The sequence below is a fragment of the Pontibacter arcticus genome, assembly GCF_003284895.1.
Classification (GTDB): domain Bacteria; phylum Bacteroidota; class Bacteroidia; order Cytophagales; family Hymenobacteraceae; genus Pontibacter; species Pontibacter arcticus.
Window position 1 is genome coordinate 60,172 of sequence record NZ_QMDV01000003.1, and the last position, 57,671, is coordinate 117,842.

Consider the following 57,671-nt stretch of genomic DNA (forward strand, 5'->3'; position numbering starts at 1 on the left):
TGCGCAACATCACAGACGTAGGTCACCTGGTAAATGATGCCGACGAAGGAGAAGACAAAATTCAGAAACTGGCTAAGCTGGAAAATCTGGAGCCGATGGAAGTGGCCCAGAACTATACCAATATTTATCACCGCGATATTTCCAGGTTAAACAATTTGCCTCCCGATATCGAGCCACGCGCCTCCGGGCATATCATCGAGCAGATCGAGATGATACAGGAGATTCTGGAAAACGGCTTTGCTTACGAGGTAAACGGCTCGGTATACTTTGATGTAGAAAAGTATAACAAAGCGTACAAGTATGGCAAGCTTTCAGGCAGGGTAATAGAAGACCTGATCGGCAACACCCGCACGTTGGACGGGCAGGACGAGAAACGAGCTTCAGTTGATTTTGCGCTCTGGAAAAAAGCGTCGCCTACCCATATCATGCGCTGGGCTTCGCCTTGGAGCGATGGTTTTCCTGGATGGCATTTAGAGTGCTCGGCCATGAGCCGCAAATATTTAGGTAAGACTTTTGATATACACGGCGGCGGTCTGGATCTGATGTTCCCGCACCACGAATGCGAAATAGCGCAAAGCCAGGCAAGCCACAACCACACCGATGCAGCCAGGTACTGGATCCATAACAACATGATCACGGTGGGCGGCCAGAAAATGGGGAAATCGTTGGGTAACTTTATTAACCTGAGCGAGCTTTTTAACGGCAACCACGACATGCTGGAGCAGGCGTACACGCCCATGACGATTCGCTTTTTTATACTTCAGGCGCATTACCGCAGTACCTTAGATTTTAGCAACGATGCCTTGCAGGCAGCCCGCAAAGGTTACAGCAAACTGATGAACGGCCTGCGCATACTTGCTAAAATGGACGGGCAGGCCGGCACCGGCGAGCCAGATCAAAAGCTGAACGAAGAACTGAAGAAGCTGGTTGAGGATTGCTTTAAAGGCCTGAACGACGACCTGAACACAGCTAAAACGATAGCTTCTTTGTTCAACCTGCTCAAAAAAATAAACAGTTTATACCTGGGCCAACTGACTATCGCATCGATTACAACGGAGGTTTATACTTTGTTAACCGAGACTTACCGCACGCTTGTGCTGGATGTGCTGGGCCTGCAACAGGAATCGACTGCCGATGTGGAAGAGATGCTGCATTTGGTGCTTGGTTTTTACAAGGAAGCCAAAGACACCAAAGCGTACGACAAAGTAGACGAAATAAGAGCGGAGCTTAAAAAACAAGGCATCGTTATCAAAGACTTAAAAACCGGAATCGACTGGGCTTATGAAGAATAAATTATCGATAGGAGCGATGCTGCTGGCTGGCTCGCTTGCTTTTTTTAGCTGCGATACCACCGATAAAGCCAGCAGCGAACAAACCCAGGCAGCAGAAACCGATACGCCTGTCGTAACCGCACCAGCTTTCACTGCTGATTCGGCTTATGCGTTTGTAGAAAAGCAGGTTGCCTTCGGGCCGCGCATCCCCAACACACCAGAGCACCAGAAAGCTGGCGATTGGATCATCAGTAAGTTAAAAGCTTACGGAGCCGATGTAAAAGTGCAGAATTTCGAGATGCGCGCCTATGATGGTACCTTACTGAAGCTGCGCAACATTATCGCTTCATTTAACCCGGAGGCAAGCAGACGTATACTTTTAGCTGCCCACTGGGATACAAGGCCCTGGTCCGACAGAGATGAGAACGAACCATTAAAGCAATTTGATGGCGCAAACGATGGCGGAAGTGGCGTGGGAGTGTTACTGGAAATTGCCCGTACCATGCAGGCTGCCGAGCAGAAACCCGGCGTAGGTGTGGATATGATCTTTTTCGATGGCGAAGATTATGGCCAGCCGGACAACAGCGGTTTCCAGAAGCAGGATACGTGGTGCTTAGGTTCTCAGTATTGGAGCAAAAACCCGCACATTCCTAATTATAAAGCGCAGTATGGCATTTTGCTGGATATGGTCGGGGCTGAAAATGCCAAGTTTGCTAGGGAAGGAACCTCGATGCAATTTGCCCAGAACATTGTAGAGAAAGTATGGAAAGCCGGTAACTCGATCGGGTATTCGGATTACTTTAAGTACGTAAATGCACCTGCGATTATAGATGATCACACGTACGTGAACAACTGGGCCAATATCCCGATGATCGATATCATAGAGTATAATATGGGCGCAACGAATGGAGATTATTTCGGGCCATACCACCACCGCCAAACCGATAACATGAGCATCATCAGCCGAAACACCTTAAAAGCTGTTGGCCAGACGGTACTGCATGTGTTGTACAACGAATAAAATTTAAGTGAGACGATAAAGTATACAGGGGATGCCTACTAGGTGTCCCCTTTTTTGTGGTTATACTTCACTGAATCAGATTTCCTACCGTGCCTTTTATACAGTTGTGGTAAGTATAAACAACTATATAAACTGGATGTGGCTGTTATAACTAAACTAAACTTAACAATTAGTAAACTAAACTTAACTACAAAGAGACAGTAGCAGCCGGAAAGCTTTTTAAATACAGGTTAAAATGTTTAAGTTAAGGGTGATAAAACTAATGTGATCCATACTTTACACGAACATCTAATGAAAAATAATAAACGATTGCTTGCAACGCTGGGCCTGGCTGGCTTTCTGGTTGCAGGCAATGCCTTTGCGCAGGAGCAGCCGCATGTGTTTAAAGGGGCCCGCATTATTCCGATCGCAGGCAAGCCCATAGAAAATGGGGTGCTGGTGGTGCAGCATGGTAAAATAACAGCCATCGGAACTGCAGGGCAGGTAAAAGTGCCGAAAGGGGCTACTGAATTTGACCTGACTGGTAAAGTGTTGCTGCCTGGTCTGGTAGATACGCACTCTCATTTGGGCGAAGGGGCCGGTGCCGATGCATCTGCACCGCTACAACCTGATGTACGCATTATTGATGGCATAAATCCGATAAGTGATTCTTTTAAACGGGCACTTGCCGGAGGCATCACCACCGTGAACGTAATGCCTGGGTCTGGGCACCTGATGAGCGGGCAAACAGTATACCTGAAAATGCGCGAAGGCAATACAATTGGCGAGCTTACTTTCTGCGAAGACCCTACAAGCGGCATTTGTGGCGGTATGAAAATGGCCAACGGAACCAACCCCATGAGACCTGCTCCATTCCCGGGAACCCGGGCAAAGTCGGCTGCTATGGCGCGGCAGTTATTTCTGGATGCACAACAGTACCAGGGGAAAATAAAAGCAGCGAAAGGCAAAGCAGATAAAATGCCGGAATACAAAGCTAACCTGGCTCCGATGGTAGAAATACTGGAAGGCAAACGAATTGTACATTTCCATACACATCGTTACGATGATGTCCTGACAGCGCTGCGCCTGCAAAAAGAGTTCGGTTTTAAAATGGTGCTCCACCACGTGAGCGAAGCCTGGAAAGCGGCTGATGAAATTGCAAAAGCAGGTATTCCGGCCTCAATTATCACACTTGATTCACCGGGTGGTAAAACAGAAGCTGTAGAAATCCGCAATGCTAATGGCGCTGTGCTGGAGAAAGCCGGCGTGCTGACAGCGTTCCATACGGATGACGGTATAACTGATTCGCGTTTGTTTATACGTAGTGCCGCTTTGGGTGTACGTGCCGGCATGAGCCGCGATAAAGCATTGGAAGCGTTAACGATAGCCGGTGCAAAAATGCTGGAGTTAGATAAACGCGTGGGTTCGCTGGAAAAAGGAAAAGATGCCGACTTTATAGTGCTGAATGGTGAGCCATTCAGTGTGTACACCAAAGTAGAACAAACCTGGGTAGAAGGCAAAAAACGCTTTGATATCAGCAACCCCGAAGATAAGAAGTTTGCTACCGGCGGGTATAACACCTACCAGACGGATGTACATTATCACACCCACTAAATTTAGACAAAGGAATTTTTGACAAAAGACATAAGGCAATTTAAGAACTATACTTTCTCTCCTTTGTCAAACAATCTTTCGTCGAGTGATCAATCAAGGAAACTCAACATGAAAAAATACATACAACTAAGTGCTGCCATACTTGCCGGCGTTGGGATACTTTGCGCGCAGCAGGCAGAGGCACAGGTAGCCGTAAAAGGCGAAACGGTCTATACCATGGCCGGAACTCCGATCAAAAATGGCGTAGTGCTTATAAAGGATGGCAAAATTGAAGCGGTAGGAGCCAACCTGCAGGTGCCGCAAAACTATAAACTATACACTGCTAAAGTAGTAACGCCCGGTTTTGTAGATGCCCATACTTCTGTTGGCCTGGCTGGCATTTATAACGTGCCTGCCGATCAGCAGCAATTAGAGAAAACAACTCCCATACAACCTGAGCTGCGGGCCATTGATGCCTATAACCCAAACGAAGAACTAATTGGCTGGGTACGTAAACATGGCATTACAACTATAAATACAGGGCATGCGCCCGGAGCAATTGCAAGCGGACAGTTAATGGCTCTGAAAACATCTGCTGGCGGCTTTAGTACATTGCTCGATACGACAACGATGGTAGCGTTTACACTAGGCTCGTCGGTAGGAGAGAACTACAACTCACCAAAAACACCCGCCAAAGGTGTAGCCATGTTACGGGCAGAGTTACAGGCAGCACAGGTTTACGCCAAAAAAATGGGCAATGGCGATGCAACCAAACGCCCGGACCGCAACCTGAAACTGGAAGCCCTAGCCGGAGTAGTAAGCGGAAAGTATAAAGCACTGATCACAGCCAATAAAGCACAGGATATTATGGGTGCGCTGCGTTTAGCAAAAGAGTTTAACCTGAATATGGTGTTGGATGGTGCAGCTGAAGCTTATTTACTGGTAAATGAAATAAAAGCGGCCGGCATACCAGTTGTCGTTCACCCAACGATGTCGCGGGCATACGGCGAAACCAAAAATATCTCTTTCGAGACGGCAGCTACACTTTCTAAAGCAGGCATACCCGTGGCGATACAAAGCGGGTTTGAAGCTTATGTGCCGCGAGCGCGTGTTATACTGTTCGAAGCGGGCGTAGCTGTAGCAAATGGCATGCAGCCAGAGCAGGCGCTGGCTGCTATCACAACAACCCCGGCCAAAATAATAGGGCAGGATAAGCGCGTAGGGTCACTGGAAAAAGGCAAAGATGCCGATATCGTGCTATTTGATGGAGATCCTTTTGAATATACCTCTCATGTATGCACTGTAATTGTGGATGGTAAAGTAGTGAGCGAAGAGTGTATGTAACCCATTATAATAACTGATGCTGCTCATAAAAATGCCTGTTCGATTTTACGTGCAGGCATTTTTATGGGTGATTTCTTAAGCTGAACAGAAACAACAAAGTATAGATTTATACTTTAAGTAGCAGTTATACTTTAGCTAAGTATAAACTCCCAGTAAGTATAGTTAGGCTACAAAGCATAGATCCAGCTGAGCAGATATTTTTAAAAAAATCAAGTATAAACGTAACATTTCCGGTGTGTATGAAGTATGCGGTTGCGATAGCAAACCCGATGAAGCTTTAATGCTGTTGCCGGAGCTACCGCTTTATTAAAGAATGGCGAAAGATTAGGGAGAATACATTTTCATTCTATCTTTGCACCACTAAATCAAAAGTATACCTCACATATATCAAAACAAATGACGTACGATAACATCGTTTCTTTACTTGGTTCTGAAGCGGACAGCCTGCTGCAGCATGAAAGCAAAACTATCGCAAAAGAACTGATCCACGCGCCAGGCCCGGATTTCGTAGACAGAATCTTTGCTCAGTCTAACAGAAGCCCACAGGTACTGCGCAGCTTGCAGCAACTTTTCAACACAGGTCGTTTAGGCAACACTGGTTTCCTTTCCATCCTGCCGGTTGATCAGGGCATTGAGCACACAGCGGGTGCGTCATTTGCGCCAAACCCTATTTATTTCGACCCAGAGAACATCATTAAACTGGCTATCGAAGGTGGTTGCAACGCTGTTGCGACAACATTTGGTAACCTGGCGATGATGTCCAGAAAATACGCACACAAAATTCCGTTCATCGTTAAGATCAACCACAACGAGTTGATGACATACCCGAACAAGTTCGACCAGATCATGTTCGGTTCTGTAGACGAGGCCTGGAACTTAGGTGCAACTGCCGTTGGTGCCACTATTTATTTCGGTTCAGAAGAATCTTCCCGCCAGATTGTTGAGGTAGCAGAAGCATTCGAGAGAGCACACCAGTTAGGTATGGCTACCATCCTTTGGTGCTATGCGCGTAACAATGCCTTCAAAAAAGACGGTGTTGATTACCATGTGGCCGCCGACCTTACTGCACAGGCAAACCACCTGGGCGTAACAATTCAGGCAGACATCATCAAGCAGAAATTACCGGAGAACAACGGTGGTTTCACGGCTGTAAACTTTGCAAAGTCTCATAAGGCGATGTACGAGATGCTTTCTTCTGATAACCCAATCGACTTAACGCGTTACCAGGTGGCTAACTGCTACATGGGCCGTGCCGGTCTTATCAACTCTGGTGGCGAGTCTAAAGGCGAGTCTGATTTAGCGGATGCAGTTCGTACAGCTGTTATCAACAAGCGTGCAGGCGGTATGGGCTTAATATCTGGCCGTAAGGCTTTCCAGAAAGACATGAAAGTTGGTGTTGAGCTATTAAACGCCATTCAGGACGTTTATCTGTCAAACGAAATTACATTGGCATAAGCATCAGTAGCAGAACTGCTGATAATTAACTATTTTTGTGGCCTGCCTTTTTTCGGCGCCTCTCCGGAGGTGGGAAAAGGCAGGCCATTGCCGTTAATTTGCTGTTGCACAACGTATAGCTATAACCCATAAGTGCGGAACGCACCCTGTTAAAGTATGATGCCTTGGTTTAAAAGAGTAGAAAAAGGAATTAGCACACCCACCGAAGAAAAGAAGGAAACACCTGACGGGCTGTGGTATAAGTGCCCAACTTGCAAAGCCGTAACAAGTATGGCCGAGCACCGGAAAAACATGAACACGTGCGTAAAATGTAATTATCATGACCGGATCGGGTCGAAAGAATATTTCGCGATCCTGTTCGATGACAACGCATTTACAGAGCTCGATGCGAACATGACATCCGGCGACCCGCTGAACTTTGTGGATACCAAACCATACCCTAACCGTGTGGTGGCTACCGAAAAAGCGACCGGCCTGAAAGATGCCGTACGCACCGGCTATGGTAACCTGAACGGCCTCCCGATTACGATTGCCTGCATGGACTTTGCTTACATTGGCGGCTCAATGGGCTCGGTAGTAGGCGAGAAAATTGCCCGTGCCATAGACCATGCCCGCAAAACACGCACGCCGTTCCTGATGATCTCAAAATCTGGTGGGGCGCGTATGATGGAAGCAGGTTTCTCATTGATGCAGATGGCGAAAACTTCGGCTAAACTGGCGCTGCTTTCAGAAGAAAAACTGCCTTATATATCGCTTTTAACCGATCCTACCACAGGTGGCGTGACAGCTTCATTTGCCATGCTCGGCGATTTTAACATTGCAGAGCCAGGCGCACTGATCGGTTTTGCGGGCCCGCGCGTTATCAAAGAAACCATCGGTAAAGATCTGCCAAAAGGGTTCCAGAGTGCAGAGTTTGTACTGGAGCACGGTTTCCTTGATTTTATAGTGGATAGAAAAGAACTCAAAAACAGGTTATCTGATCTGTTAAGTATGCTCGAGTCAAAAGATGCAGTTGCTGACTCTAAAACAGCAAGAGCGGCAAAACTGTCTTAAGTTAAAAGTATACGATCCTATAGCAAAAGCCCGTTGTACCATGCAACGGGCTTTTGCTATTATAGGTGTCAGGTTTATACTTGGTTGATGTTCTGTTATGATGAATTTATAGCCTGAATATCTGAATCGGGTAATATACGGCGCAACCACAGTAATTTTGGCACTAGTATTGTAAAGCTGCAGGTAGGCGCCCTGGAAGGCGGCTACTAAAAAAAATCATTATTGCTTATTCGTACAAACATGAAAATTTTAAACTTATCACTTACCTCGCTTTTGGCTGCTACTATGCTGTTCTCTTCTTGCCAGGCCACCCGCCCGGCTGCAGGAACTACAGCTGGCACCTCAACAGAAACAACAGAAAACGGCACCGATAAGCCAGGCATGAAAAAGACAACCAAAGGCGGCCTGATAGGTGCTGGAGGTGGCGCCGTAATTGGCGGTATAATCGGGAACAGGTTAGGCAACACAGCGGCTGGTGCTATTGTGGGTGCTGCCGTTGGTGGCGCAACCGGAGCCGTAATTGGCCGTCGCATGGACAAGCAAGCCGAAGAACTGGAGAAAAGTATGGAAAACGCGAAAGTAGAGCGTGTAGGCGAAGCCATCCGTGTTAATTTCGATTCAGGAATTTTGTTTGCTGTGAACTCTGCGGAGTTAAGTGCTGCCGCCAAAAAAGATATCCAGAAGCTGGCCGAAACCTTAAAAAGCTATGATGGCACGAACGTAATCATTGAAGGCCACACCGATAACACCGGTGGCTATGAGCTGAACCAACGTTTATCTGAGCGCCGTGCCGATGCGGTTGCAGCATATGCGCGCACCCTGGGTGTGGAAGGCAGCCGCCTTCAATCAAAAGGCTATAGCTACGACCAGCCAATCGCAGATAATACAACTGCATCTGGTCGCCAGCAAAACCGCCGTGTAGAGATCATCATCGTAGCAAACGAAGAGTTGAAGAATGCTGCAGAAAGCGGCCAGGTAAAATAAAAACATACTTTATAAATGCCTGTAGCTGTATAGTGGCAGGCATTTATAAAGTATAAACTAAGTGCTGTTAATAACTTTATAAGTTGTTCTGATTACCAGGCTAAAGTTTTTTTAGAGGCAAGTATAAAATATAGTAGATATAAGTTGTTAAGGCTCAGGATACAGCTAAAATTATGTACTTCTGCTGGGTGCAACTGTATAGAGAACCGAAAATTAATCGAAACATTTTAGCGTTAGAAGAGTAATATGCTCTGAATCTGACATGAATTAGTTGGAGATTTAAAATTAGAAATTATGAAAAACCTAAGAAATTATTTATCAGTTTTTGCCTTGATCGGCATTCTTTCTACATCTTGTACTACAGGCCAGCAAACTGGCACATCAGATACACAAAACAGAGGCATGAGTAAAACAGCAAAAGGCGGCATTATTGGTGCTGGCTCCGGAGCTGTAGTGGGTGGCGTAGTTGGCCGCATTGCAGGTAACACTGCTGCAGGCGCTATTATTGGTGCTGCCGTTGGTGGTACAACAGGTGCTGTAATTGGCCGCCGTATGGATAAGCAAGCCGAAGAGCTGCGTCGCGACCTTGAAAATGCAAAAGTTGAACGTGTAGGGGAAGGTATCAAGATCACATTCGATTCCGGTATCCTGTTCCAGACAAACTCAGCAGCGTTGCAATCCGGTGCTAAAACCGAAATTTCTAAGTTGGCTGAAACACTTCAGAAATACCCTGATACCAACGTACTGATCGAAGGCCACACAGACAACACTGGCGGCAGAGATCTGAACCAGCGTTTATCTGAAAGCCGTGCGCAATCTGTTGCTGATTATGCCGCTTCTGTTGGCGTAGATCGTAGCCGTATGACGACAAAAGGATATGCGTTCGATCAGCCAATTGCTGACAACTCTACTGTTGAAGGCCGTACGCAAAACCGTCGTGTAGAGATCGCGATCTTTGCAAACGAGAAAATGAAGAAAGCTGCCGAAAAAGGCCAGTTATAAGAAGATTCTGATTTTTTGATTTTTTTTCCAGCCGTTCCTGCAAAGGGCGGCTGGTTTTTTTATGCCTATACTTTACTGTCCTGATTTGAATAGCTGCAAAGTACAAACGAAGTATAAATACGATTTCAGGAAAGTATAAAGCTTACCTGACTTTGTTACGGCGAAGCAGAAAGGTTATAAGCAGGGCAGTTATACTTCCGGCTACGGCCAGCGCTACATCTTTCTGGGCATCCCAGATATCGCCCTGCATCCCTAGGAAATCCATGCCGGCCTGCCCGCCTTTGTACACCCAATCGGCCACCATCCATTCGGCCAGTTCATACACCGCACTTAAAGATAAAGTAAGCTCTACGGGCAAAATATAAGTCCATAGGTTGGGCAGCTTAAAACCGGCGGCCAGCACTTCGTGTATGGGGTACGTTAACAGCAGGCCAAAGCCCAAATGCACCAGCCGGTCGTAGGGGTTGCGGTTTAAGTTATAGGTTTGTTGCAGCCATTCGCCGAGCGGGTTACTGGCATATTGGTGCTGGCTGCCATACATGTGCAACATCAGGAAAAGCAGAATCAACGTATAGCTGGCATCCGAAAACCGGAAAATATTATAAAAAGCAATCAGGAAAATGAATAGCGAAACAGTAAGTACATTTTCGGTTGCCCAGTTACCGGGGTCAGGTGTGGTGAGGCCGGTAAAAACCAGGAAGGCCGTAAAAAACAAGCAATAAGCAATGTGCAGCGGTTGTTGTAGAAAAGGCACTTTGGCAGCTTGTTTCAGGGAGATCATATAGGTTATTCGGGTTAGTATGGGATAGTAACCAGCAGCATGTATACTTGTTCAACTTTTACTATCCCGGCTTTTGCACTTACGCAAATGCTGCATCCAAGGTATCTGGAGTGTAAAGTAGCTTCTGAGCCTTACGCCATAAAATCCTGTTGGTAAAATACCAGCCTGATCGGGTTGTCGTCGGGGCTTTTGGTAGGGTCGCAGTGGTAACCAAACATATCCACGCCGTTCATGTAGGGCAGCAGTTTTTTGTAATACGTATGGCCCGTATTGTCTGCTTCAAAAGTGATGTCGTGGAAAACGCAGGTTCTTTTGGGCGGCATCCGTTCCAGTTTGTTGAAAAGGATTTCAGGCTTCGCCAGATCGCCGGAGTACACCAGGCGGCTCTCTTCGGAATCAAAAATGTAAGAAAAAGTCTGGTAGCCTTCCGAATGGTAGGCATACGTATCCACGGCTGTAATCCCTTCAAACTGATCGAGCGGCACAAACTCTGCATACTTATCCGGGTCTTTTAGTTGTATCTCCAAGAAAGTATAAAGCTGCTGCTTAAACTGTTCGTTCGGGTATAAAATAAGCGGCCGTTTGGCGCCATCCAGTATACTTTTGTGGAGTAGTAAGTTGGCCAGGCTGCCGCTATGGTCGTTGTGCAGGTGCGTGAGCAGGATATGATCTACTTTGTGAAGCAGGTTTTTCTGGACAAGGGCAGGGTAAACCGTAAAGCCACAATCAAGAAGCAGGTTCAGACTCCTGAACTCCAATATGGCTGCAGAATTAAGGTAATCTGTATCGAAGGCGCCACCCGTACCTAAAAATTTTATTTGCATTATCTTCTGTGTTAGTCCTTTACCTGTCCAAAAAAAGTAACAAGAACATATAGCGCTATAAAATGCAAAAAGTTGTACTTTAAAGTATAAACTAGTGCATTTTTATTTAAATTCAGCAGGAAACAAGAGCTTTGCAGCATGGGCCGAGGGGATAAACTCATTTAAAACGCGTGCGTAAAGTATAAATCCAATTTATGATTTACCCATGGATGCACACGAACTATCCGGCCGCGAAAAAGCATTGCTGACGCACGAAACCCTGAACCAGACCTATAAGCGGCTTACACTAGATAACAGCCGGCGCACGCCCATGCACGAGCTGATCAGTACCATGCTGTCGCACCGCACCACGCATGCCGACGAAGTAATGGCCTATAATACCATGCTGGAACGGTTCGGAGATTGGGAAGGCGTGATGCAGGCCGATACCGCTGAAATGGCAGATGCGATCAAAACAACCCGCTACCCCGACCAGAAAGTGCCGCAGATACAGGAAACGCTCCGCATCATAAAAGAAGAAAGAGGCGAGATCGAAATCGAGTTTCTCAGAGATATTCCAGTTGCGGATGCTATGGCCTGGCTGACAAAACTACCGGGCGTTGGCCCAAAAACCGCTACACTATTACTGCTCTTTAACTTTAAAAAACCGGTGCTGCCCGTAGATACGCATGTGTTCCGGGTGAGTCAGCGGGTTGGTATAATCGGGGCAAAAGTAACAGCCAACAAAGCCCACGACCTGTTGCTGCAAATGCTCCCACCAGACCCCGAAGAATTATTTAATTTCCATAAGCATTTGTTCTGGCATGGGCAGCGCATCTGCACATGGTATACGCCTAAATGCGAGGAGTGTGTACTCAACAGTTTCTGTAATTATTACCAGGATGTACGCGCAAAGGGGATTGATAAAAAGGCGGCGTAGGGTGCGGGTAGTAGTATAACGGTCTCGTATAAACAACGTGCTAGGCCGTTGGCCGTGGCATGTTTATACAATGTTAGCTGTTGTTTTTTCTTCCTCCTCTAGTTGTTTTAATCTAGTATTAATTAATTCCCGCATATCCACCATTGATTTATGGACTTTTTTATATTGTGTTAGACTTTCTTTTCGATGCTTATTAGTTAACTTATCAAGGTCAATAAGTAGTTTTTCTTTCAACTGTCGCTGTGTATCAGGAGAATCTTTTGCAAATTCATTTTCTGATTCAAATATTGAGTATACCCAGTAAACTTCTGTTAAAGCTCTATCCGTAATACCTTCAAGGTCTAATATTCCAACATTTAGATTCATTTTAGTGTTGAGAAATTCTTGGTCGTGTATAAAAAGCTCTAAATGAGCTTCAGCCAAATCACATTCATATTGTCTTTTACCGAACTCTATTGAAACATTATTTAAATCTTTATAATTATCTAATTTGTAAGTGGTAAAAGTAAATCTGACAATTGAAAATAACCAAGCTGAAATCTTTCTATTAAAATCTAAAATAGCTTCTCTTTCAGCATTTTTAAGATTTATTTTATGTTGATTATAAAATGATAACTGAGCTTTTAAAAATTCATTTTGTTGCAATAAATCAGATTTTATATTTTCTACAATTTCAGTAATTTCTCCGATATCTTCTTTCGTAGCTTGATTTGCGCCTTTAGTTTCAAAATATTTAGGCCAATAACTCCTTAGTGAGTAAAATATAAATAAGGACACTAAAATTGTTATTAGATTAATAAATATTTCTTGGAATGTCATTTTTTATATTTTAAATAACAGCTGACTATAGTATAAACGTAATCTATTTCGTTTATACCTCCAAGTGCGGCGGCTATACGTAATCGTACTAACGAGTATACTATATAGTTCCTGTATAATATAAAGATTACGAATTATATACATACTTCAATCTCGCCCCTGACTCACTTACCTCCAACGCTACTTCTCTTCCGCACACCAAAGCCAGATTAAGCGGCTCGTGGCCCACCGGAAAACCAAACGATACAGGGAAGTTATACTTGCCCACATGCTCCTGTATGATCTCGTAAGCCGTTTTACCGAACGGAATCGCGTTATCTTTCATGTCACTCATATCGCCTACAAGCATACCCGCCAGGTTTTTCAGTTTGCCACTTCGGTCTAAATGCACCAGCATACGGTCGATGTGGTAGAGGTATTCGTCCAGGTCTTCTAGGAAAAGTATTTTGCCACTTGTATCGATATCGGATCTGGTGCCGGTAAGTGTGTGCAGCATGGAAAGATTACCACCTACCAACTGGCCCTGCGCAGTGCCGAAGCGGTTAAATTCATGCGGATCAGAAGTATAAACCAGGCTTTCTCCAAACAATACCTGGCGCAGCGTTTCCACGGAATCTATAGTTCCTTCGCGGCCAAATAATACCGGCATAATGGCGTGTATGGTTTCCAGGCCGAGGTTGTGAATATGGCTGTGGATGGTGGTTACATCGCTGAACCCGACCACCCATTTCGGCTGCTTCGTAAACTGCGTAAAATCTACCTGATCAATGATACGGGTAGTGCCGTAACCGCCGCGTGCGCAAACAATCGCTTTTATACTTGCATCATCCAACATCCCCTGGAAATCGCGTAAACGGAGCACATCGTCGCCGGCAAACTGGTTATAAGCGGCATCAATGGTCTGGCCCAGCACTACCTCTAAGCCCCAGCTTTGGAAGGTGCTGATAGCAGGAGCGAGCTCTGCCGCAGTAATTTTTCGGGCAGTAGAAATTATGGCAATGCGGTCGCCGGGGTTCAGGTAAGGAATCATAAAAAGTATAAAGTATAAGCAACTGCCAAGTTAGGGAATTCCGGTAAAATTTGCAGGTATGGCCTTTTTTAAGGATATTCAGCCACCAAACTAAATCCAACCTTGCCCGGGCAGCTTGCTCCGGTAAACCATTAACCACCTTTATGACCGAGCTTCAGAAGAAAAGATCCGGCATCGACAGGTTTCTGTCTGTGATAGAACGTATCGGAAATGCCCTGCCTCACCCTGCCACTTTGTTTGCTGGCTTTGCTTTGCTTATCATTATTTTATCGTGGGTTGCCAGCCTTTTTGATATGGCGGTAGTGCACCCCGGCACCGGCGAAACCGTAACGCCTTTTAACTTACTTTCCACGGAAGGCTTGCACATGATCCTGACCCGCATGGTAACCAACTTTACTGGTTTTGCGCCACTGGGTACGGTATTAGTGTCATTACTTGGTATTGGTATTGCTGAAGGCACAGGCCTGATTGGGGCCGTTTTACGCATGGTAGTACTGGCTTCGCCAAAGCGTTTGCTGACGTTTGTGATCGTATTTGCAGGTGTGATCTCGAATACGGCTTCTGAAGTTGGCTATGTGCTGTTGGTGCCCTTGGCGGCAATTATATTTCTGGCCGCTGGCCGCCATCCGCTGGCTGGCTTGGCTGCTGCATTTGCCGGTGTATCGGGTGGGTATAGCGCCAACCTTTTACTCGGAACTGTAGACCCTTTGCTGGCTGGTCTTTCTACGGAAGCTGCCAAAATTATCGACCCGAATTATGTAGTAAACCCTGCTGCTAACTATTACTTTATGTTTGCCTCTACGTTTCTGGTGGCTGGCTTAGGTACCTGGGTAACCGAAAGAATTGTGATACCCAGGCTGGGCGAATACACCGGAGATGAAAAACCTCAAAGTATAGACCGCCTGAATGCAGACGAGAAACGCGGTATACTTTACGCTTCTATTGCCATACTGCTCCTGATGGCGTTTATACTGGGCGGGCTGCTACCGGAAAACGGTTATTTAAGAGATCCGGAAACGGGTGGTGTGCTTAATTCGCCATTCATGTCAGGTATTGTGGCCTTTATCTTCGTTTTAGCAGGTGTGGCGGGTATTGCCTACGGCATCGGTGCTAAAACCATCAGAAGCGACAGCGATGTGATGCGCGGCATGGCCAAATCCATGGAAACGCTGGGCTCTTACATTGTACTGGTGTTTTTTGCCGCACAATTTGTAGCTTACTTTAACTGGACCAACCTAGGGCTTATATTGGCCATTAACGGTGCCGATGTGCTTAAAACAATGGGCCTGAGCGATATTCCGCTAATGATCATGTTCATTTTAGTGGCCGCCACTATTAACCTGGTAATGGGTTCGGCTTCGGCCAAGTGGGCCATTATGGCGCCTGTTTTTATTCCGATGTTTATGCTGCTGGGCTATACGCCGGAATTTACGCAAACAGCTTACCGCATCGGCGATAGCGTTACCAACATTATATCGCCTATGATGTCTTACTTTGCCTTGATTGTAGCCTTTATTCAGCGCTATGATAAAAATGCAGGTATCGGAACGGTTATCTCCACGATGCTGCCCTACACGGTGGTTTTCTTTATCGGCTGGACGATCATGTTCATCATCTGGATATTACTGAAACTGCCGGTTGGCCCGGGCGCAGAAATGTACATGCCTTAACAGATCAACTAAAGTATAAAAATAAAAAAGCTCTTTAACATATGTGTTAAAGAGCTTTTTTTGTGGCCGATAAAGTTTACTTCACCAGTTTAAAGCCTAAGCTAAGTATAAATTGTTCGGTTTTATACTTGCCGCTGCTTTGCTGCACGGTGTTGGTAAAGTCGCGGCCAATGTTTTCGTAGCGCAGGTCTAAGGTTAATGCTGCCAGATCAACGCCTACGCCAGCCTGCCAGCCCCAGTCAGTCCGGTTCATGTACTCGTCAATTTCTACGTCCTGCTGCTTGGCATCAAATACCACAGATGCAACCGGCCCGGCCTGCACGCGCAGCACTTTCAGGAAATTATAACCCAGCATGATCGGCACATCCAAACGGTTAAAATCAAACTCGGAAGTTTGTACGCCACCCGTTGCCGCATCGGTAAATTCGATTTTCCCACCCGATGAAACGACCATTGCTTCGGGCTGCAGGAAAACGCCGGCTACCTGAAACCTGGTAAAAATACCGGCATGGTAGCCTGCAATGTTTTCGGGGTTATCGTATTCTTCAGGCGAATTTTGCAGGTCTTTTACCGTTACTTTGCTGGCGCTGATGCCCGCTTTTAAACCAGCCTGAAACGTTTGCGCCATCGACGTGCTGTATGCAGCAAGCACAACGGCTATTAACAGGAATATTTTTTTCATAGGGGAAATTTTTTAAAGTATGGAAGTTTATCTTAATGTATAACAGGTAATTATATTCTCTGATTCTAAAACAAGTAAAGCAGCCTGGGCTCTGCCTGCGTTACGGAAGTATAAACTGAATACGTATTTTTGGGGAATGGTGTCTACGGCTCCGGCACAAGTATGAAGTTAGATGAAAAAGTATAATCATCTGCTATTTAATAATTAGCCTGTTCTTTGTCTTATCCATCACGCTGATTTCTTATTTCCAGAACAAAACTCGTAATTCGTACTTCTTAATTCGTAATTAAAACTGATGCGCCTAACATCCAAACCTGTACTTTGCAACTATTACGTTACCTACCGCTGTAACGCAAAGTGCTCGTTCTGTGATATCTGGGAAAAACCATCGCCTTATATTACCCTGGAAGATGTTGCGCAAAACCTGCGCGACCTGAAAAAGCTGGGCGTACAGGTGATCGATTTTACCGGTGGCGAACCATTATTGCACCGCCAGATAGACCAGATGCTTGCCATGGCGCACGAAATGGGCTTTATTACCACGCTCACCACTAATGCCATGCTTTATCCCAAATTAGCCCAGAAGCTGAAAGGGAAAATAGACATGCTGCACTTTTCGCTGGATTCTGCGGATAAAGAAACACACGACAAAGGCCGCGGTGTGGCCTGCTATGATTTTGTAATGGAATCGGTAAGGGTGGCGAAAGAACTGGGCGAGCGGCCAGATATTCTGTTTACTGTTTTCAAGCACAACCTGCACCAACTGGAAGAGGTCTACCAGAAAATCATACTTCCAAACAAACTCGTCCTCATCCTTAATCCGGCTTTTGAGTATAATGCCGTAGAAACTGGCGAGCGTTTATCCGAAGAAGAACTCGATTACCTGACAGCCTTTGGCAAACGCAAACAAGTATACCTGAACGAAGGCTTTATAGAATTGCGGCGCGATGGCGGCAATCATACTTCCAAACCTGTCTGTAAAGCAGCCAGCACCACACTCGTAATTTCTCCGGACAATGAGCTGGTTCTGCCATGTTATCATCTCGGTACCCAAGCCTTTCCGATAAATGGCGACCTTTATACTTTATACTTATCGGAAGAAGTAGAAGCGCTTAAAAAGCTGGAAGGGAAATTACCGGCCTGCGAAGGCTGCACCATTAACTGTTACATGCAGCCAAGCTTTGCCGTAGAAGTAAATAAATATTTCTGGAAGGCATTGCCCAGCACGCTCCGTTATAATTACTACAAAGGCACCTGGAAACGCATGTTCGCCTGATACAGGTTTTCAAAGTGTAAATCCGGAAGAAATTTACCCTAATTCGTAATTCGTAATTTTTAATTTGTAATTCAAAATATATATGCCAGTTATACTTCCTGTAAAAGGCGTGAAACCCCAGATGGGCGAAGAATGCTTTATAGCCCCGAATGCAACGATTGTAGGCGATGTGATTATGGGCGATGAATGTACCGTTTGGTTTAACGCTGTTATCCGTGGCGATGTAAACAGCATCCGGATCGGGAATAAATCAAATATACAGGATGGTGCCGTGATCCATTGTACTTACGAGAAAGCCGCGACTACCATTGGCAATAACGTATCGGTAGGGCATAACGCGATTGTGCACGGCTGTACTGTAGAGGATAATGTGCTGATTGGGATGGGATCTATTGTGATGGATAACGTGGTGGTGCAGAAAAACTGTATCGTGGCTGCAGGCGCTATCGTACTTGAAAACACTATCTGCGAATCGGGCTGGATCTATGCAGGCATTCCGGCCAAGAAAGTAAAACAGCTAAGCGCAGCGCAGATCGAAGGCCTGGATAAGGTAGCCAACAACTATGTAATGTATGGTGGTTGGTTTACAGGAAAAGAATAGAGGCTAGTTGGTTTTATACTTTGCTGGCTTAATAGAAAAGTTCTTGTGTTATTGTTGGCTTATCGCCTCGCTTTTGCTTGACAAGTTTAACCACCCCGCCTGCGGCACCCCTCCTTGAAAAAAGGAGGGGAGTTGGTTTAGCCAAAGACTCTTGCTCTTAATTGAAGTATACTTTATACTTTGATCGAAGAAAAAAACCTCTCCAGTTTTCGCGTGAAGCGCCTTGTGAATTTCCGGTGCGCAGCAGCCGTAAGGCAGGGAATGAACACAGCGCTGAAGGGGAAAACGCGGCCAGCGCGGCCGCCGAGCGCGAAAGCATGCTATACAACAAGAACTATCCAAGATAAGAAAGCCAAACTACGCCAGCAAAGTATAAACTATCAACCCTCAAAGTATAAACTTCCGGAAGCTGACTTTCTATTTAAGCTGCTTTATACTTTTAAAGTAGGTTATCGCGCACTTCCTCGCGTACGGTAAGCTGTACCCATTCCACGCGGCGCTCCGACCGCTCGAGTACCTTCACTTCATACTCTTTGTAAGTAGCCATTTCGCTGCTGTCTTCTGGTATCTGGCCATAGAGTACGTTCACAAAACCGCCTACGGTTTCGTAATCTTCGCCTTCGGGCAGGGAGTAGGGCAGGTGGTCGTTGGCATCTGAGATGGCAGCCGAGCCGTTCACTTTATACTCAAAATCGCTGAGGCGTTCCACGATCGGTGCTTCCTCATCATATTCATCCTGTATCTCGCCAACCAGTTCTTCAATAATATCCTCGATGGTAACAATACCGGAAACACCGCCAAACTCGTCGGTAGCGATGGCCATGTGCATGTGGCGGCGCTGGAACTGCTTAAGCAGGCGGTTAATTTTTTTGGTTTCAGGAATGAAGTAGGCAGGGCGCATCAGTTTTTCGATAACGATCGGTTCGCCGAGGCGCATGATGTTCAGGATATCTTTTACGTAAAGTATACCCACAATATTATCGATGTTGCCATCATATACAGGCAGGCGCGAATAACCTTCGTTAAAGATCACATCCATCAGGTCCGTTTCTGCAATGTGCACATCAATAGCGATCATCTTGGTACGGGGCACCTGTATCTGTTTTACCATGCGCTCATTAAACTGGAACACATTCTCCATCAGCTCGTGCTGCGAATCCTGGATGGCGCCACTTTCCACGCTTTGCTCAAACAACAACCGGAGTTCTTCTGCGGAGTGTACTTCGGAGCCATGCACCGGCCGTATGCCCATCGAGCGGAGCACAGCATTGGCAAAACCATTCAGTAACCAGATAAACGGCCGGAACAGGATATAAAAGAAGCGAAGCGGAATAGAAACAGCCAGCGCCGTAGATTCGGAACGTTGAATGGCCAGCGATTTTGGAGCCAGCTCCCCAAACACAATGTGCAGTACCGTAATAATGGCAAACGAGATCGGAAGGGCAATGCTATGGGCCAGTGCCTCGCTGCCCTGATAGCCAAAGGCGTTCATAATATCAATTACAATGCGCGAAACCACACTTTCCCCGATCCAACCCAAACCAAGCGAAGCAAGCGTTATACCTAATTGTGTGGCCGATAGATAAGAATCGAGGTGGGAGAGCATGTGCTGCGCCATTTTAGCGAGCGAGTTACCGGTTTGTGCCCGAAGCTCAATCTGCGAAGCCCTTACTTTTACAATGGCAAACTCGGCTGCCACAAAAAAGCCGTTAAGCAGAACAAGAAATATTGTCAGGAAAATATCAAAAACCATAGTTTATAAAGCTGTGTTGTAGCCGGCAAAGGTGTAAAATTAACTAAAATAAAGGTTTTTGCCAGAAGAGTATACGCAACCAGGCTATTAAACCGCCATAACAGGGCAATGCAGGCCTACGAAGCTGTTTTAAATATACATCTTTTAATACATGCTTTACAAAAACGGGTTATTAAAATCAGAAAAGGCACCAAGCGGTGCCTTTTTGAGTAAAATAGCAATGCAGAATTCAGGATACGACGCTCAGTCTTGATACCTCGGCGGTGCTAAACAACTCGCTGGCATTTTCCTGCGACAGGCGGTGCAAAAATATGTGCTTTGCCATGTCTTCACTTATCAGTTGATAGGTGTTTTCCGCATCAGCATCTAGGAAGGGATTACAAAAAGAATAAATAAACTCATCTGTAAAGGTCTTGTATACCACATGAAAGTTGTGCTGCTCATCGCGCATCATTTTGATAGCTTTAAACAAACTTCCGAAAGATTTCCCGCAGGTTGTCTTTAAAGTAACAGTTGGGCTGGTGGTAAAATTTGCAGGCATACAAGCAAGGTTATTATTATAAATTATCTCATAGTTGTTATACATTTCATGCTTTAGATTGATTCCTGAACCTGTCAAAAAACTGGGTTTTGTTCGTGAATGCCAGTCTTTTAAGGGTGAATTATACTTTTAGCCTGTGGTCAATATTCAATTTATACTTCTAATGATACAAAGTTAAGGGGTATTTGCTGGAGAATATGTTATCAAATAGGTTCTGGTGTTACCATTTGGTTACCAGAGCTGGCGGTGTTCTCTGAAACTAAAAAAGAGCTGTAAAGCGAGTTGCGGGAGTTGTCTGTCCGGGGCATGTAGCAAGTATGGCAGCAGCTTACGTTATCCCGTTAAAAATCCATACTTTTGTGCTATCAAAACAAAAGCTTTCTTGTTACCCTGAAGTATAAATCAGCTTGCAAGTATAAAAGTAGAACAGCCCATATGTATACCCATAGATCCGGAAAATATTTACTAAGCCTTTTTTTGTTGCTTCTGGCAATGGCGGTGCAGGCCCAGGTCCTGAAACCCGCTACCTGGAGCTATGATGTTTCTAAAAAGCAGGCAGCCGTTGGCGAAGAAATAGAGCTTATCTTTAATGTTAAGATAGATAAAGACTGGTACCTGTATTCTTCGGATTTCGACCCGGAACTGGGGCCAATGGTTACTGAGTTTAAGTTTGCCAAACATCCCTCTTACGAACTGGTAGGCAAAATCAAACCGGTGAACCCAAAGAAAAAGTATGATGACCTGTGGGAAGGCGAGTATACTTACTTTGTAGGCACGGCGCAGTTCAGGCAGAAAATAAAAGTTCTGCAGCCCACCTTGCAGGTTAAAGGCAGCTACGAGTACCAGGTCTGCACGGATATCGATGGAAAATGTATTCCGTTTGATGATGATTTCACTTTTTCGAACAGCCAGGTAAGTATAAGCGGAACAGCCATTCCGGCCACTACCGCAACCGGCGCTACCGATGCGCCGGCAAGTATAAATATGCCTGCTGCAACCACTACAGCTCCTGATACAACAGCTACAGCTGCTGTTACTTCAGATACCGCTACCGCAAGTATAAACACTACCACTGCACAGGATACAGCTACACTTGCTGCCACTCCTGCAACTACTGCCTCAGAACCAGAGGAAGGCCTGCTGACCTTTATGCTGATCGCTTTCGGCTCTGGCCTGGTAGCACTGCTGACGCCCTGCGTATTCCCGATGGTGCCCATGACGGTGAGTTTCTTTACCGGCAGCAGCTCTAACCGGGGCCAGGCAATTTTTAAAGCGCTTATTTACGGCCTTTCCATCATCGCTATTTATACGGTTATCGGTACGGTGGTGGCGCGTTTGTTCGGGGCCGATGGGGCCAATTTTATCAGTACACACTGGCTGCCGAATGTTCTGTTCTTCCTGGTGTTCGTGATTTTTGCGATGTCTTTTTTCGGGATGTTCGAGATTACGCTGCCCAGTTCGTGGTTAAACAAAGTTGATGCGCAGGCGGATAAAGGCGGTTGGGTCGGTGTTTTTTTTATGGCATTTACTTTGGTGCTGGTTTCATTTTCGTGCACCGGGCCTATTGTCGGAAGTATACTGGTAGCTTCTGCCGGAGGCGAAACCCTGCGCCCCATTGTAGGGATGTTCGGTTTTTCGCTGGCGTTCGCGTTGCCGTTTACGTTATTTGCCATTTTTCCGTCGTGGTTAAAAGGCCTGCCAAAATCCGGTGGCTGGCTGAACTCCGTAAAAGTAGTTTTGGGTTTTATAGAGCTGGCTCTGGCGCTTAAATTCCTGAGCGTAGCCGATCAGGTGTACCATTGGGGCATCCTGGACAGGGAAGTATACCTGGCCCTCTGGATTGTGATATTTACTTTGATGGGCTTTTACCTGCTGGGCAAACTCAAGTTCTCACACGATTCAGATGTACCATACATCGGTGTGCCGCGTTTGTTTTTTGCGATTGCCACGTTTGGCTTTGTCGTGTACCTGGTGCCAGGGTTGTTTGGGGCGCCGCTGAAAGCCTTATCAGGTTACCTGCCACCGCAAGCTACTCACGATTTTGACTTAGCCGCCATTAACCGACAGGGCGGTGGCTCCATCGCAAATAACACAACTCAGCTTTGCGAAACGCCTAAGTATAGCGACTTCCTGCATTTGCCGCACGGCTTGCAGGGCTACTTCGATCTGGAACAAGCCAAGAAATGTGCTGCCGAACAGGGCAAACCCATCTTTATTGATTTTACCGGCCACGGTTGCGTTAACTGCCGCGAAATGGAAGCCAATGTATGGTCGGACCCGCAGGTGCTAAAGCGCCTTCAGGAAGATTACATCATAGTGGCTTTGTATGTAGATGATAAAACTGAGCTGGCCGAAAACGAAAAGTATATCAGTAAGTATGACAGCAAAGAAAAAGCGACCATCGGTAAAAAGTACGCCGATTACCAGATAACCAAATTCAATGTAAACGCGCAGCCATACTATGTGCTGATGGATGAAAACGAGAATGTGCTGGTAAAACCTACGGCCTATGACCTGAGCGTTGAGAATTTTGTGAAGTTCCTGGATGCAGGCGTGGCAGCGTATAAAGCAAAGCAGCAGGTAGCGCAGCAATAACGCAGGATGAAAGTATAAACAGAATTTCTGAGCATTAAAGTATAAAAAAATCCCCGTCGTTTCCGGCGGGGATTTTTTGTTGGGCAAAAGGTCTTATGTCTTTTGTCCTGTATCTGACGTCAGAACAAATTATTTTGCCTCGTTATAGCGACGTGTTACTTCTTCCCAGTTTACTACGTTCCAGAAAGCGTTTACGTAATCCGGACGGCGGTTCTGATAGTTCAGGTAATAGGCATGTTCCCACACGTCAAGGCCTAAGATTGGCGTGCCGGCGCAACCTTCAGCGAATGGCATAAGTGGGTTATCCTGGTTTGGTGTAGAACATACTTCCAGTTTACCACCAGCTACACATAGCCAGGCCCAGCCAGAACCGAAACGGGTAGCTGCTGCTGCGTTAAATTTCTCTTTCATCTGGTCGAAAGAACCGAATGCTTCGTTTATTGCTTCTGCCAGCTCGCCTGTTGGTTGTCCGCCGCCGTTTGGTGACAGGATAGTCCAGAACAGGTTGTGGTTGTAATAGCCGCCACCGTTGTTACGTACCGCTTTGTTATCGCCGCTAAAGCTGGAGAAGATCTCCTCGATAGACATGTTTTCCAGTTCAGTGCCTGCAATGGCATTGTTCAGGTTAGTTGTATAAGCCTGGTGGTGTTTTGTATGGTGGATTTCCATGGTGCGCGCATCGATGTGCGGCTCCAGTGCGTCGTAAGCATAAGGTAGGTTCGGAAGTTCGAAAGCCATAGTTTCTATAGTTTTAGGATTGATAATGATTTACTCTTGTAGGCACAAAAATGTGTACGCTTCAAGCCAAAGTTAGTTAATTTCTTTTATTGGCAAAGAAAGAAGCCATCAGCGCAGCACACTCATCGGCCATTATGCCGCTTACCATTTCCGTTTTAGGATGCAGCAAGTTGCCTACCCTTCTATAACCGCGTTTGGGCTCTGTTGTTCCGAAAACCACCCTTTTTAGCTGTGCCCAGTAACTGGCACCGGCACACATCACGCAGGGCTCCACGGTTACATACAACGTGCAGTCGTGTAAGTATTTGTTGCCCAGGTACTCGGAGGCGGCTGTAAAAGCAAGCATTTCGGCGTGGGCGGTTACATCGTTCAGCTTTTCGGTCTGGTTATAGGCTTTGGCAATAATGCGGTTGTTGCACACGATCACGGCACCTATCGGAATTTCATCTTCCTCGAAAGCGTACGTAGCCTGCTTGTACGCTTCTTTCATAAAATAATCGTCGCTGTAAATAGAGAGTATATCGTCGTTCATCTTGGTCGTTTTAAAGTAGCGAAACTATAAAAAAGAAGCCCCTCCGGCAAAGGAGAGGCTTATGGTATGGGTGCTTAAAGTATAATTATTTAATCACAACAGATTCCATGATCTGGCGGGTAGTTTCCTGCCAATCGTTTTTCATGGCAAACGGTACGTGCATGGTAAATATCAGCAACTGGTCGCCCTGGATGGTATACTGTACGATGCTATACTTGTTCATCGGTTTTAAATTGCTGGCCTGGCGGTCTTCTGATACAGTAGAAACGTATTCGAAAACGATGTAATCTTTGCCTTTTACCTGCTTTACCTCATCCCGGATAAAATCAACTTTAGAGAAGCGCTCCAGTAAATTGGCTTTGTAAAACTCGCGTAGCATCGCCAGATCGGCCGCCCTGAACTGCGATTTTTTTTGTGTTACACTGAAATCTATCTGGCCGTTAGGACTGGTATAAACTGCCAGCGGGCGGGTAGTAGCCGGATAGCTGCGGGCAATGCCATCATCGTTCATGGGTGTGAAATCCTGTGGCAGCAGCACACTAATTTCTTTGCTGATCTGTACTTTCTTCAGTTTCGGTTTGGCGAAGGCCACACCTGCCATCAGAATAATAGCTAAAAAGGCTAAATAACGCATGTTCATAAATTAGAAAGGCAAAGCTATAAAATATTGGTCAAAAGTAGGTAGCGGTTGCTGTGCAATTACTTTGCCAATTAGAGCGTAACGGTTTACTGGTTTAAGGAAACCAAATATCTTCTTGCTCATTTCTTCGTTAGAACAGCATAGCATTATCAATCTGAAAACAAACAAAACTATGTTAGAAAATATCATTAACAGCGTAAAAGGCCAGCTTACCGGCGAGCTTCAGAACAAATTCCAGTTGCAGCCCGACACCGCCAGCAAATCTGTGGACCTGGCAAAAGATAGCCTGGCAGCCGGCTTAAAACAACAAGCTTCCAGTGGTGATTTCGGTGGGATGATGGATATCCTGAAAGGCCAGAAAAGCCCAACCGAGCACAGCGGCATGAACAGCATGATCGGCAATTATGTGAACGACCTGACTACCAAACTAGGTGTACCCGAAAGTATAGCCAAGCAGGTAGGCCCGTTTGTTATTTCGTTTTTGATGAACAAAGTATCGGGCAAAGTAAGCGCAGATGGTACAAGTCAGAGCGATTTAATGGGCATGTTTGGCGGTATTAAAGATAAACTGTCGGGTGGTTTGGGTGATAAGTTAGGCGGGTTGTTTAAGTAACAATTATAGAATAAGGCTTTATACTTTGCTGGCGTAGCTCCTTCCTTAGTTAACTGAGAAGCTGTTGTTTCATTGTGTGCTTTCGCGCTCGGCAGCCGCGCTGGCTGCGTTTTCGCCTTCAGCGCTGTGTTAATTCCCTGTCTTGCGACTGCCACTTACGTGGCACCGGAAATTCACAAGGCGCTTCACGCGAAAACTGGAAAGGTTTTTTTCTTCGATCAGTTATTTCTCTTTTCATGTACTTTTTAATTATTGTCAATCGAAGAGAGAACTTATCCCAGTTCTTGGGTTGAGCGCCTTTTACTTGTTGCGGTGCCATGTAAGTGGCAGCCCGTAGCAGAGCGAGGGCAGCTTCAAGTAAACAGCGCGATGCCCGAGAACGAGTCCCAGCGGACTTGGAGCGAAAAAGCTACCTATAAAACTTATACTTTAAAAGTAGAGAAAGCATTCAACTACGCCAGCAAAGTATAAATCCTCACTTATACCATTCAGCTACTCCAGCAAAGTATAAATGCAATCAAACTTAATTCAAAGCAGAACGGCTATACTTTAAAGTATGGCCGTTCTGCTTTGAAAAGCCTTTCCTGCCTTATACTTCCGAAAACAATTCTTACTTTTGTGGTAAGATAAAACTGAAAATAAGACGATGCTTCGAACTCATACTTGCGGAGAACTACGGCTTGAGAACGTAGGGAAAGAGGTTACATTAGCTGGCTGGGTACAGCGCCTGCGCGACAAAGGCGGCATGTTGTGGATAGATTTGCGCGACCGTTATGGCCTGACGCAGCTCTCTTTTGAAGAAGGCATTACGCCAGCCGATGTATTGGTGCAGGCTCGTAGCCTGGGCCGTGAGTTTGTGCTGCGTGTAACCGGTAACGTGATCGAGCGCGAATCGAAGAACGATAAAATGCCGACCGGCGAAGTGGAAATCAAAGTAACAAACCTGGAAATTCTGAACCCAGCCAAGTTACCTCCTTTCATGATTGAAGATGATACCGATGGCGGCGACGACCTGCGCATGAAATACCGTTACCTGGATTTGCGTCGCGCCCCGGTGCGCCGAAATCTAGAGTTGCGCCACCGCATGATGCGCGAAACCCGTAATTATCTCGATAATTTAAGCTTTATAGAAGTAGAAACGCCGGTTCTGATCAAATCTACGCCAGAAGGGGCCCGCGATTTTGTGGTGCCAAGCCGCATGAACCCCGGCGAGTTTTATGCCTTGCCGCAATCGCCACAAACCTTTAAGCAGTTGCTGATGGTTTCGGGTTTCGATAAGTATTACCAGATCGTAAAATGCTTCAGAGACGAAGACCTGCGTGCTGACCGTCAGCCGGAGTTTACCCAGATAGATTGCGAAATGGCTTTCGTAACCCAGGAGGATATCCTGAACACCTTTGAAGGCTTTATCCGCCACTTGTTCGAAAAAGTGAAAGGCGTTACGATCGATCAGTTACCACGCATGACCTATGCTGATGCAGCCAGATACTATGGTTCTGATAAGCCGGATACGCGCTTCGAAATGCGTTTTGTGGAGCTGAACGCGCTGGTAAAAGACAAAGGCTTTAAAGTATTTGATGATGCCGAACTGGTAGTTGGTATTAACGCCAAAGGTGCAGCCAGCTATACCCGTAAGCAACTCGACGAACTGACCGATTTTGTACGTCGTCCGCAGATTGGCGCTACCGGCCTGGTATACGCCCGCGTTAACGAAGACGGAAGTATAAAATCATCTGTTGATAAATTCTACTCGTCAGAAGACCTGCAGGAGTGGGGCAAAGCGTTTAACGCGGAGCCAGGCGACCTATTGCTTATACTTGCCGGCGGCACTGATAAAACCCGCAAAGCGCTTAACGAGCTACGCCTGGAAATGGGCGAACGCCTTGGCCTGCGCGATAAGAATACATTCTCACCGCTATGGGTAGTTGATTTTCCGTTACTGGAGTGGGACGAAGAAGCACAGCGCTACCATGCCATGCACCACCCGTTCACATCGCCTAAGCCAGAAGACCTGGAATTGGTTGACAGCCGCCCGGGTGACATCCGCGCCAATGCCTATGATATGGTAATTAACGGTGTTGAAGTGGGTGGCGGTTCTATCCGTATCCATGACAGAACTTTGCAGGAGCAGATGTTTACGTTATTAGGTTTCTCGAAAGAAGAAGCTGAAAACCAATTCGGCTTCCTGATGAATGCCTTCGAATATGGTGCACCGCCACACGGTGGTATTGCCTTTGGTTTCGACAGGCTGTGCTCACTTTTCGGTGGCTCAGACTCTATCCGTGATTACATCGCCTTCCCGAAAAACAATTCCGGACGTGATGTGATGATTGATGCACCATCTTCTATTGCGGATGCACAACTAAACGAACTGCACATCCGCTTAAAAGGATAAGTTTTATAACCGGTTTAATGAAGGAAATCAATCAGTACTATACTTTAAAAAGAGGCGAGCAAGTTTTCATCAGGGAGGCAAAGTCTTCGGATTCTGCTGAACTACTGGAAACAATCCGCGAATATGTTTTTACAAGCAAGTACCTGTTGGTTTCTGCGGACGACCTGGAGCAGACAGTGGCAGACCAACGGGAATGGATCAGGAGCCTGAACGATAACCCTAATAGCCTGCTGTTAATTGCGGAGCATGAGGGTAAAATCATTGGCAACATCGACCTGACCGGAAGTATGGAATTTGATGAGAACCCAACGGGTATGCTTTCGATGGGTATCCTGAAGGCGTATCAGGGCAAAGGCTTAGGATCTATACTTTTGAAACTGGTACTGGACTGGGCACGCGCTAACCACCAACTTAAAGTGCTTTGTTTGCAGGTGTTTCAGGGGAACCAGAGCGCGATTAACCTTTATCTTAAAGCAGGTTTTACGGTGTTTGGCCAGCAGGGAACTACAACTTCCCTGGATGCAACTGATAGTTCGAACAACACCATCATGACGCTCAATCTATAGGTTTTATTTCTGACGCTACACCAATTATAAATAAGAAAGGCTGCCTGATGAAGGCAGCCTTTCTTATTTATAATTGGGTTTACTTATAGTATATCGCTAACCAGTGCCGGGGCTATACCTAGAAGTATGGTAAGCACTGTAATAAAGATCAGCATGAAAGAAGCAGAGCTGCTTACCTCAATTTTCTCGTCTGAAACAGCTGGCTGCATGTACATGGCAATAACTACTTTAAAGTAATAGTAAATACCTACAGCTGCCAGAATAACAGCTATTACCACCAGCCACATCAGGTTTGTATCTTCCAGCACGGATGCAAATACGAAGAATTTACCAAAGAAACCGGCTGTAAGCGGAATACCAGCCAAGGATAACATGGAAACGGTCATCACGAAAGCCAGCAGCGGGTTTGTTTTGGCGAGCCCGTTAAAGTGCTCAAAGTTTTTGCCGCCACGGTTGTTCTCTACGTATTGCAGTACGCCAAACGCTGCTACCGTTGCCGCAGAATAAGCAAGTGAGTAAAAGAAGATCGAAGCCTCAGAACGCTCATTAAAAGCGATCAGCGACATCAGCAGGTAACCGGCATGCGAAATACTGGAGTAAGCCAGCATACGTTTCGCGCTTTTCTGTACGGCTGCACCAATGTTACCAACTACCAGGGTTAATACCGTAATTGCGATTAGTGTCGGGAACCAGGTAGCGTAAGAAGCAGCAAAAGCGGCAAACATCAGTTTGTAAAAAGCAGCCACACCAGCTGTTTTTACCACCGTAGACATAAACGACGTGAAAAGCGTTGGTGTACCTTCGTAAACGTCCGGCGTCCAGAAATGGAATGGCGCTGCCGATATTTTAAAGGAAATACCGATGATCATCATTAAAAGCCCCAGCGTAAACATGTTGCTCATCAGGCCGTCTGTTGCCGCTTGTGCCGCGCCGATCTCTGTGATGTTAAACGTACCGGTTGCGCCATATACAAGAACGATCCCGAAGAGAAGTATACCTGTAAAGAAGGATCCCATCAAAAAATATTTCAGAGCGGCTTCGTTTGAGCGCAGGCTTTTTTTATCGCTGCCAGCCAGTACGTACATCGCAATGGAAAGAATCTCGATACCGATAAAGAGCGTGATGATATTCTCGAAGCTTACCATCATAATGGCACCTACCAGCGAGAAAAGCAGCAGAGAGTAATACTCGGCCAGGTTTTCGTCTTTTGCTTCGATGTAGCTTTGCGAGAACGGTAACAGCAGGAGCGTGGTTAGCACCATGATGCCGGTAAAAGCCACCGAGAAATTATCCACGGTAAGCATGTTGCTGAAGTAACTCTGGGTATTGTTCCAGCTAAGCAGGTTAACGCCAAATACTACTATTAGAAACAGCAGTACAATAGGCAGCATGATCCGCTTCGACTTCAGGAAGCCCAGAAAGAGGTTGACGATGCCAAAAAGGGATAGAAGTATAATCGAGGTCATGTCGTCTTATTTCCTTTTAGATAAATTTTATAAGGCCGCTTATCGCTTAATGATACTCAGCAGGTTATTGACAGCAGGCTCTGAGATGCTCAGGAATGTATTAGGGAACAAACCGATCCAGAACACCATGATCACCAATGGGATAAGCACAGCCAGTTCGCTTGCGCTCAGGTCGCGGAAAGCCTCGGTGTGCTCTGATTTATTGCCGAACATCACACCCTGGAACATACGCAGCATGTATACCGCACCAAGTATAATGGTAAGACCGGCAACGGCACCAAACCAGGCATTGTACTGGTAAACGCCCATCAGCAACAGGAACTCGCCAATGAAACCGTTTGTAAGCGGCAGCGCGATAGAGCCCATCAGCAGGATCATAAAGAAAATAGAAAGGCCTTTGGCATTTTGCGTGATACCGCCCAGGCTGGAAATTTCTCTTGTGTTGGTTTGGCGCTGGATAATGTCGATGATGAAGAAAAGACCTGTAACGTTAATACCGTGGCTCAGCATCTGGATAATGCCGCCTTGCAAGCCTTGCTCGTTCAGGGTGAAGATACCTGCCGCGATCAGGCCAACGTGTGCGATAGAAGAATAAGCAATCAGACGCTTTAAATCGCGCTGACGAATGGCGATGATAGAAGCGTACACAATACCGATAATGGAAAGTACAAGCACCAGTTCATCCCACTGGCTTACGCCCATCGGTACAACCGGTAATAACCAGCGCAGCACACCATAAATACCCATTTTCAGCATGATGCCTGAAAGAAGCATGGTAGCCTGCGCAGGAGACTCTGTATAGGTATCCGGTTGCCAGGTATGGAACGGGAACACTGGCATTTTAATAGCAAAGGCAATGAACAGGAACCAGAAAACCCAGCTCTGCGTGTCAGAATCAAGAGCCAGTTGGTAGAACGCCTGCACATCCGAAGAGTGAGCAGAAGCGCCTGTTGCACCTGTCTGGAAGTATAAGTATACAAATGCAGCCAGCATAAACAGCGAGCCGAAGATGGTATATACAAAAAACTTGAATGTTACTTTTATACGATTCTCACCTCCCCAGATGGCGGCAATAAAGTAGATCGGAATCAAGGCAACTTCCCAGAAGAAGTAGAACAGGAAAGCATCCAGCGATACGAAAACCCCGATCAAACCAGTTTGCATAAACAGCACCAGCGCATAAAAAATATGCGGGTTTTTATAATCGTGCTTAAACGCGGAGAGTATGATCAACGGAACCAGGAATGTTGTCAGAAGGACCATCAGCAAACTGATGCCATCCATTCCGATACTGAAACTAATGCCGGCACTTTCTACCCAAGGCATGTTGAGCGACAGTTGCATGGCACCATCCGTAGAATCAAACTGAGAGGTAGCGAACAGAGCAAGCGCAAATTCAACAAGCGCCGCAATAAAGGCCACTTTCTTGGCACCCTGCCCTTTTATGAGCAGCACCAGCAGTGCAGCTAAGGCAGGCCAGAAAAGTAATAGAGCTGTTATCATTTTCTAAGAACCTTAACCGATAAAGAAGTTTAAAAATAAGATCAGGGCGATGCTGAACACCATTATAAGGATGTAAAATCCAATCGCACCGCTTTGTGCATAACGCAGCGTGCGGCCACTCAGCATGACTACTTTGCCCACGCCATTCACAATACCATCTACGACTAGCAGATCAATAAACCGGAAGAACGCACCGGAAAGCCACATCAGCGGGCGAACAATGATCGTGTTGTACAGTTCGTCGATGTAGTATTTGTTGTAAATGAGGTTATGAACAGGCGATAGTCTGGCACCTTCCGGAGCTGGGCGCGTGCTTTTGCTCACATACATTACATAGGCAATGATGATCGCTACAATGGCTACACCAACCGAAATAGCCATCAGCATATATTCTGTCGCATGGTCTAAGTGTAGGGGTTCGATGGCAGCGCCGTTGGCAAGTCTTGCGAAATCATAGATAGGAGCCAGGAAATCGCCGAGGTAATGCGTTGCTCCAAACACGGCCGGAATCCCTAAGAAACCACCGATCGTAGAAAGTATAGCCAGCACAATAAGCGGGATCGTCATGGAGGCAGGCGACTCGTGCAGGTGGCTGCGCTGCGATTCGGTACCTCTGAACTCTCCGAAGAAGGTCAGGAATAACAAGCGGAACATGTAGAAAGCCGTCATGAAGGAAGTCAGTACACCAAACGCCCACATGATCTTGTCATGCTCGTATACATGCGCCAGCAACTCATCTTTCGAGAAGAAACCGGCAAACGGCGGTATACCTGAAATAGCCAGCGTACCGATCAGGAAGGTAAGGAACGTAACCGGAACATACTTGCGAAGGCCACCCATGTTGCGGATATCCTGCTCGTTGCTCATGGCGTGTATCACAGAACCAGCTCCTAAGAACAATAAAGCTTTAAAGAAAGCGTGCGTTAAAACGTGGAAGATGGAAGATGAAAAGGCCATCACGCCCAGTGCCAGGAACATATACCCCAGCTGCGAAACAGTAGAGTAAGCCAATACTTTTTTGATATCATTCTGAGCAAGGCCAATGGTAGCAGCTACAAGTGCCGTTGCCAGACCTACATAAGCTATCACATCCAAAGTAGTAGGAGCCAATACGTAAAGCACATTCGAGCGAAGTACCATGTAAATACCTGCTGTTACCATGGTTGCCGCGTGTATCAGGGCCGAAACAGGCGTTGGACCGGCCATCGCATCAGGTAACCAGGTAAATAAAGGCAACTGCGCACTTTTACCCATAGCACCGATAAACAGGAGCAGGGTAATCGCGATCATCACCGGTGAATCGATGGAAGTATAACGGGCAGCTTCAGCAAAAACCTGCGGGTAACTTACACTGCCGAATGTAATGAAGATCAGGAAAATGCCTAACAGAAAGCCCAAATCCCCGATGCGGTTCATGATGAAAGCTTTCTTGGCGGCATTATTATAGTTTGTGTTCTTGTTCCAGAAACCGATGAGCAGGTACGAGCAAAGTCCTACGCCTTCCCAGCCAACAAACATCATCACGTAGTTAGAGCCCATTACTAACAGGAGCATCGAGAACATGAACAGGTTAATGAAAGCGAAGAATTTGCCATAGTTTTCGTCGTGGCTCATGTAGCCGGCTGAGTAAACGTGGATCAGGAAACCGATACCGGTAACCATCAGCATCATCAGCAAGGTTAACTGATCGATCAGGAAAGAGAACCCGATCTGCAGCGTGCCTACCGAGATCCAGCTGTAAAAGTCTACTACATAGGGTTTACTGCCGTTGGCTGTAAAATCCAGGAAAAGGTAAACAGTGATCAGGAAAGAGGCCAGCACCGTAGCGCTACCAATTAACCCGACAAGGCCTTTGGCTATTTTGCGGTTGCCGAGTCCGTTCAGGATAAAGCCAAGCAGTGGCAACAACGGAATGAGCAAACAGAGCAGTGCCATGTCCTCGTTATTGCTGGGCATTACTATCTCTTGCATTTATGTTGGATTTAGAATTCAGGGTTAGAGAAGAACCACTACCATTTCAGGTAGTTAAGCAATTGCACATCGGTAGAGCGTATGTTACGGTATGTCATCACGATAATGGCCAGACCAACGCATACTTCAGCGGCGGCAACAGCCATGATAAAGAACACGAAAACCTGTCCGTTCGGATCGCTGTTATACGCTGAAAAAGCTGTGAGCAATAAGTTTACTGAGTTCAGCATCAGCTCAATACACATAAAAATAACGATGGCATTGCGTCTGGTAAGTACACCGATCACGCCGATACAAAAAAGGGCCGTGCTGAAAAATAAATAGTATTCTAACGGAATGGTTCTGATAACCTCAGGTATCTGGTTCATTTGCTGGGGACTGAACGTAGTACGGTTTAATTACAATCCAATTTAAGTCGCAAAGTTATCCGCATTTTTTAAAAAACCCTAACATATTTCTATTCTTATTGCCGCTTAACATCTGATAGATTTAACTTAAAGGCCTTTTATTACTTTATAGGTAGCCGCAACAGGTAAAGCAGCCTGATATAGCAGCAAGTATGAGCTGCAAGCAAAGGCCAACTATGTTTGTTTATACTTTTAGTTTTTAATCTCGTAGCAGTTTTAAAGCTTTGCTGCCGGCTAAAGGTTGGTATTTATACTTCGGCGCAAACGTATACTTGCTACCGTTATACTTTAAAAACCATTATGACCCGTTATTTATACTTCGTTATACTTGCTTCTTTCATCTTTTTCGGAACCGCCTGCCAGAAAAAAACTGTGCCCCAGGAGTCGGAAAAGCCTCTGCAAATGCAGGCGAGCGTCACCCAAACAATTCCTTTTGCCAACATGCCATCAGCCTCCGGAATCGAGAAGGCTGGTACGGGTTATTATGTGATCGGGGATGATGCACCGTTTTTATACTTGCTGGATGCCAACTTTAAGCCTGCCGGTAAATTTGCCTTCATGGATACCGTTTCTTTTGCAAGCGGACGCATTCCATCAGCTACTAAACCAGATCTGGAAAGTATGGCGCAATTCACGCGCAGCGATACAACGTATCTTTTAATGTTAGGCTCCGGCTCTGCGGCTACGCGTAATGTAGCGTACCTGGTGCAGGCTGATAACCCTAAAAAGTATAAAAAAGTAGATGTCAGCGATTTTTATACTTTCCTGAAACAGGTGCTTGCCCGCAACGGCGCCGATCAACTGAACCTGGAAGGGTTGGCTATAAATGATACACACGCTTATTTATTGCAGCGCTCTTTCGGGCAGGAGCAAAGTATACTTTTAAGGTTTAAGCGGGAGGAATTCCTGAATTATATAACCGGGAGTACGGCTATGCCTATCGCTTCCGTTTTCCATTTCCAGTTGCCCAAGCTTGGGCCATACCAGGCGTCTTTCTCAGGCGCTTACCTGCTACAGGATAATTTATTCTTTACCGCTACTATTGAGGGAACGCCAGATGCGATAGCAGATGGAGAAGTACATGGCAGCTTTGTAGGTTACATTCCGTTGCTGGAGTTGCAGGAAAATAAAGGCTTCCCGGTGACCATTCCGGTAGTGCAACTGGATCTGGCTGATGGTAAAAAGTATGCCGGCAAAGTAGAATCCTTGGTAGTTAGCCAGGCTGATTCTTTGGGAACTTTCAGAGCTATTATCGTTTCGGATGATGATAAAGGCGGCTCTGATCTTTTGGAAGTTACTTTGAGTGGGATACAGTAATTGAATGTTGCTCCCATACTTTGAGGCAAAAAATAAGCCGAAGTGTTCAGGCTTCGGCTTATACTTGTAAGTATGTTCTTCAGATTAAAAGTGTTGCTCTCCGGCTTCTTTTTTCCCTAACATTACGGCTCCAACCATAGCTACTAAAAACAGGACTGCTGATAACTCAAATGGCAGCAGGTAATCTGTAAAGAGCACTAACCCCAGGTTCTCCACCATACCTACCTGCGAATTATAGGTATCCAGGTTAGCACCAGCCAGAGACACATCTTTTAAAGCAGCAATCATAACCACAAAGAGCATACCTCCCGCAATTGTGCCTGCCAGCTTTGTTAGAAATGAGCTTTTCGCTTCGTTTTCAGCGTTCTTACTCACGTTCAGGAACATGATCACAAACAGGAACAATACCATAATGGCACCGGCGTACACAATGATGTTTACCGCCGCCAGGAACTGCGCATTCAGTAAGATGTAATGTCCTGAAATGGTAAAGAACGTAATGATCAGGAATAGCACACTGTGTACCGGGTTCTTTGATATCACAACCATCAAAGCACACAGCAATGTCAGGGAAGCTACAAAGTAAAACAGATTCTCCGTCATGGGATTATTTAGTTTCAGTTGTTTTTAATGGCTCTACCAAACGGTCTTTGCCATAGATAAATTCATCGCGCTCAAAACGTGCAGGTGCAATTTTGTCGTCTTGCAGGAAAATAGCAGCTTTCGGACAGGCTTCTTCGCATAATCCGCAGAAGATGCAACGCAGCATGTTTACTTCATACGTAACTGCATACTTTTCCTCGCGGTATAATCCTTCTTCACCTTTTTTGCGCTCTCCGGCTGTCATGGTAATGGCTTCGGCCGGGCAGGCTACCGCACAAAGACCACAAGCTGTACAACGTTCTGCACCCTGCTCGTCGCGCTTTAATACGTGCAGACCACGCCACACCGAGCTGCGCTCACGCGTTTGCTCCGGATATTGTATGGTTGCCTTTTTCTTAAAAAAGTGTTTCAGTGTTATTGTAAGACCTTGCACAACAGCAGGCAGGTACATTCTTTCTGTGAATGTCATGTCTTTCTGTGCTACTTTCTTACTTCTATTGGATAGTGGTTCCATCTCTTATCGATTATGAATTACTTCAACTTAACTTCCTTAACAGGCATGGCCGAAGCAACATTCAAATTTCGTTACTATAATTTAAAATAAATAGTCTTTAAGCATTATTCCGCCACCTGTCAGTAAGATGTTCAGAATAGCCAACGGAATCAGAATGTTCCAGCCCAGTTTCATCAGCTGATCGTAACGGAAACGTGGCAACGTCCAGCGCACCCACATAAAGAAGAAAATGAACAGAAATATTTTGGCGAACATGGCAGCTACGCCTACCAGCGTTACCACATTGTTGGCTACTACCGGATCACTTATGGCAGCCCTCAGGTTCTCCATGAACGGGAAGTTATAGGCACCAAAGTATAACGTTGCCATTACCGCAGAAGCTACAAAAATGTTGATGTACTCTGCAAACAGGTACATACCCAGTTTCATAGAGCCATACTCTGTGTGGTAACCACCAATCAGTTCTGCTTCAGATTCAGGCAAGTCGAATGGGGTACGGTTTGTTTCAGCAAAGGCGCATATCAGGAAGATGACAAACCCAAGTGGCTGGTACCAGATGTTCCAGTTAAAGCCCGCCTGCTGCTCTGCAATCTCTCTTAAGGAAAGCGAGCCAGTCATCATCAGCACGGCGATCAGGGAAAGACCCATAGCCAATTCGTAACTGATGTTCTGGGATGCCGCACGGATAGCACCTAAAAGCGAGAATTTGTTGTTAGAAGCCCATCCACCGATCATCAAACCATAAACGCCTAATGAAACAACACCAAATACATAGAGTACCCCGATGTTTACTTCTATCGCTTGCAGCCATATTTCGCGGCCATCCACCATCAGCATATCACCGAACGGGATAACAGCGCTGGACATGGTTGCTACCAGCATGGCAATACCCGGACCTAAAATGAACAGGGCTTTATTTGACTTTGCAGGTATAAAATCTTCTTTGAAGAACAATTTACCGGCATCGGCCAGAGGTTGTAATAGTCCGGCCGGGCCTGCACGGTTCGGACCAACTCTATCCTGAATAAAAGCAGCAATTTTACGCTCAAAATAAGTAGAGTAAGTGGCGATCAGCAGCGTGATACCAAATATAACCAGAATGTAAATTGCTTTGTAAATTAGGTCTACTGACTCCATGACTTATTCTTGTGGCAGATTTTTCTTAGTAGAAACTGGTAAATTCGGCACGATCGGTACATTGATAACCGGTAGTTCGTAGTGGTTAGCCGAGATAACAGATGAACGCTCGATATGACGTGGGCCTTCTATTGTCCAGTCGCTCACTTCTTTTTTATCGAAGCGGCAGGTGTTACAGATAAACTCTTCTACTTCATTGTACTGGTCTTTGCGGGCCGTAACGCGTAAAACCGTTTCACCGCGAGCCCATAACGTTACTTTACCGGAACAGGTAGGGCAATCTCGGTGCGCATCCAAGGGCTTCGTAAACCAAACGCGGTTTTTGAAGCGCCATGTTTTATCTGTTAAAGCGCCTACCGGGCACACATCGATCACGTTTCCGGAGAAATCGTTTGCTACCACATTTTCGATATACGTACCGATTTCAGCAGCATCGCCACGGCCTAATACACCATGCACACGTTCCGGTGTAATCTGGTCGGCGGTGTACACGCAACGGTAGCAAAGTATGCAGCGCGTCATGTGCAGCTGGATATATGGGCCCAGATCAACTTTGTTAAAGCTGCGGCGCTCTTCCTCGTAACGTGTGGCACTAACGCCATGCTCATACGAAAGATCCTGTAAGCTACACTCACCAGCCTGGTCGCAGATTGGGCAATCCAGCGGGTGGTTTATCAGCAGCATCTCTACTATACTTTTGCGGGCATTCAGTACATCTTCGTTTGTCGTGTTTTCCACTACCATGCCATCCTGAACCGGCGTAATGCACGAAGCAACCAGTTTAGGCATAGGACGCGGATCTTTAGCAGAACCCTGTGATACTTTTACAAGGCAAACGCGGCACTTACCACCACTTCCTTTTAGAGGAGTATAAAAACACATGGCAGGGGGCACCACATTGCCTCCGATTTTTCTCGCAGCCTGCAGGATTGTAGTTCCATCTTCTACTTCAACCTCGATGCCGTCAAATGTTATTTTAGCCATTTTTTATTTGTTCGTTTTTCGTCGTCCTTTTCTTCTGAGAGCAGAACTACGAACTTTAAATGTTACTTTATTATGCTCTGATAGCAGAACAGGTTTCGTTAAGAATCCCCTAATTAGAAACCGCTTTTAAGCCTACTATAGAAGCAATAAGTGTTGTAATGAAAAAAAGTCTCCAGAACTCAGCAGGTTCCTTAAACACAAAGATACCCATTAGTACTGTCCCTACCGCACCAATTCCTGTCCAGACTGCATAAGCTGTTCCGATGGGCAATACCTGCGTTGCTTTTACCAGCAAGATCATACTTATCGAAAGGCAAACCAGGAAGCCAACATACCAGTAAGTAGCGGTAATGCCTGTTGCTTCTTTGGCTTTACCTAAACAGGAAGCAAACCCTACTTCAAATAACCCCGCAATGATCAGTAAAATCCAGTGCATGTTTCTTCGTATGCTTTGCTTGCTTTTAAAATTATAAATCCTTTGCCAAAGTCAGGGTAGGAGTTTACTGCTATGCTTCTATTGTTGCTAACTGGCCTCTGTAAACTGCTCCCGGTGCTGTTGCTTCCTGCGGATGCTTGATGTGCCACTCAAATTCATCACGGAAGTGACGGATCGCAGCAGCAACCGGCCAGGCAGCAGCATCGCCCAGCGGGCAAATGGTGTTTCCTTCAATTTGCTTGGCTACACTTACCAACAGATCAATATCCTGCTGATGACCGTGGCCATACTCAATGCGGTGCAATACCTTTTCCATCCAGCCGGTGCCTTCGCGGCAAGGGCTGCACTGGCCACACGACTCATGATGATAGAAGCGGGCATAGTTCCAGGTGTTGCGCACAATGCACTGGTCTTCATCAAACACGATAAAGGCACCGGATCCCAGCATGGAGCCTGTTACAAAACCGCCATCCGATAATGATTCGTAAGACATCAGGCGATCTTCACCGGTTGCTGTTTTAAGTATAAGGTTAGCTGGCAAAATCGGAACAGAAGAACCACCCGGCACTACAGCCTTCAGTTGTTTTCCTTTCCAGATGCCACCGCAGTATTCATCCGAATAAATAAATTCTTCAACCGGAACACCCAGTTCGATCTCGTACACGCCCGGTTTGTTGATGTTACCGCTTGCTGAGATCAGTTTAGTACCTGTGCTGCGACCGATACCAACTTTAGCATATTCAGCGCCGGTGTTGTTCACTATCCAAGGCACAGAAGCAATGGTTTCTACGTTATTTACCACCGTAGGAGAGGCGAAAAGGCCTTTCACTGCCGGAAATGGCGGCTTGTTACGTGGGTTGCCACGCTTGCCTTCTAAAGACTCTAACAAAGCAGTTTCTTCGCCGCAGATATAAGCGCCACCACCTGGTGCCACATGCAGGTCCAGGTCGTAACCAGAACCCAGTATGTTTTTACCCAGCAAGCCGGCTGCATACGCTTCTGCAATTGCTTTCTCCAGGATGCGAAGTATAAATAATAACTCGCCTCTGATGTAGATATAAGAAGTATGGGCACCCAATGCATAGCTCGAAGTAATCATGCCTTCTACCAACGCATGCGGGTTTTTCTCCATAAACCAGCGGTCTTTGAACGTGCCGGGCTCCGACTCATCTGCGTTGCAAACAAGGTAACGGGGCACACCTTCAGGCTTAGCCAGGAAACTCCACTTCATACCTGTCGGGAAGCCTGCGCCACCACGGCCACGCAGACCTGATGTTTTTACTTCTTCCACCACCTCATCCGGCGTCATCGTTTTCAGGGCTTTCTCTACAGATTTGTAGCCGCCATGCTTCCGATATACTTCCAGCGTTTCGATGCCAGGTACGTTTATATGTTCGGTTAATATTTTAAGTCCCATTGTAGCAGGATATATTGCTTGATAGTTTAATATGACAAAGGATGTTTAGACAAAGGACAAAAGAAAAAATTAAATCAAGAAAGTCTTTTGTTAAACAGTCTTTTGTCAGAAATTACTTGGCCCAGGTTGGTATTTCGTGCTCTTTGGAGCGCATCATTTGCAGGAACTCATCCACGCGCTGCTCGCTGTCGAGGTTCTCGTAGTATACTTCGCGCACCTGCAGCATCGGGCCTGTTCCGCAGGAAGCAAGGCATTCTACGGGTTTTAAAGTAAACATACCATCGGCAGTTGTTTCGCCTTCTTCGATGTTCAGCTTTTGTTTCAGCATCTCGATCATCTCGTCGGCACCACGCAGGCAGCAAGGGCCGGTGCGGCATACTTCCAGTACATGCTTGCCAACCGGTTTTAGGTTGAACATGGTATAGAAAGTAGCAACCTCGTACACCTCAATGGGCTGTATCTGCAGTATTTCGGCAACTTTATCCATTACCTCCGGGCTTACCCAGCCACCAAACTCTGCCTGCGCAATGTGCAGCACAGGCAATAACGCTGATTTCTGGCGGCCTTCCGGGTAGTGGCTGATGTAGCGCTGAATTTCGGCCATGGCCGCATCCGAAAATTTAACTTCTTGTGTCTCTGTCATTTCTCAGGAACAGTAATCAAATTAATATACAGCTTAAAACTAAAGCTATACTTGCATTATGCGTCGAGCTCGCCAGCAATAACGTTCAAGCTACTCAGAGTCAGGATGGCATCAGCAAGCTGACCACCTTTGATCATTTCTGTATAAGCCTGGTAATAGATAAAGCAAGGTCTGCGGAAGTGCAGGCGGTAAGGCGTACGGCCTCCATCAGATATCAGGTAGAAACCTAACTCTCCATTACCACCTTCTACAGAATGGTATACCTCACCTTTAGGAGCATCAATCTCACCCATCACAATTTTAAAGTGATAGATAAGGGCTTCCATGCTGGTGTATACTTCCTGCTTTGGAGGTAGGTAATAATGCGGTGCATCTGCATGGTAAGAGCCTTCCGGCAAGTTTTTGTACGCCTGCTCGATGATCTTTAAGCTTTGCCATACTTCTTCGTTGCGCACCAGGAATCGGTCATACGTATCGCCTTTGGCTCCAACCGGAATTTCAAACTCAAAGTCTTCATAAGAAGAGTATGGGTTCATAACACGTACATCGTAATCAATACCGGTTGCACGAAGGTTTGGCCCTGTAAAACCGTAGCTTAATGCGCGCTCCGCTGAAATGGCGCCCACATCTTTTGTTCTGTCAACAAAGATCCTGTTTCGGGTAAACATCTTCTCGAACTCTGCCCATACTTTAGGGAAGCGCTTCAGGAATTCACCGATCAGGTGCAAGGCTTTCGGAGAAAGATCGCGCTCCATGCCGCCAATGCGGCCCATATTGGTCGTTAAGCGGGCGCCGCAAACTTCTTCGTAAATATCGTAAATGTGCTCACGCTCCTGCATTACGTACAGGAAGCCTGTAAAGGCACCGGAGTCCACACCCAGAATAGAGTTACAGATCAGGTGGTCAGAGATACGGGCCAGCTCCATCATGATCACACGGATGTACTGTGCGCGCTTTGGCACCGTGATACCCAGCAATTTCTCTACTGTCATATGATACCCCATGTTGTTAATAGGGGATGAACAGTAGTTCATGCGGTCTGTAAGCGGTGTGATCTGGTAGAACGGTCTGCGCTCTGCAATTTTCTCAAAAGCGCGGTGAATATAACCGATCGTAGGCACTGCATCCACGATCTCTTCACCATCCATTTGCAGGATGTTCTGGAAAATACCATGCGTAGCCGGGTGCGTAGGCCCCAGGTTCAGCGTAGTTAATTGCCGTTCTTCGTGCAGGGCAAGTCCGTGGTCTTTACGGAATTGCTCCAGTTCAGTAAGTTCAGCTGTTTTTATATCAGTAGCCATTATCTTTTCCTCTTCTGCGTTATAGCCTGGTAACTATAAATTGGCTTATCGTCCGAAATACGTATCGATCTTGTCTTCTCTTGTCTGGTCTTCCAGCGGGTACTGCTTTAGCATCGGGTGGTACTCCATTTCTTCGATGTTCAGGATGCGCGTCAGGTTTGGATGCCCTGTAAACTGCACGCCATAAAAATCAAAGGTTTCGCGCTCCATCCAGTTCGCGGCAGCGTACAGGTCCGTCATGGTTGGCATAACCGGATCTGCTATCGGGAAAAACACTTTAATGCGGATGCGATAGTTATGGCGCATGCTGTGTAGCTGGTACATCACGCAAAGCTCCTTGTCTTTCAGATCCGGGAAATGTATACCACACAGGGTTGTCAGGAAATTGATGTTCAACTCCTCGTCGTCACGCAAGTATTTGATCAGGGCATGTATCGTTTCGCGGTTAGTCTGGAACGTCATGATGCCATCCGGGCTATAGGCTTCCCAAATGTTCTCTTCTCCAAACTCACTTATGATCTTGCCGAGTACGTTTTCGTTCGTAAGCTCCATCTGCTTATTTAATGTTATAAGAAGCTAAAAGTGCCTGGTATTCCGGTGAGTTTCTACGTCTTAGAGATTCGTTCTCAGCCAGGTCCTGCACGCGCATTAAACCATCTAAGATTTGCTCCGGACGTGGCGGGCAGCCAGGTACATACACATCTACCGGTACAATTCTATCGATACCCTGCAGTACAGAGTACGTATCGAAAATACCACCAGACGAAGCACAGGCACCAACAGCGATCACCCAACGCGGCTCAGCCATCTGCTCGTAAACCTGCTTTACAACCGGCCCCATTTTCTTGGCAATCGTACCCATCACCATCAGGATATCTGCCTGGCGTGGCGAAAAGCTTGGGCGCTCCGAACCAAAGCGGGAAATATCATAGTTAGAACCCATGGTAGCCATGTACTCGATGCCGCAGCAGGAAGTAGCAAAAGGTAAAGGCCAAAGCGAGTGCTTACGGGCAAGTCCGATTACTTTCTCAAATGAAGTTGCAAAAAAACCAGCACCGGATATGCCATCCGGCGCTTCAGCCATTACTATATCGTTTTTATTTGATTCGCTCATGTCGAGATTTTTTAGTTGTTCCTTAGGACATAATCAGTCCCGTATCTGAACAACGGTGCGTTCTCAAAAGTTTAACTATTCAGATCTACTTCAGAATGCCTTTTTTGATCTCATAATAGAACCCAGCCAGCAATATAGCCAGGAAAATGACCATCGGCAGAAAGAAGGTAGAAGCATGCTCTCTGAAGTTTACAGCCCACGGGTACATGAAGATCACTTCCACATCGAAGATCACGAAAAGAATGGCCGTCATGAAATACTTATAGGAAACAGGTGTACGCGCATCTCCTACAGACTCAATGCCACTTTCCCAGGCGGCACCCTTTACATCACTTTTTCTTTTAGGACCCAGCATGTGTGTTGCCACCAACGCAAAAATCACAAAGCCAAGGGCTGCTGCAAATTGGATTAAAATGGGTAGATAGTCAGACGGTAAGTACTGATTTACAGTGGTTTCCATAAAGCTGTAATCGTTTCTTGGATTAGGGAGCAAAATTAGGGATAAATCAGCAACAATCAAAAGTATAAATAGCTTGTAAATTGTATTTAGAAAGGCCTTGCTGAAACTGCTGACGCTATAACCAGTTTAAATACGATAAAAACAACATCGGCCATACTTTATCCAAGTATGGCCGATGTTGCAAAAGTATGAAATCTGTATCTGCTTATTTATCCTCTCCCAGGAAAGGGTAACGGTAATCTACCGGCGATACAAATGTTTCTTTAATCGAACGTGCCGACACCCAACGCAGCAGGTTCAGCATAGAGCCTGCCTTATCGTTTGTGCCGGAAGCACGCGCACCACCAAATGGCTGCTGACCTACCACGGCACCTGTTGGTTTATCGTTAATGTAGAAGTTACCGGCAGCCTGCTCCAGCTTTTGAGTAGCATATTCCACGGCATAACGGTCGCGGCCGAAAATAGCACCTGTTAAAGCATACGGCGAAGTAGAATTTACCAGTTCCAGCGTTTCCTCAAAGTTATTTTCATCATACACATAGATGGTAATAACCGGTCCGAACACTTCTTCGCACATGGTTACATACTGCGGGTTATGCGATAATAATACAGTTGGCTCGATAAAATAACCTTTCGATTTGTCGTAACCACCGCCTGCTATGATCTCTACCTCGTTACTGTTCTTGGCATTCTCAATATACTGTGCAATCTTATCAAATGATTTCTCATCGATCACAGCGTTGATGAAGTTGCTGAAATCTTCCGGAGGACCCATTTTAAAGGATTTCAGATCTTCGATGATATATTCCTTTACTTCATCCCAGATGTTGCTTGGAATGTAAGCGCGAGAAGCTGCCGAGCATTTCTGACCCTGGTACTCAAAAGCACCGCGGGTAATACCGGTTGCTACTGCTTTAGCATTGGCAGAGCTATGCGCAAGTATAAAGTCTTTGCCACCTGTTTCGCCTACAATGCGCGGGTAAGTTTTATACTTGTGGATGTTGTTTCCGATGGTTTTCCAGATGTTCTGGAATACGCCTGTGCTGCCTGTAAAGTGGATACCGGCAAAATCAGCGTGGTTAAAAATCACATCGCCTGCAGTCGGGCCATCCACATATACCAAGTTGATAACGCCATCCGGCAGACCAGCTTCCAGTAACAGTTCCATGATGAACTGCGCTGCGTAAATCTGCGTGTTAGCTGGCTTCCAAACCACCACGTTCCCCATCATAGCTACAGAAGCAGGTAAGTTACCAGCAATAGCTGTGAAGTTGAACGGCGTAAGGGCAAATACGAAACCTTCCAGCGGGCGGTGCTCCATGCGGTTCCAAACGCCAGGTGCCGATTCCGGCTGCATTTTGTAAATGTCCGTCATGAACTGCACATTAAAGCGCAGGAAATCTATAAACTCGCAGGCAGAATCAATCTCGGCCTGGTATGCGTTTTTAGACTGGCCCAGCATGGTAGCGGCATTCATGCGTGCTCTCCAAGGGCCGGCCAGTAACTCGGCAGCTTTCAGGAAAATGCTGGCGCGATGCTCCCAGGTCATGTTTGCCCACATTTCGCGGGCTGCCAGTGCAGCGTTAATAGCTTGTTCCACGTGTGAAGCATCGCCTTCGCTGAAATAGCCAAGAATGTGCTTGTGGTCGTGGGGCTGAAGCATAGGCTTCTTGTTGTCTGTAAAAACCCTGTCGCCGCCAATGTACATCGGTACATCCAGTTCCTGAGATTTCAGCTCTTTATAAGTTTGTTGCAACTCTGCGCGTTCAGGAGATCCGGGCGCATACGATTTGATAGGGTCGTTAACAGGAGTTGGTACGTTGAAGAATCCGGTTGCCATGTTTTTATAATTAAATTATAAATCTGTTTAAAGGTATTCCTGGGCAGGCATACGAGTGCAGCTTTACCCGGCGCAAAGGTACGGCATATTTTTGAAACCTCCCCCTGCCGCCCTCCTAAAAACAGGAAGGAGTATCACAAAAAATAACATATCAATAAATAACCCCTGCACTGTATAGGATGCAAGGGCTATTTGGTATGTACTCAGTATGTTCTGTGGTATTTATTAAATTCTGCACTGCTGTTATGAGAAAGAAACAGGGGAGTTTAAAGTATACTTTTAAGCTCGCTCAGGCAATGGATGTGGTGTGTTGGTTTGGGGCGAAGTTTTGTTGCAGTTTTTTCAGGGTTAAAATATACCTGATCAATGCCTGCTTCGCGCGCGCCGTTAATGTCACAGTCCAGGTTATCGCCGATCATCAGGCACTGGTCTGGCGTTACGCCGATGAGGTCCAGGGTATGTTCAAAAATGCGTTTATCGGGTTTTTTGTAGCCGCAGCATTCCGATGTAACAATCTCTTTAAAGTATGGATTCAGCTTGGAAGTTGTCATTTTGATATGCTGTACTTCCTTAAAACCGTTTGTGATGATGTGCAGGCCATACTTGGGTTGCAGGTAATCGAGCACTTCAAACGTAAACGGAAATACAGCCGTTTTGGTAGGGCAAAGTTCAATGTAGGCTTCCGAAATGCCAGCCGGAATCTGGTGCGTGCCCAGGCCAAGGCCGGTCAGGGTTTTCAGGAAACGGGCATTGCGGAGCTCTTTCTGGCTAATCTTGCCTTTGTTGTACTCGTCCCAGAGGCGATTATTAACGAATTTATACTTTTTATAAAACGAATCGCTGTCGAATTTACCGTACTGGGCCAGCTCAAACTGCTCGTATAAAGTATGAATGGTTTCTTCGGAGTTCTTTTCAAAATCCCAGAGGGTATGGTCAAGGTCGAAGATTATATGGGTGTATTGTTTCATGTAACGTATAGTGGGAGTAATTTAAACTCCATGGTTAAAGATTTGTTTTCAGGTTGGTTAGCAAAGTATAACGTACCATTACAACAAAAGTAAGGCCGGCAGGTTATCAGGAGGCGGTCCAGCGGCGGGCCTGAATTTTGTTTACAGCCAGTTCGCGGTTAGAGTATAAGATCTGGTACACATCCTGGTCTTTCTGCAGCATCAGGTCGCGGTCTAAGTATTTAAAGATCTGGGTGGCAAAATCGGAGGCTTCCTCTTTAATGGCATAGTACACCCACTGGTCTGTTTTGCGGGTAGTTACCAGCCCTGCGTTGCGTAAATAAGAAAGATGGCGCGATGTTTTGGTTTGCGTAAAATCCAGTACCTGCTCCAGGTCCGAAGTGCACATTTCCTTGTTGCGGAGTATGAGATTAAGAATTCGGATGCGGGATTCATCGGCGAGGGCTTTAAAGATCTGCTCTCCAAATGAAAGACTAAAATGTTTAAGTCTCATAAATTTACCGGCCAGCTGTAAGAACGCGGCCTAAACAAAATTAGTTAAAAGCTGCTATTATAAAATATTAAACACTATAATTGTGAAGATGATGTTACCGGTACCCTTGCATACTTTAGCACTTAAAAGCTGTAGAAAGCTGGCATTGCCCGTTTTTATACTTTTGCTTACGTTAGTTTGCATGATGCCCAAGCAAGCCGCCGCCCAGGGCAACAAACGGGTGGTGCAGCTTTCGGGGTTTGTGGCGGTAGGCGATAGTTTATACGGCGTAACCGGCGTTAGCGTGTATGTGCCGGGCACCAACCGGGGCACCCAAACAAACGAGTATGGTTTTTTCTCACTGCCCGTCCTGAACGGCGATAGTGTCATGTTCAGTGCACTCGGGTATAAAAAGCAGTTCCTCAAAATCCCTAACAATTACAGCAGCCAGAGTTATTCCATCATCATGCAGATGCAGGAAGACCCGACCGAACTCCCGATTGTAGATGTTTTTCCGTGGCCGACCGAGCGCGATTTTGAACAGGCTGTACTGAATGTAAAACTACCCGACGAAGGCCGCGCAACCGCCATGCGCAACCTGGACCCCGACCGCCTGCGCGAACTTTTCGAAACTACGCCGATGGATGGCTCGGGCAACTTTAAAACATGGAACCAGCAACAGATCCAGCAACAGCAAAACCGCTACATGTACCCCACCATCAGCCCGTTTGCAATCCCTTTCCTGATCAAATCCATTATGGACGGCGACTTCAAATCCAAGAAAAAGTAACCTGAAGTATAGTTTATACTTTGTTTCTGAGCGGCTGATAGGTTAGCAGTTTAACTGATTCTGTTTCGGATTTAAGTTGTTTTGGCTTCCTGGCAAATCTATGTGTATGCAGCTTACGTACTCAGATTGCATTATACTTCCGTCTTTTTAGCCACAGTTTATACAAGAACAAAACGATAAACCAATGCTTGAACCCGATCAGCTTTCACTTAACATACCCGAAACCACCAAAAAACGCGTCGTAATTATTGGCGGCGGTTTTGGCGGAATAAATCTTGCTAAAAAATTAAAGTGCCGCGAATTTCAGGTGGTGCTCCTCGACAGGCAGAATTACCATGGTTTCTGGCCGTTGCTGTACCAGGTTGCCACAGCCGGTTTAGAGCCGGATTCGATTGCGGAGCCACTTCGTAAGCTTTTTGGCGGCGATGAGTACGAGGATTTCCATTTCAGGCTGATGCGCGTTACCAACATCAACCCGGTCGCAAAAACGGTGTCTACCCTGGTAGGCGATCTTCGCTACGATTACCTGGTTATCGCAACAGGCACCAAACCCAATTATTTTGGCAACGAGCAGGTTAAAAAATTCTCGTTCCCGCTGAAGCAGATACCCGATGCCCTGAACCTGCGGAGCCAACTGCTACAGTCGTTCGAACAGGCAAGTATGACCACAGATCCGGTTACAAAACAGAGCCTGCTGAACATTGTGATTGTAGGAGCAGGCCCTACGGGTGTAGAACTGGCCGGCGCGCTTTCCGAAATGAAAAGGCACGTGCTCCCTTCAGATTATCCTGGCCTCGATTTCAGTAAAATGAACATCTTCCTGGTAGAAGGGATGGACCGCGTATTACCACCGATGGATCCTGAATCGAGTGCAAAGTCGCAGAAATACCTCGAGGATATGGGTATCATCATCAAGCTGAATACACTTGTTGAAACTTATGACGGACAGGTAGCCATCCTTAAAAACGGGGAACAGATACAAACACAAACCCTGATCTGGGCGGCAGGTGTGGCCGGTGCCTTAATTGATGGCCTGCCGGAAGCATCCGTAGAACGTGGCCGGATTCTGGTGAACGAGTATAACCAGGTGCTTGGCTTTAACGATGTATTTGCCATTGGCGATATTGCTTTTATGAAGTCGGAAGAATTCCCGAGAGGGCATCCGGGTGTGGCACAACCTGCTATACAACAGGGCCAGTTGCTGGCCAAAAACCTGAAAAGAATCATACGAAACGAGCCACTGGAGCCTTTTAAATACTTTGATAAAGGATCGCTGGCTATTATCGGGCGAAACCGCGCGGTGGCAGATCTTCCTAAAAATATACATTTAGGCGGTTTTCTGGCTTGGGCGATCTGGTTGTTTGTGCACGTAATGGCACTGGTAGGTTTCCGGAATAAGCTGGTGGTACTGAGTAACTGGGTATACAAATTTTTTACCTACGAAAACGGTACACGCCTTATCATCCGGCCTTTTGTGCGACAGGGCGACCGTATCAAACGGCAGTTTATTGATAAGTATAACCAAGAGTAAGTATACTTACAGGAACGGCTTATACTTTAAAATCAGCTTAAAAATAAAAAGCCTCCGGACTAAATCCGGAGGCTTTTTGGCTAGCTAAAAGTAAGAAAAGCGCCTGTGATTATTTTGAGCCACTACCTGATGCACCAGCTGGTGCGCTTTGGAGCTGCATGGGGTTAGGCCGTGGCTGGTTGTTTTGCTTGTATAGCTCGAACCTGGAAGGTGCCATCCGGCGCGGGAAATAGTTGTTGGAAAGGTCGGTATCTGCGGTTTGCAGGTATGGGTCCAGCTCGAAACTGGCTACCGGCTTTTCCGTGATAAATACTTTTGTTATTTCCTCGTTGTTGTAGCGCCAGATCTCGGCAGGGATGTTCACGATCTCCTCTGTTCCGTCTTCGAAGGCCATCCTAACTACTAACGGCATAACCAGCCCGCCATTGTTCCGGAAGCCAACTTCGTAGAAATTTAATCCCGAATCGAGTGTTTTTTTCTGCTCTGGCGTCAGTCCTTTCAGGAAGGTCTGGTGCGCAGCTTTGTCGGTTGCCGTGCTGGCGAGCGGGTCGTAGCTGTTGTAAAAGTCTTTTAGTTCCGGCTTTGTATCTACCAGTGTTTTGGTTATACTTTTAAGGTTGCGTTGTTGAGAAAGCGTTTTAGGTGCTTTATTTTGTGCATTGCGTTTCTGGGCGCTTACAAACTCCGGGTCTTGCGAGTCAATGGTATACCATTTCACGTCTTCCATTGCAATTTCGGTGTGGTCGGTGGTATAGAACCAACCTCTCCAGAACCAGTCCAGGTCTACGCCCGAAGCATCTTCCATGGTCCGGAAAAAATCAGCCGGCATCGGGTGTTTAAAGGCCCAGCGGTTTGAGTATTCTTTGAAAGCATAATCGAACAGCTCGCGGCCCATTACTGTTTCACGTAAAACATTAAGTGCTGTAGCAGGCTTGCCGTATGCGTTATTGCCAAACTGAAGTACAGATTCTGAGTTGGTCATGATCGGCACCTGCGTGGTTTTGTCGCTTTTCATGTAGGTAACAATCTTGCTTGGCTCGCCTCGGCTCGATGGGTAATCTTTCTCCCATTCCTGCTCTGCCAGGTACTGCATAAAGGTGTTTAGGCCTTCATCCATCCAGGTCCATTGGCGCTCATCCGAGTTAATAATCATCGGGAAGAAGTTGTGGCCCACTTCGTGGATGATAACCGAGATCAAACCATACTTGGTGCGATCGGAGTAAGTGCCATCCGGCTCCGGGCGATACCCGTTAAATGAAAGCATCGGGTACTCCATGCCACCTACCGGGCCATGCACCGAAATCGCGATCGGATAAGGATAATCGATGGTATGCTTGGAGTATACTTTCAACGTATGCGCTACGGCCTCCGTAGAATACTGCCCCCAAAGCGGATTTGCTTCTTTTGGATAGTATGACATCGCCATCACGTTTTTGCCGGCCACTTTTACGTTCATGGCATCCCAGATAAATTTACGTGAGCTGGCCCAGGCAAAATCACGCACATCTTTGGCCACAAAAGTCCAGGTTTTCTTTCCCTTCGCTTTTGATTTTTCGGCTTGCGTGGCTTCGGCCTGGTTTACTATTACAACAGGTTTGCTGGCTTTTGAGGCATCTGCCCAGCGCTTCTGTTGTGTGGAAGTTAATACTTGAGAAGCGTTTTGCAACTCGCCGGTAGAAGCAACAACATGGTCAGCGGGTACGGTTAAGCTTACTTTATAATCGCCGAAGGGCAGGGCAAATTCACCGCTTCCCAGAAACTGCTTGTGCTGCCAGCCGTTCACGTCATCGTACACCGCCATTCTTGGGAACCACTGCGCCATCTCGTACAGGTAATTGCCATCTTCCGGAAAATACTCGTAGCCCGAACGGCCGCCCATCGTTTTTTGGTTGTTGATGTTGTGGTTCCAGTCGATGCTGAAGGTAAAGCTCTGTTTTGGTTTTAAGTCGGAAGGCAAGTCAATACGCATCATGGTGTTGTTGATGGTATACTTCAGTGCTTTACCATTTCTGTCTTTGATCGATTTAATCTTGAAACCACCGTCAAACTTTTCTTTGGTTAAATACTCGATTGCCTGCAACGACATTTTATCCTGCAGCTGGCCGGTCTCGGTTAAGTTGGCCATGGACTTTGGCTCGTAGATATTCTGATCTAACTGTACCCACAGGTAGGTGAGCACATCCGGCGAATTGTTGGTATAGGTTATGGTCTCAGAGCCTGTAATAGATTGGTTGTCATCGTTCAGTTCGGCTTTGATGTTATAGTCGGCGCGCTGCTGCCAGTATTGGTGGCCCGGTGCGCCCGAAGCTGTACGGTAAGTGTTGGGTGTCGGAAGCTCCTGGCCCAACTGTGCAAATTTGGTATCCTGGGCAATAGCTGCGACCGGTCCGGCAGCAAAAGCTAAAATAGCCAGGTATTTTAGGATGTTTGTCATTAAGGGAGTGAGTATAATTGTAAGGTAGTTTCTGTATTGTATTGAGCGTCAAAAGATACTGGTTTCCATTATTAAAATCAAGGCGATGCCTGCTGCCATACTGGAGAGCACCATGATCCAGTCACGTTTTTTAGCATGAAAGAGGTTCATGACCAGGTAACCGATAACCAGCAGAATGGTTACGATCAGTAACTGGCCCAGCTCAATGCCGATGTTAAAAGCCAGTAGCTGCTCCCACACATGGCTGCTGCGGCCCAGCAACGAACGCAGGAAATTGGAAAAGCCCATCCCATGTATCAGCCCGAAAAAGATAGCCATCAAATTATGCAGCGACCAGATCGGGTGTTGTTTGGTTGCGGCGCCTTTCAGTTTAAAAAAGTTGGTGATGCAGGTTATCAGTATGGTGACCGGTATCAGGAACTCGATCAGGGCTGTATCAAATTTAAGGATGTTGAACGTGGAAAGCGCCAGCGTGATAGAATGCCCGATCGTGAAACTGGTAACCAACGCAATTACTTTTCGCCAGTCGGATAACGTATAAATTGCGCTCAGGGCAAGTAAAAACAGCATGTGGTCGTACGCGCCGAAATCGAAAATATGATGGAAGCCAAGCTCCATGTAGGTCTGGAAAACAGAAGACACAGCAGATTAAAGTAAGTAGAAAGTATAAATCAGGCTCTTAAATTAGGTGTTTATACTTTCATGTGCAAAAATGGGAGAGATGAGTCTGCCTGTAAAGTACACATGAAGCCTGTAGGCAAGCTTTCCTCAAAGTATAAAAAAGCAGAAGCCGGTAACTGCTGGGCTACCGGCTTCTGTCTTAAAGTATAAATTTATACTTAGTCTACTTTGCTTTCGATTGCGTCTGCTTTCTTCTGGTGGTCGCGCAACGTAGGAAGTGTTTTTTCAGCGAAATTCTTTACAGCTGGTGCGCTGGCATTATTGCTTTTAGCTTCAAACATGGCGATATCCATTTTGTGAGCTGTTTCCATCGCATCCATGTAGGCTTCATCAAACTCTGCGCCCGATTTGGCCTTTAATTTATCTACCATGGCCTGGTGCATCGGCATCATAGTTTCAGGCAACGTGACACTCATTTGGGAAGCAACATTTTTCAGGTTTTTAGTAGCGGTCGTATGGTGGCTTACCATCATGTTGCCAAACTCCTTTACCTTCGGACTTGTTGCTTTCTGAGCTGCCATTTTACCAAGCTCAATTTCCAGTAAGTTACTGCTGGCGGCTGTCATCATAAACGTAGGATCATCCAGGTTCATCATAGCAGCCATATCAACTGTTTCGTCCATACCTGTACCTGTTCCCATACTTGCATTAGAGCCGGTAGCTGTATTTATTCCGGTAGCATCGCCTGTGTTAGTGGGTACATCCGGGTCGGTTCCATCATCTGTAATGGTTACATCTTCTTCTGTGTCGGTAATCTGTACACTTTCCGTGGCCGAGCCTGCTGCAGTTACAGTTTCAGAGCTTTCCATAGCGGTACCATCTGATGTTGCCGTATCGGTGCTGTTACATGCAGTGGCCATTACCATCGTGCCCGCAACAAAATAATACATTATCTTTTTCATAGCTTGTTCTTTTTTAGTGGTTTATAGGTCAGGATTTTATACGGCAGACTAGTAAGGAGGTTAAGGTTTAAGTGAAAGAAGGCATAGTGGAAGGATCAGTTTAAGAATAAATAGAAGCAAGGCAGGGCATTTACACATGCATACTTCCGGAAGCGTATACTTTGTCTGCCGCTGGTTTAGCGCAGCGTAACTGGTGGTTATCCATAACAGCAAGCTTCCAACTTTCGTAGCGACCACTTCATAGCCTTCAGGCATATACAAGTAAGCTGAAAGTCTGTCTCATGCACTTTTATAAGTTTGCGGCCGGAATTTTACTCGATTAAAATAATATCAATCAGACCTTTATGATGGCCTGTATAATCTTTGGCGCTGCTGTACAAATATTCCCACGGCTCTTCCACAAATCCAGCCTCTACAGGATTTTGATGTACATAATCCAGCCTTTGCTGCATGATTTGGTTGTTTGTTAATTCGATGGGATGATTGTGCTGCTGCCAGAACTGATACGTTTCGTTTTTGGGGTTCCGGCTACCGGCTCTCCTGAACATCCAGAGCATCCACTCCTGGCGGCTTTCCTGGTTATGCTCTTCTATTGTTTTGAGGATCGTTTTGGAAGTATGGCGTTTCAAATCCCGCAGGATTGCTTCAATAGGTTGATTGTTGCTGCCGATGATCAGGTGTACGTGGCTGCTCATGATGCACCAGGCGTATACTTCCAGTCCTTTGTGGTTGATACAGTATTTCAGGCTTTCTACCACAATATCTTTATACTCCCGCCTTACAAAAACATCAATCCAGTTTACTACAGCAAATGAAACAAAGTATAGCTTCGACTGGTCCCGGATTTTATAGTTGCGGCTCATAGTTGATTTAACTTTGAGCAGAAAGTATGGTTACGTTTTCCTGCCATTTCTACCGCGAGCTTTCAGCTTGTGGTTGTGCATGAGGCAAGCTTTCAGCTTGCGGGAGTAGTACCACGAAGTATGATGAACGATGAAAGTGGTTCACGCAAGCTGAAAGCGTGCTATCATGGAAAGCCACCAGTTACGCTGCGCTAAACTAGCGGCAGGGGAGGGATGTAATAATATTTAAAAAAGAGGTATTAGAGAAAATTGCTTCAGGACTAATTTTACTGATATAAAAAATTCGCAATGCAATTTTAATAATATAATAAGAGATATGGTTTAAGTGATGATGCATTTGAAGACGATCCCGACAATTATTTGGGATATAGTTCAAACAAAATAAAACCCCGCCATTCTAAAGGAACAGCGGGGTTTATAAACTATACTTAACTTAAACTTTAAACTATTACTCGGCGGCCGGCAGTACCAGGTCCACGTTGTTAAACCTGATCTTACCATTTTCAAGCACGGCTTCTACTACCGAATCTTTACTGATCGTATTTGCCAGGATCTCCTTCGAAAGCTCGTTCAGTACTTGGCGCTGCAACACACGCTTCAACGGTCGGGCACCAAACTGCGGATCGTAACCCTGCTCACCTAAGTAATCCAGCACCTCGTCGGTAGCAACCAGTCGGATTCCGGACTCGTCCAGGCGGTCCTGGATGTGGCGGAACTGGATGGTCACAATCTTGCGGATATCGAAGCGGCTCAGCGGTCGGAACATCACCAGTTCATCGATGCGGTTCAGAAACTCCGGCCTTACCGATTTTTTCAGGAGATCAAACACTTCCTCTTTTGTGCGCTCAATGGTAGCATCCCGGTTTAGCTCGTCCATCGTCTCGAAATTAGACTGGATGATGTGCGAACCGATGTTGGATGTCATGATGATGATGGTGTTTTTAAAATTCACCACACGGCCTTTGCTGTCTGTTAAGCGTCCATCGTCGAGCACCTGCAAAAGTATGTTAAACACATCCGGGTGCGCTTTTTCGATCTCATCCAACAACACTACAGAATAGGGCTTGCGGCGAACAGCTTCTGTTAACTGGCCGCCTTCGTCGTAGCCCACATAGCCCGGAGGTGCACCAATCATACGGCTCACGGCGTGGCGTTCCTGGTACTCGCTCATATCAATGCGCACCATCGCGTTTTCATCGTTGAACAGGTAATCGGCCAGCGCTTTGGCAAGCTCGGTTTTACCAACACCCGTCGTACCCAGGAAAATAAACGAACCGATCGGGCGTTTCGGGTCCTGCATACCGGCACGGCTTCGGCGCACCGCATCCGAAATAGCTTCAATCGCTTCTTCCTGACCAGCTACGCGTAAGCCCAGTTCTTTTTCCAGGTTCAGCAGTTTTTCGCGGTCGGATTGCAGCATTTTACTTACCGGAATACCGGTCCATTTGGCAACTACTTCGGCAATATCCTCGGAGGTAACTTCTTCTTTCAGCATCGGGTTTTCGCCTTGCATCTGTTGTACCTGCTGCTGCAGTTCTACCAGCTTGGCTTCCGCTTCCTGGATTTTACCATAACGCAGCTCAGCTACGCGGCCGTAATCGCCGGAACGCTCAGCCTGTTCTGCTTCCAGTTTAAAATTCTCAATTGTTTCCTTTGCTTTCTGAATGCCTTCAATAATCTGCTTTTCGTTTTGCCATTTGGCCCGCAAATCGTCGCGCTTGGTGGATAGCTCCGCAATTGTTTTGGAAAGTATGGTTTCCTTGTCTTTGTCGTTTTCACGGCGGATAGCTTCGCGTTCAATTTCGAGCTGCATAATGCGGCGCTGCAGTTCGTCCAGTTCTACAGGCAACGAGTCTATTTCGATGCGGAGTTTGGCAGCGGCTTCATCCATCAAATCAATGGCTTTATCCGGTAAAAAGCGGTCGGTGATGTAGCGGCTCGAAAGCTCCACGGCAGCAATAATAGCATCGTCTTTAATGCGCACGCCGTGGTGTACTTCATACTTGTCCTTAATACCGCGAAGTATGGAAATGGCATCCGGTACGCTCGGCTCATCTACTGTTACCGCCTGAAAACGACGTTCCAGCGCTTTATCTTTCTCGATGTACTTCTGATATTCTTTCAGCGTAGTGGCACCAATGGCATGCAGCTCGCCGCGCGCGAGGGCTGGCTTAAGTAGGTTGGCAGCATCCATGGCGCTGTCGCCGCCGGCACCCGCCCCGATCAGCGTGTGCATCTCATCTATAAACAGTACGATCTCGCCTTCGGCATCAATTACTTCTTTTATCACCGCTTTCAGGCGTTCCTCGAACTCGCCTTTATACTTGGCACCTGCCACCAGCAAGCCCATATCGAGACTCATCAGGGTTTTGTTTTTCAGGTTTTCGGGCACGTCGCCGGATACAATGCGCTGTGCCAGACCTTCTACAATGGCTGTTTTACCAACGCCAGGCTCGCCTAAAAGCACCGGGTTGTTTTTGGTGCGTCGGCTCAGGATCTGCAACACACGGCGTATCTCTTCGTCGCGGCCAATAACAGGGTCTATCTTACCAGAACGCGCCATTTCGTTCAGGTCGCGGGCGTAACGCTTCAGCGAGTTATACTTTGCTTCGGCATTCTGGTCGGTTACTTTAGAGCCGCCGCGCAGTTCCTTAATCGCTTTTTTGAGGTCTTTCTCATTAAAGCCAACATCCTTCATCACACCGGCTACTTTATCGCGGCCAGCCAGCATTCCCAGCAGCATATGCTCGATGGCCACGTACTGATCGCCGAACTCTTTTAAGTAAGAAGTTGCTTTCTGAAGTGCCGTGTTTGCATCGTTTGCTAAGTACGGACCGCCGCCGCTTACTTTCGGGTAAGCCGCCACAATCTCATCAAGCTTGCTGTGCAGAATGTTGCCGTTGATATTTAGTTTCTGAAGCAGGAAGTTGGTTACGTTCTCGTCTGTCTCCAGAATGGCTTTTAAAATGTGCCCGGTTTCGATTGCCTGCTGCTGAAAGCCGCCTGCAATTTCGGTTGCCTTCTGGATGGCTTCCTGGGCTTTTATGGTATAGTTATTAAAGTTCATGGCTATTTATACTTTGTATGCTTACTTGTACGAGGCTAAATGCAAAGTATAAACCAATGGTATTTTCAGCTAAAAAACCTGTAATTTAGTCAGTTATAGCAGTTTTAATCAAAAAATTCAGGACATAATGTCTGTTAAACCAAAGCACCTTGAAAGTATACCTTCAAGGCGCT

General features: G+C 46.3%; 52 protein-coding genes (1 of these 52 running past the window's edge). 19 read left to right on the plus strand and 33 right to left on the minus strand.

The annotated features are described in order from the left end of the window. From cysS to DP923_RS09790, 8 genes are all read left to right on the plus strand, one after another. Window positions 1-1,292, plus strand: the 3' portion of a protein-coding gene (gene cysS, locus DP923_RS09755; RefSeq protein WP_239020995.1) for a cysteine--tRNA ligase. It extends 199 nt beyond the left edge of the window; only the last 1,292 of its 1,491 coding nucleotides appear in the window; the start codon falls outside the window, past its left edge; its stop codon occupies window positions 1,290-1,292. Next, the gene (locus tag DP923_RS09760; RefSeq protein ID WP_112305685.1) at window positions 1,282-2,292 is read left to right on the plus strand and encodes a M28 family peptidase; all 1,011 of its coding nucleotides are present in this window, start codon (window positions 1,282-1,284) and stop codon (window positions 2,290-2,292) included. The genes cysS and DP923_RS09760 overlap by 11 nt, the downstream gene beginning before the upstream one ends. Window positions 2,293-2,583: 291 nt before the next feature. Further along, entirely contained in the window at window positions 2,584-3,885 is a 1,302-nt protein-coding gene (locus tag DP923_RS09765; RefSeq protein ID WP_112305686.1) for an amidohydrolase family protein, read from the plus strand. Between the two features lie 108 nt (window positions 3,886-3,993). After that, entirely contained in the window at window positions 3,994-5,208 is a 1,215-nt protein-coding gene (locus tag DP923_RS09770) for an amidohydrolase family protein (RefSeq protein ID WP_112305687.1), read from the plus strand. A 396-nt stretch (window positions 5,209-5,604) separates the two neighbouring features. Then, window positions 5,605-6,663, plus strand: coding sequence for a class I fructose-bisphosphate aldolase (locus tag DP923_RS09775; protein WP_112305688.1), 1,059 nt, complete (start codon window positions 5,605-5,607; stop codon window positions 6,661-6,663). A gap of 159 nt (window positions 6,664-6,822) precedes the next feature. Continuing rightward, window positions 6,823-7,716, plus strand: a complete 894-nt coding sequence (gene accD, locus DP923_RS09780; RefSeq protein WP_112306223.1) for an acetyl-CoA carboxylase, carboxyltransferase subunit beta — start codon at window positions 6,823-6,825, stop codon at window positions 7,714-7,716. Window positions 7,717-7,956: 240 nt separating this feature from the next. Continuing rightward, a complete protein-coding gene (locus DP923_RS09785; protein ID WP_239020996.1) occupies window positions 7,957-8,700 on the plus strand; it encodes an OmpA family protein in 744 nt (247 codons plus the stop codon). Window positions 8,701-8,994: 294 nt separating this feature from the next. Then, window positions 8,995-9,702, plus strand: a complete 708-nt coding sequence (locus DP923_RS09790) for an OmpA family protein (protein WP_112305689.1) — start codon at window positions 8,995-8,997, stop codon at window positions 9,700-9,702. Between the two features lie 142 nt (window positions 9,703-9,844). Here DP923_RS09790 and DP923_RS09795 read toward each other — a convergent pair whose 3' ends face one another. Both DP923_RS09795 and DP923_RS09800 read right to left on the minus strand, forming a co-directional pair. Further along, entirely contained in the window at window positions 9,845-10,483 is a 639-nt protein-coding gene (locus tag DP923_RS09795; RefSeq protein WP_112305690.1) for a DUF2238 domain-containing protein, read from the minus strand. A 131-nt stretch (window positions 10,484-10,614) separates the two neighbouring features. Further along, window positions 10,615-11,307 (minus strand): MBL fold metallo-hydrolase, encoded by a 693-nt coding sequence (locus DP923_RS09800; protein WP_112305691.1) that lies wholly within the window; start codon window positions 11,305-11,307, stop codon window positions 10,615-10,617. Between the two features lie 205 nt (window positions 11,308-11,512). On the opposite strand from DP923_RS09800, the gene DP923_RS09805 reads away from it, so the two are divergent. Continuing rightward, complete coding sequence (locus DP923_RS09805; protein ID WP_112305692.1) at window positions 11,513-12,226, plus strand: endonuclease III domain-containing protein; 714 nt, start codon at window positions 11,513-11,515, stop codon at window positions 12,224-12,226. 63 nt (window positions 12,227-12,289) lie between these two features. On the opposite strand, the gene DP923_RS09810 is transcribed toward DP923_RS09805, so the two are convergent. Continuing rightward, window positions 12,290-13,045 (minus strand): hypothetical protein, encoded by a 756-nt coding sequence (locus tag DP923_RS09810; RefSeq protein WP_112305693.1) that lies wholly within the window; start codon window positions 13,043-13,045, stop codon window positions 12,290-12,292. A 127-nt stretch (window positions 13,046-13,172) separates the two neighbouring features. Further along, window positions 13,173-14,075, minus strand: a complete 903-nt coding sequence (locus DP923_RS09815; RefSeq protein ID WP_112305694.1) for a S66 peptidase family protein — start codon at window positions 14,073-14,075, stop codon at window positions 13,173-13,175. Window positions 14,076-14,218: 143 nt separating this feature from the next. Between DP923_RS09815 and DP923_RS09820 the strand changes: the two genes are divergently transcribed. Beyond that, a complete protein-coding gene (locus DP923_RS09820) occupies window positions 14,219-15,745 on the plus strand; it encodes an AbgT family transporter (RefSeq protein WP_112306225.1) in 1,527 nt (508 codons plus the stop codon). A 76-nt stretch (window positions 15,746-15,821) separates the two neighbouring features. On the opposite strand, the gene DP923_RS09825 is transcribed toward DP923_RS09820, so the two are convergent. Continuing rightward, entirely contained in the window at window positions 15,822-16,427 is a 606-nt protein-coding gene (locus tag DP923_RS09825; protein ID WP_112305695.1) for a porin family protein, read from the minus strand. A 295-nt stretch (window positions 16,428-16,722) separates the two neighbouring features. Between DP923_RS09825 and DP923_RS09830 the strand changes: the two genes are divergently transcribed. Continuing rightward, the gene (locus DP923_RS09830; protein ID WP_112305696.1) at window positions 16,723-17,703 is read left to right on the plus strand and encodes a radical SAM protein; all 981 of its coding nucleotides are present in this window, start codon (window positions 16,723-16,725) and stop codon (window positions 17,701-17,703) included. Window positions 17,704-17,785: 82 nt separating this feature from the next. Then, on the plus strand, window positions 17,786-18,304 hold the full coding sequence (locus tag DP923_RS09835; RefSeq protein WP_112305697.1) for a gamma carbonic anhydrase family protein: 519 nt from the start codon (window positions 17,786-17,788) through the stop codon (window positions 18,302-18,304). A gap of 439 nt (window positions 18,305-18,743) precedes the next feature. On the opposite strand, the gene DP923_RS09845 is transcribed toward DP923_RS09835, so the two are convergent. Both DP923_RS09845 and DP923_RS09850 read right to left on the minus strand, forming a co-directional pair. Next, window positions 18,744-20,057: a hemolysin family protein gene (locus DP923_RS09845; RefSeq protein WP_112305699.1), complete on the minus strand. Its 1,314-nt coding sequence runs from the start codon at window positions 20,055-20,057 to the stop codon at window positions 18,744-18,746. Window positions 20,058-20,286: 229 nt separating this feature from the next. Next, on the minus strand, window positions 20,287-20,598 hold the full coding sequence (locus tag DP923_RS09850; protein WP_112305700.1) for a hypothetical protein: 312 nt from the start codon (window positions 20,596-20,598) through the stop codon (window positions 20,287-20,289). 435 nt (window positions 20,599-21,033) lie between these two features. On the opposite strand from DP923_RS09850, the gene DP923_RS09855 reads away from it, so the two are divergent. Continuing rightward, a complete protein-coding gene (locus DP923_RS09855; protein WP_112305701.1) occupies window positions 21,034-23,193 on the plus strand; it encodes a protein-disulfide reductase DsbD family protein in 2,160 nt (719 codons plus the stop codon). 129 nt (window positions 23,194-23,322) lie between these two features. Here the strand turns inward: DP923_RS09855 and DP923_RS09860 are convergent, their stop codons facing one another. The 3 genes from DP923_RS09860 to DP923_RS09870 form a co-directional block, all read right to left on the minus strand. Further along, the gene (locus tag DP923_RS09860) at window positions 23,323-23,931 is read right to left on the minus strand and encodes a superoxide dismutase (protein ID WP_112305702.1); all 609 of its coding nucleotides are present in this window, start codon (window positions 23,929-23,931) and stop codon (window positions 23,323-23,325) included. A 76-nt stretch (window positions 23,932-24,007) separates the two neighbouring features. Continuing rightward, the gene (locus DP923_RS09865) at window positions 24,008-24,463 is read right to left on the minus strand and encodes a nucleoside deaminase (protein WP_239020997.1); all 456 of its coding nucleotides are present in this window, start codon (window positions 24,461-24,463) and stop codon (window positions 24,008-24,010) included. Window positions 24,464-24,548: 85 nt separating this feature from the next. Beyond that, window positions 24,549-25,097 carry a hypothetical protein gene (locus DP923_RS09870; protein WP_239020998.1) on the minus strand — a complete coding sequence of 183 codons (549 nt, stop codon included), beginning with the start codon at window positions 25,095-25,097 and terminating at the stop codon, window positions 24,549-24,551. A 178-nt stretch (window positions 25,098-25,275) separates the two neighbouring features. On the opposite strand from DP923_RS09870, the gene DP923_RS09875 reads away from it, so the two are divergent. From DP923_RS09875 to DP923_RS09890, 3 genes are all read left to right on the plus strand, one after another. Beyond that, complete coding sequence (locus DP923_RS09875; RefSeq protein ID WP_112306227.1) at window positions 25,276-25,716, plus strand: hypothetical protein; 441 nt, start codon at window positions 25,276-25,278, stop codon at window positions 25,714-25,716. Between the two features lie 646 nt (window positions 25,717-26,362). Beyond that, window positions 26,363-28,111 (plus strand): aspartate--tRNA ligase, encoded by a 1,749-nt coding sequence (gene aspS / locus DP923_RS09885; RefSeq protein WP_112305705.1) that lies wholly within the window; start codon window positions 26,363-26,365, stop codon window positions 28,109-28,111. A 17-nt stretch (window positions 28,112-28,128) separates the two neighbouring features. Continuing rightward, window positions 28,129-28,677, plus strand: coding sequence for a GNAT family N-acetyltransferase (locus DP923_RS09890; RefSeq protein WP_112305706.1), 549 nt, complete (start codon window positions 28,129-28,131; stop codon window positions 28,675-28,677). Between the two features lie 83 nt (window positions 28,678-28,760). On the opposite strand, the gene DP923_RS09895 is transcribed toward DP923_RS09890, so the two are convergent. The 4 genes from DP923_RS09895 to nuoK are packed head-to-tail and all read right to left on the minus strand — an operon-like array spanning window position 28,761 to window position 33,985. After that, window positions 28,761-30,143, minus strand: coding sequence for an NADH-quinone oxidoreductase subunit N (locus DP923_RS09895; protein ID WP_112305707.1), 1,383 nt, complete (start codon window positions 30,141-30,143; stop codon window positions 28,761-28,763). Between the two features lie 39 nt (window positions 30,144-30,182). Next, the gene (locus DP923_RS09900; protein WP_112305708.1) at window positions 30,183-31,646 is read right to left on the minus strand and encodes a complex I subunit 4 family protein; all 1,464 of its coding nucleotides are present in this window, start codon (window positions 31,644-31,646) and stop codon (window positions 30,183-30,185) included. A 12-nt stretch (window positions 31,647-31,658) separates the two neighbouring features. Beyond that, complete coding sequence (gene nuoL / locus DP923_RS09905; protein ID WP_112305709.1) at window positions 31,659-33,617, minus strand: NADH-quinone oxidoreductase subunit L; 1,959 nt, start codon at window positions 33,615-33,617, stop codon at window positions 31,659-31,661. A gap of 38 nt (window positions 33,618-33,655) precedes the next feature. Continuing rightward, window positions 33,656-33,985, minus strand: a complete 330-nt coding sequence (gene nuoK, locus DP923_RS09910) for an NADH-quinone oxidoreductase subunit NuoK (RefSeq protein ID WP_112305710.1) — start codon at window positions 33,983-33,985, stop codon at window positions 33,656-33,658. Window positions 33,986-34,324: 339 nt separating this feature from the next. On the opposite strand from nuoK, the gene DP923_RS09915 reads away from it, so the two are divergent. Continuing rightward, complete coding sequence (locus DP923_RS09915) at window positions 34,325-35,341, plus strand: DUF6929 family protein (protein WP_112305711.1); 1,017 nt, start codon at window positions 34,325-34,327, stop codon at window positions 35,339-35,341. 84 nt (window positions 35,342-35,425) lie between these two features. On the opposite strand, the gene DP923_RS09920 is transcribed toward DP923_RS09915, so the two are convergent. The 14 genes from DP923_RS09920 to DP923_RS09985 form a co-directional block, all read right to left on the minus strand. Continuing rightward, on the minus strand, window positions 35,426-35,944 hold the full coding sequence (locus DP923_RS09920; protein WP_112305712.1) for an NADH-quinone oxidoreductase subunit J family protein: 519 nt from the start codon (window positions 35,942-35,944) through the stop codon (window positions 35,426-35,428). Between the two features lie 4 nt (window positions 35,945-35,948). After that, entirely contained in the window at window positions 35,949-36,458 is a 510-nt protein-coding gene (locus DP923_RS09925) for a NuoI/complex I 23 kDa subunit family protein (RefSeq protein WP_112305713.1), read from the minus strand. A gap of 81 nt (window positions 36,459-36,539) precedes the next feature. Next, entirely contained in the window at window positions 36,540-37,595 is a 1,056-nt protein-coding gene (nuoH, locus tag DP923_RS09930) for an NADH-quinone oxidoreductase subunit NuoH (RefSeq protein ID WP_112305714.1), read from the minus strand. 3 nt (window positions 37,596-37,598) lie between these two features. Continuing rightward, window positions 37,599-38,579: a 2Fe-2S iron-sulfur cluster-binding protein gene (locus DP923_RS09935; RefSeq protein ID WP_112305715.1), complete on the minus strand. Its 981-nt coding sequence runs from the start codon at window positions 38,577-38,579 to the stop codon at window positions 37,599-37,601. A 109-nt stretch (window positions 38,580-38,688) separates the two neighbouring features. Then, window positions 38,689-39,015: a DMT family transporter gene (locus DP923_RS09940; protein WP_112305716.1), complete on the minus strand. Its 327-nt coding sequence runs from the start codon at window positions 39,013-39,015 to the stop codon at window positions 38,689-38,691. A gap of 70 nt (window positions 39,016-39,085) precedes the next feature. Then, window positions 39,086-40,432 carry an NADH-quinone oxidoreductase subunit NuoF gene (gene nuoF / locus DP923_RS09945; RefSeq protein WP_112305717.1) on the minus strand — a complete coding sequence of 449 codons (1,347 nt, stop codon included), beginning with the start codon at window positions 40,430-40,432 and terminating at the stop codon, window positions 39,086-39,088. A 112-nt stretch (window positions 40,433-40,544) separates the two neighbouring features. Then, window positions 40,545-41,075, minus strand: a complete 531-nt coding sequence (locus DP923_RS09950) for an NADH-quinone oxidoreductase subunit NuoE family protein (protein WP_112305718.1) — start codon at window positions 41,073-41,075, stop codon at window positions 40,545-40,547. A 56-nt stretch (window positions 41,076-41,131) separates the two neighbouring features. Then, window positions 41,132-42,376, minus strand: coding sequence for an NADH dehydrogenase (quinone) subunit D (gene nuoD, locus DP923_RS09955; protein WP_112305719.1), 1,245 nt, complete (start codon window positions 42,374-42,376; stop codon window positions 41,132-41,134). A 45-nt stretch (window positions 42,377-42,421) separates the two neighbouring features. Beyond that, window positions 42,422-42,928, minus strand: coding sequence for an NADH-quinone oxidoreductase subunit C (locus tag DP923_RS09960; RefSeq protein ID WP_112305720.1), 507 nt, complete (start codon window positions 42,926-42,928; stop codon window positions 42,422-42,424). Between the two features lie 4 nt (window positions 42,929-42,932). Next, on the minus strand, window positions 42,933-43,490 hold the full coding sequence (locus DP923_RS09965; RefSeq protein WP_112305721.1) for an NADH-quinone oxidoreductase subunit B: 558 nt from the start codon (window positions 43,488-43,490) through the stop codon (window positions 42,933-42,935). Window positions 43,491-43,575: 85 nt separating this feature from the next. Then, window positions 43,576-43,950, minus strand: coding sequence for an NADH-quinone oxidoreductase subunit A (locus DP923_RS09970; protein WP_112306228.1), 375 nt, complete (start codon window positions 43,948-43,950; stop codon window positions 43,576-43,578). Window positions 43,951-44,155: 205 nt separating this feature from the next. Next, entirely contained in the window at window positions 44,156-45,790 is a 1,635-nt protein-coding gene (pruA, locus tag DP923_RS09975; protein ID WP_112305722.1) for an L-glutamate gamma-semialdehyde dehydrogenase, read from the minus strand. Window positions 45,791-46,056: 266 nt separating this feature from the next. Further along, window positions 46,057-46,758: a YjjG family noncanonical pyrimidine nucleotidase gene (locus DP923_RS09980; RefSeq protein ID WP_112305723.1), complete on the minus strand. Its 702-nt coding sequence runs from the start codon at window positions 46,756-46,758 to the stop codon at window positions 46,057-46,059. A 106-nt stretch (window positions 46,759-46,864) separates the two neighbouring features. Then, window positions 46,865-47,251: an ArsR/SmtB family transcription factor gene (locus tag DP923_RS09985; RefSeq protein WP_112305724.1), complete on the minus strand. Its 387-nt coding sequence runs from the start codon at window positions 47,249-47,251 to the stop codon at window positions 46,865-46,867. A 181-nt stretch (window positions 47,252-47,432) separates the two neighbouring features. Here DP923_RS09985 and DP923_RS09990 point away from each other — a divergent pair, with 181 nt between their 5' ends. Beyond that, the gene (locus tag DP923_RS09990) at window positions 47,433-48,020 is read left to right on the plus strand and encodes a carboxypeptidase-like regulatory domain-containing protein (protein ID WP_239020999.1); all 588 of its coding nucleotides are present in this window, start codon (window positions 47,433-47,435) and stop codon (window positions 48,018-48,020) included. A gap of 184 nt (window positions 48,021-48,204) precedes the next feature. Next, window positions 48,205-49,551, plus strand: a complete 1,347-nt coding sequence (locus DP923_RS09995) for an NAD(P)/FAD-dependent oxidoreductase (RefSeq protein ID WP_112305726.1) — start codon at window positions 48,205-48,207, stop codon at window positions 49,549-49,551. 109 nt (window positions 49,552-49,660) lie between these two features. Here the strand turns inward: DP923_RS09995 and DP923_RS10000 are convergent, their stop codons facing one another. The 5 genes from DP923_RS10000 to clpB all read right to left on the minus strand — a co-directional run bounded on the left by DP923_RS10000 (window position 49,661) and on the right by clpB (window position 57,498). Then, window positions 49,661-51,985, minus strand: a complete 2,325-nt coding sequence (locus tag DP923_RS10000; protein ID WP_112305727.1) for a M1 family metallopeptidase — start codon at window positions 51,983-51,985, stop codon at window positions 49,661-49,663. 48 nt (window positions 51,986-52,033) lie between these two features. Continuing rightward, window positions 52,034-52,627, minus strand: a complete 594-nt coding sequence (locus DP923_RS10005) for a HupE/UreJ family protein (protein ID WP_112305728.1) — start codon at window positions 52,625-52,627, stop codon at window positions 52,034-52,036. A gap of 197 nt (window positions 52,628-52,824) precedes the next feature. Further along, entirely contained in the window at window positions 52,825-53,568 is a 744-nt protein-coding gene (locus DP923_RS10010; protein WP_112305729.1) for a DUF4142 domain-containing protein, read from the minus strand. A 311-nt stretch (window positions 53,569-53,879) separates the two neighbouring features. Beyond that, entirely contained in the window at window positions 53,880-54,431 is a 552-nt protein-coding gene (locus DP923_RS10020) for an REP-associated tyrosine transposase (protein ID WP_112305731.1), read from the minus strand. Between the two features lie 448 nt (window positions 54,432-54,879). After that, window positions 54,880-57,498, minus strand: coding sequence for an ATP-dependent chaperone ClpB (clpB, locus tag DP923_RS10025; protein WP_112305732.1), 2,619 nt, complete (start codon window positions 57,496-57,498; stop codon window positions 54,880-54,882). Window positions 57,499-57,671 lie beyond the last annotated feature (173 nt).

Bases quoted from the DNA above. Each gene is read 5' to 3' on its own strand.
- DP923_RS09760 (WP_112305685.1), top strand. From the start codon at position 1,282: ATGAAGAATAAATTATCGATAGGAGCGATGCTGCTGGCTGGCTCGCTT.
- DP923_RS09765 (WP_112305686.1), top strand. From the start codon at position 2,584: ATGAAAAATAATAAACGATTGCTTGCAACGCTGGGCCTGGCTGGCTTT.
- DP923_RS09770 (WP_112305687.1), top strand. From the start codon at position 3,994: ATGAAAAAATACATACAACTAAGTGCTGCCATACTTGCCGGCGTTGGG.
- DP923_RS09775 (WP_112305688.1), top strand. From the start codon at position 5,605: ATGACGTACGATAACATCGTTTCTTTACTTGGTTCTGAAGCGGACAGC.
- accD (WP_112306223.1), top strand. From the start codon at position 6,823: ATGCCTTGGTTTAAAAGAGTAGAAAAAGGAATTAGCACACCCACCGAA.
- DP923_RS09785 (WP_239020996.1), top strand. From the start codon at position 7,957: ATGAAAATTTTAAACTTATCACTTACCTCGCTTTTGGCTGCTACTATG.
- DP923_RS09790 (WP_112305689.1), top strand. From the start codon at position 8,995: ATGAAAAACCTAAGAAATTATTTATCAGTTTTTGCCTTGATCGGCATT.
- DP923_RS09795 (WP_112305690.1), bottom strand. From the start codon at position 10,483: ATGATCTCCCTGAAACAAGCTGCCAAAGTGCCTTTTCTACAACAACCG.
- DP923_RS09800 (WP_112305691.1), bottom strand. From the start codon at position 11,307: ATGCAAATAAAATTTTTAGGTACGGGTGGCGCCTTCGATACAGATTAC.
- DP923_RS09805 (WP_112305692.1), top strand. From the start codon at position 11,513: ATGGATGCACACGAACTATCCGGCCGCGAAAAAGCATTGCTGACGCAC.
- DP923_RS09810 (WP_112305693.1), bottom strand. From the start codon at position 13,045: ATGACATTCCAAGAAATATTTATTAATCTAATAACAATTTTAGTGTCC.
- DP923_RS09815 (WP_112305694.1), bottom strand. From the start codon at position 14,075: ATGATTCCTTACCTGAACCCCGGCGACCGCATTGCCATAATTTCTACT.
- DP923_RS09820 (WP_112306225.1), top strand. From the start codon at position 14,219: ATGACCGAGCTTCAGAAGAAAAGATCCGGCATCGACAGGTTTCTGTCT.
- DP923_RS09825 (WP_112305695.1), bottom strand. From the start codon at position 16,427: ATGAAAAAAATATTCCTGTTAATAGCCGTTGTGCTTGCTGCATACAGC.
- DP923_RS09830 (WP_112305696.1), top strand. From the start codon at position 16,723: ATGCGCCTAACATCCAAACCTGTACTTTGCAACTATTACGTTACCTAC.
- DP923_RS09835 (WP_112305697.1), top strand. From the start codon at position 17,786: ATGCCAGTTATACTTCCTGTAAAAGGCGTGAAACCCCAGATGGGCGAA.
- DP923_RS09845 (WP_112305699.1), bottom strand. From the start codon at position 20,057: ATGGTTTTTGATATTTTCCTGACAATATTTCTTGTTCTGCTTAACGGC.
- DP923_RS09850 (WP_112305700.1), bottom strand. From the start codon at position 20,598: ATGCCTGCAAATTTTACCACCAGCCCAACTGTTACTTTAAAGACAACC.
- DP923_RS09855 (WP_112305701.1), top strand. From the start codon at position 21,034: ATGTATACCCATAGATCCGGAAAATATTTACTAAGCCTTTTTTTGTTG.
- DP923_RS09860 (WP_112305702.1), bottom strand. From the start codon at position 23,931: ATGGCTTTCGAACTTCCGAACCTACCTTATGCTTACGACGCACTGGAG.
- DP923_RS09865 (WP_239020997.1), bottom strand. From the start codon at position 24,463: ATGAACGACGATATACTCTCTATTTACAGCGACGATTATTTTATGAAA.
- DP923_RS09870 (WP_239020998.1), bottom strand. From the start codon at position 25,097: ATGCGTTATTTAGCCTTTTTAGCTATTATTCTGATGGCAGGTGTGGCC.
- DP923_RS09875 (WP_112306227.1), top strand. From the start codon at position 25,276: ATGTTAGAAAATATCATTAACAGCGTAAAAGGCCAGCTTACCGGCGAG.
- aspS (WP_112305705.1), top strand. From the start codon at position 26,363: ATGCTTCGAACTCATACTTGCGGAGAACTACGGCTTGAGAACGTAGGG.
- DP923_RS09890 (WP_112305706.1), top strand. From the start codon at position 28,129: ATGAAGGAAATCAATCAGTACTATACTTTAAAAAGAGGCGAGCAAGTT.
- DP923_RS09895 (WP_112305707.1), bottom strand. From the start codon at position 30,143: ATGACCTCGATTATACTTCTATCCCTTTTTGGCATCGTCAACCTCTTT.
- DP923_RS09900 (WP_112305708.1), bottom strand. From the start codon at position 31,646: ATGATAACAGCTCTATTACTTTTCTGGCCTGCCTTAGCTGCACTGCTG.
- nuoL (WP_112305709.1), bottom strand. From the start codon at position 33,617: ATGCAAGAGATAGTAATGCCCAGCAATAACGAGGACATGGCACTGCTC.
- nuoK (WP_112305710.1), bottom strand. From the start codon at position 33,985: ATGAACCAGATACCTGAGGTTATCAGAACCATTCCGTTAGAATACTAT.
- DP923_RS09915 (WP_112305711.1), top strand. From the start codon at position 34,325: ATGACCCGTTATTTATACTTCGTTATACTTGCTTCTTTCATCTTTTTC.
- DP923_RS09920 (WP_112305712.1), bottom strand. From the start codon at position 35,944: ATGACGGAGAATCTGTTTTACTTTGTAGCTTCCCTGACATTGCTGTGT.
- DP923_RS09925 (WP_112305713.1), bottom strand. From the start codon at position 36,458: ATGGAACCACTATCCAATAGAAGTAAGAAAGTAGCACAGAAAGACATG.
- nuoH (WP_112305714.1), bottom strand. From the start codon at position 37,595: ATGGAGTCAGTAGACCTAATTTACAAAGCAATTTACATTCTGGTTATA.
- DP923_RS09935 (WP_112305715.1), bottom strand. From the start codon at position 38,579: ATGGCTAAAATAACATTTGACGGCATCGAGGTTGAAGTAGAAGATGGA.
- DP923_RS09940 (WP_112305716.1), bottom strand. From the start codon at position 39,015: ATGCACTGGATTTTACTGATCATTGCGGGGTTATTTGAAGTAGGGTTT.
- nuoF (WP_112305717.1), bottom strand. From the start codon at position 40,432: ATGGGACTTAAAATATTAACCGAACATATAAACGTACCTGGCATCGAA.
- DP923_RS09950 (WP_112305718.1), bottom strand. From the start codon at position 41,075: ATGACAGAGACACAAGAAGTTAAATTTTCGGATGCGGCCATGGCCGAA.
- nuoD (WP_112305719.1), bottom strand. From the start codon at position 42,376: ATGGCTACTGATATAAAAACAGCTGAACTTACTGAACTGGAGCAATTC.
- DP923_RS09960 (WP_112305720.1), bottom strand. From the start codon at position 42,928: ATGGAGCTTACGAACGAAAACGTACTCGGCAAGATCATAAGTGAGTTT.
- DP923_RS09965 (WP_112305721.1), bottom strand. From the start codon at position 43,490: ATGAGCGAATCAAATAAAAACGATATAGTAATGGCTGAAGCGCCGGAT.
- DP923_RS09970 (WP_112306228.1), bottom strand. From the start codon at position 43,950: ATGGAAACCACTGTAAATCAGTACTTACCGTCTGACTATCTACCCATT.
- pruA (WP_112305722.1), bottom strand. From the start codon at position 45,790: ATGGCAACCGGATTCTTCAACGTACCAACTCCTGTTAACGACCCTATC.
- DP923_RS09980 (WP_112305723.1), bottom strand. From the start codon at position 46,758: ATGAAACAATACACCCATATAATCTTCGACCTTGACCATACCCTCTGG.
- DP923_RS09985 (WP_112305724.1), bottom strand. From the start codon at position 47,251: ATGAGACTTAAACATTTTAGTCTTTCATTTGGAGAGCAGATCTTTAAA.
- DP923_RS09990 (WP_239020999.1), top strand. From the start codon at position 47,433: ATGATGCCCAAGCAAGCCGCCGCCCAGGGCAACAAACGGGTGGTGCAG.
- DP923_RS09995 (WP_112305726.1), top strand. From the start codon at position 48,205: ATGCTTGAACCCGATCAGCTTTCACTTAACATACCCGAAACCACCAAA.
- DP923_RS10000 (WP_112305727.1), bottom strand. From the start codon at position 51,985: ATGACAAACATCCTAAAATACCTGGCTATTTTAGCTTTTGCTGCCGGA.
- DP923_RS10010 (WP_112305729.1), bottom strand. From the start codon at position 53,568: ATGAAAAAGATAATGTATTATTTTGTTGCGGGCACGATGGTAATGGCC.
- DP923_RS10020 (WP_112305731.1), bottom strand. From the start codon at position 54,431: ATGAGCCGCAACTATAAAATCCGGGACCAGTCGAAGCTATACTTTGTT.
- clpB (WP_112305732.1), bottom strand. From the start codon at position 57,498: ATGAACTTTAATAACTATACCATAAAAGCCCAGGAAGCCATCCAGAAG.